Annotated in this window: 53 protein-coding genes, 1 other RNA gene and 2 pseudogenes (2 of these 56 running past the window's edge); 25 read left to right on the forward strand and 31 right to left on the reverse strand. The window is 59.1% G+C overall.

Going from position 1 to position 56,702, the window contains the following annotated elements; translation table 11 throughout:
- The 5 genes and pseudogenes from CRO62_RS13185 to CRO62_RS13200 all read right to left on the reverse strand — a co-directional run.
- A protein-coding gene (locus CRO62_RS13185; protein WP_097100543.1) for an ABC transporter ATP-binding protein crosses the window boundary here: on the reverse strand, positions 1–902 show its 5' portion. 127 nt of this gene lie to the left of the window's left edge; 902 of the gene's 1,029 nt are visible here — the first part of the coding sequence; its start codon is at positions 900–902; its stop codon lies off the left edge, out of view.
- The gene (locus CRO62_RS27790; protein ID WP_414896256.1) at positions 890–1,660 is read right to left on the reverse strand and encodes an ABC transporter permease; all 771 of its coding nucleotides are present in this window, start codon (positions 1,658–1,660) and stop codon (positions 890–892) included. Before CRO62_RS27790 ends, CRO62_RS13185 begins: the two co-directional genes overlap by 13 nt.
- Before the next feature lie 147 nt (positions 1,661–1,807).
- Positions 1,808–2,584, reverse strand: a pseudogene (locus tag CRO62_RS27795) (ABC transporter permease); the annotation flags it as partial.
- A gap of 9 nt (positions 2,585–2,593) precedes the next feature.
- Entirely contained in the window at positions 2,594–3,577 is a 984-nt protein-coding gene (locus CRO62_RS13195; RefSeq protein WP_097100545.1) for an ABC transporter substrate-binding protein, read from the reverse strand.
- 317 nt (positions 3,578–3,894) lie between these two features.
- A complete protein-coding gene (locus CRO62_RS13200; RefSeq protein ID WP_097100546.1) occupies positions 3,895–5,139 on the reverse strand; it encodes a PLP-dependent aminotransferase family protein in 1,245 nt (414 codons plus the stop codon).
- 265 nt (positions 5,140–5,404) lie between these two features.
- On the opposite strand from CRO62_RS13200, the gene CRO62_RS13205 reads away from it, so the two are divergent.
- On the forward strand, positions 5,405–5,857 hold the full coding sequence (locus CRO62_RS13205; RefSeq protein ID WP_097102965.1) for an RbsD/FucU family protein: 453 nt from the start codon (positions 5,405–5,407) through the stop codon (positions 5,855–5,857).
- Positions 5,858–5,966: 109 nt separating this feature from the next.
- Entirely contained in the window at positions 5,967–6,998 is a 1,032-nt protein-coding gene (locus CRO62_RS13210; protein WP_097100547.1) for an endonuclease/exonuclease/phosphatase family protein, read from the forward strand.
- Positions 6,999–7,072: 74 nt separating this feature from the next.
- Here CRO62_RS13210 and ilvC read toward each other — a convergent pair whose 3' ends face one another.
- From ilvC to CRO62_RS13225, 3 genes are all read right to left on the reverse strand, one after another.
- The gene (gene ilvC, locus CRO62_RS13215) at positions 7,073–8,092 is read right to left on the reverse strand and encodes a ketol-acid reductoisomerase (protein WP_097100548.1); all 1,020 of its coding nucleotides are present in this window, start codon (positions 8,090–8,092) and stop codon (positions 7,073–7,075) included.
- 44 nt (positions 8,093–8,136) lie between these two features.
- On the reverse strand, positions 8,137–8,790 hold the full coding sequence (locus tag CRO62_RS13220) for a TetR/AcrR family transcriptional regulator (protein WP_003513063.1): 654 nt from the start codon (positions 8,788–8,790) through the stop codon (positions 8,137–8,139).
- A 152-nt stretch (positions 8,791–8,942) separates the two neighbouring features.
- On the reverse strand, positions 8,943–9,851 hold the full coding sequence (locus CRO62_RS13225) for an AraC family transcriptional regulator (RefSeq protein ID WP_097100549.1): 909 nt from the start codon (positions 9,849–9,851) through the stop codon (positions 8,943–8,945).
- Between the two features lie 188 nt (positions 9,852–10,039).
- On the opposite strand from CRO62_RS13225, the gene CRO62_RS13230 reads away from it, so the two are divergent.
- Positions 10,040–11,086, forward strand: coding sequence for an NAD(P)-dependent alcohol dehydrogenase (locus CRO62_RS13230; RefSeq protein ID WP_003513067.1), 1,047 nt, complete (start codon positions 10,040–10,042; stop codon positions 11,084–11,086).
- Positions 11,087–11,231: 145 nt separating this feature from the next.
- Here the strand turns inward: CRO62_RS13230 and CRO62_RS13235 are convergent, their stop codons facing one another.
- Positions 11,232–12,497 carry an NAD(P)/FAD-dependent oxidoreductase gene (locus CRO62_RS13235; RefSeq protein WP_097100550.1) on the reverse strand — a complete coding sequence of 422 codons (1,266 nt, stop codon included), beginning with the start codon at positions 12,495–12,497 and terminating at the stop codon, positions 11,232–11,234.
- 71 nt (positions 12,498–12,568) lie between these two features.
- Positions 12,569–13,324 carry a pyridoxine 5'-phosphate synthase gene (locus CRO62_RS13240; protein WP_097102967.1) on the reverse strand — a complete coding sequence of 252 codons (756 nt, stop codon included), beginning with the start codon at positions 13,322–13,324 and terminating at the stop codon, positions 12,569–12,571.
- Between the two features lie 233 nt (positions 13,325–13,557).
- Between CRO62_RS13240 and CRO62_RS13245 the strand changes: the two genes are divergently transcribed.
- Positions 13,558–14,253, forward strand: coding sequence for a MerR family transcriptional regulator (locus tag CRO62_RS13245; RefSeq protein WP_097100551.1), 696 nt, complete (start codon positions 13,558–13,560; stop codon positions 14,251–14,253).
- Between the two features lie 106 nt (positions 14,254–14,359).
- Here the strand turns inward: CRO62_RS13245 and CRO62_RS13250 are convergent, their stop codons facing one another.
- On the reverse strand, positions 14,360–15,487 hold the full coding sequence (locus CRO62_RS13250) for an ATP-dependent DNA helicase (protein WP_003513075.1): 1,128 nt from the start codon (positions 15,485–15,487) through the stop codon (positions 14,360–14,362).
- Positions 15,488–15,611: 124 nt separating this feature from the next.
- On the opposite strand from CRO62_RS13250, the gene CRO62_RS13255 reads away from it, so the two are divergent.
- Entirely contained in the window at positions 15,612–16,898 is a 1,287-nt protein-coding gene (locus CRO62_RS13255; protein ID WP_179784518.1) for an SDR family oxidoreductase, read from the forward strand.
- Positions 16,898–17,380: a DUF2269 family protein gene (locus CRO62_RS13260; protein ID WP_097100553.1), complete on the forward strand. Its 483-nt coding sequence runs from the start codon at positions 16,898–16,900 to the stop codon at positions 17,378–17,380. The genes CRO62_RS13255 and CRO62_RS13260 overlap by 1 nt, the downstream gene beginning before the upstream one ends.
- 6 nt (positions 17,381–17,386) lie before the next feature.
- On the opposite strand, the gene CRO62_RS13265 is transcribed toward CRO62_RS13260, so the two are convergent.
- Entirely contained in the window at positions 17,387–17,869 is a 483-nt protein-coding gene (locus CRO62_RS13265) for an SRPBCC family protein (RefSeq protein ID WP_097100554.1), read from the reverse strand.
- Positions 17,866–18,225 (reverse strand): ArsR/SmtB family transcription factor, encoded by a 360-nt coding sequence (locus CRO62_RS13270; RefSeq protein ID WP_179784519.1) that lies wholly within the window; start codon positions 18,223–18,225, stop codon positions 17,866–17,868. Before CRO62_RS13270 ends, CRO62_RS13265 begins: the two co-directional genes overlap by 4 nt.
- A 133-nt stretch (positions 18,226–18,358) precedes the next feature.
- On the opposite strand from CRO62_RS13270, the gene CRO62_RS13275 reads away from it, so the two are divergent.
- The 3 genes from CRO62_RS13275 to CRO62_RS13285 are packed head-to-tail and all read left to right on the forward strand — an operon-like array spanning position 18,359 to position 20,065.
- Positions 18,359–18,739, forward strand: coding sequence for a hypothetical protein (locus CRO62_RS13275; protein WP_080580913.1), 381 nt, complete (start codon positions 18,359–18,361; stop codon positions 18,737–18,739).
- A complete protein-coding gene (locus CRO62_RS13280; protein ID WP_003513086.1) occupies positions 18,723–19,280 on the forward strand; it encodes an RNA polymerase sigma factor in 558 nt (185 codons plus the stop codon). Before CRO62_RS13275 ends, CRO62_RS13280 begins: the two co-directional genes overlap by 17 nt.
- Positions 19,277–20,065 (forward strand): anti-sigma factor family protein, encoded by a 789-nt coding sequence (locus tag CRO62_RS13285; protein ID WP_097100556.1) that lies wholly within the window; start codon positions 19,277–19,279, stop codon positions 20,063–20,065. Before CRO62_RS13280 ends, CRO62_RS13285 begins: the two co-directional genes overlap by 4 nt.
- A 61-nt stretch (positions 20,066–20,126) precedes the next feature.
- Here the strand turns inward: CRO62_RS13285 and CRO62_RS13290 are convergent, their stop codons facing one another.
- Entirely contained in the window at positions 20,127–20,720 is a 594-nt protein-coding gene (locus CRO62_RS13290) for a LysE family translocator (RefSeq protein WP_097100557.1), read from the reverse strand.
- A 162-nt stretch (positions 20,721–20,882) separates the two neighbouring features.
- On the opposite strand from CRO62_RS13290, the gene CRO62_RS13295 reads away from it, so the two are divergent.
- Entirely contained in the window at positions 20,883–21,728 is an 846-nt protein-coding gene (locus tag CRO62_RS13295; RefSeq protein ID WP_097100558.1) for an aldo/keto reductase, read from the forward strand.
- Positions 21,729–21,881: 153 nt separating this feature from the next.
- On the opposite strand, the gene CRO62_RS13300 is transcribed toward CRO62_RS13295, so the two are convergent.
- The 4 genes from CRO62_RS13300 to CRO62_RS13315 form a co-directional block, all read right to left on the reverse strand.
- The gene (locus CRO62_RS13300; protein ID WP_003513094.1) at positions 21,882–22,412 is read right to left on the reverse strand and encodes an SRPBCC family protein; all 531 of its coding nucleotides are present in this window, start codon (positions 22,410–22,412) and stop codon (positions 21,882–21,884) included.
- On the reverse strand, positions 22,405–22,773 hold the full coding sequence (locus CRO62_RS13305; RefSeq protein WP_097102970.1) for an ArsR/SmtB family transcription factor: 369 nt from the start codon (positions 22,771–22,773) through the stop codon (positions 22,405–22,407). The genes CRO62_RS13300 and CRO62_RS13305 overlap by 8 nt, the downstream gene beginning before the upstream one ends.
- A 132-nt stretch (positions 22,774–22,905) precedes the next feature.
- On the reverse strand, positions 22,906–23,478 hold the full coding sequence (ilvN, locus tag CRO62_RS13310; RefSeq protein ID WP_003513099.1) for an acetolactate synthase small subunit: 573 nt from the start codon (positions 23,476–23,478) through the stop codon (positions 22,906–22,908).
- A gap of 19 nt (positions 23,479–23,497) precedes the next feature.
- Positions 23,498–25,291: an acetolactate synthase 3 large subunit gene (locus tag CRO62_RS13315; protein WP_013636474.1), complete on the reverse strand. Its 1,794-nt coding sequence runs from the start codon at positions 25,289–25,291 to the stop codon at positions 23,498–23,500.
- Between the two features lie 381 nt (positions 25,292–25,672).
- Here CRO62_RS13315 and CRO62_RS13320 point away from each other — a divergent pair, with 381 nt between their 5' ends.
- Positions 25,673–27,679: an ATP-binding protein gene (locus CRO62_RS13320; RefSeq protein ID WP_097100559.1), complete on the forward strand. Its 2,007-nt coding sequence runs from the start codon at positions 25,673–25,675 to the stop codon at positions 27,677–27,679.
- A gap of 9 nt (positions 27,680–27,688) precedes the next feature.
- Here the strand turns inward: CRO62_RS13320 and miaA are convergent, their stop codons facing one another.
- Positions 27,689–28,585: a tRNA (adenosine(37)-N6)-dimethylallyltransferase MiaA gene (gene miaA, locus CRO62_RS13325; RefSeq protein ID WP_097100560.1), complete on the reverse strand. Its 897-nt coding sequence runs from the start codon at positions 28,583–28,585 to the stop codon at positions 27,689–27,691.
- Between miaA and serB the strand changes: the two genes are divergently transcribed.
- Positions 28,584–29,474 carry a phosphoserine phosphatase SerB gene (gene serB / locus CRO62_RS13330; protein WP_097100561.1) on the forward strand — a complete coding sequence of 297 codons (891 nt, stop codon included), beginning with the start codon at positions 28,584–28,586 and terminating at the stop codon, positions 29,472–29,474. The genes miaA and serB overlap by 2 nt on opposite strands.
- Positions 29,471–30,043, forward strand: coding sequence for a GNAT family N-acetyltransferase (locus CRO62_RS13335; protein ID WP_097100562.1), 573 nt, complete (start codon positions 29,471–29,473; stop codon positions 30,041–30,043). Before serB ends, CRO62_RS13335 begins: the two co-directional genes overlap by 4 nt.
- Positions 30,044–30,067: 24 nt before the next feature.
- Here the strand turns inward: CRO62_RS13335 and CRO62_RS13340 are convergent, their stop codons facing one another.
- The 7 genes from CRO62_RS13340 to CRO62_RS13370 all read right to left on the reverse strand — a co-directional run bounded on the left by CRO62_RS13340 (position 30,068) and on the right by CRO62_RS13370 (position 36,624).
- A complete protein-coding gene (locus tag CRO62_RS13340; protein WP_097100563.1) occupies positions 30,068–30,817 on the reverse strand; it encodes an SDR family oxidoreductase in 750 nt (249 codons plus the stop codon).
- 89 nt (positions 30,818–30,906) lie between these two features.
- The gene (locus CRO62_RS13345) at positions 30,907–32,451 is read right to left on the reverse strand and encodes a Do family serine endopeptidase (RefSeq protein ID WP_003513113.1); all 1,545 of its coding nucleotides are present in this window, start codon (positions 32,449–32,451) and stop codon (positions 30,907–30,909) included.
- Positions 32,452–32,712: 261 nt separating this feature from the next.
- Complete coding sequence (gene hflC / locus CRO62_RS13350) at positions 32,713–33,636, reverse strand: protease modulator HflC (RefSeq protein ID WP_003513118.1); 924 nt, start codon at positions 33,634–33,636, stop codon at positions 32,713–32,715.
- Between the two features lies 1 nt (position 33,637).
- Positions 33,638–34,759: an FtsH protease activity modulator HflK gene (hflK, locus tag CRO62_RS13355; protein WP_003513120.1), complete on the reverse strand. Its 1,122-nt coding sequence runs from the start codon at positions 34,757–34,759 to the stop codon at positions 33,638–33,640.
- Positions 34,760–34,902: 143 nt separating this feature from the next.
- Complete coding sequence (locus tag CRO62_RS13360; protein ID WP_097100564.1) at positions 34,903–35,430, reverse strand: dihydrofolate reductase; 528 nt, start codon at positions 35,428–35,430, stop codon at positions 34,903–34,905.
- A complete protein-coding gene (locus tag CRO62_RS13365) occupies positions 35,427–36,221 on the reverse strand; it encodes a thymidylate synthase (protein ID WP_097100565.1) in 795 nt (264 codons plus the stop codon). Before CRO62_RS13365 ends, CRO62_RS13360 begins: the two co-directional genes overlap by 4 nt.
- Before the next feature lie 94 nt (positions 36,222–36,315).
- A complete protein-coding gene (locus tag CRO62_RS13370) occupies positions 36,316–36,624 on the reverse strand; it encodes a DUF2853 family protein (protein ID WP_003513125.1) in 309 nt (102 codons plus the stop codon).
- 141 nt (positions 36,625–36,765) lie between these two features.
- Between CRO62_RS13370 and ssrA the strand changes: the two genes are divergently transcribed.
- From ssrA to CRO62_RS13395, 5 genes are all read left to right on the forward strand, one after another.
- Positions 36,766–37,138: a transfer-messenger RNA gene (gene ssrA / locus CRO62_RS13375) on the forward strand.
- A gap of 229 nt (positions 37,139–37,367) precedes the next feature.
- On the forward strand, positions 37,368–37,880 hold the full coding sequence (locus tag CRO62_RS13380) for an SspB family protein (RefSeq protein WP_003513127.1): 513 nt from the start codon (positions 37,368–37,370) through the stop codon (positions 37,878–37,880).
- 44 nt (positions 37,881–37,924) lie between these two features.
- Entirely contained in the window at positions 37,925–38,128 is a 204-nt protein-coding gene (locus tag CRO62_RS13385) for a DUF4169 family protein (RefSeq protein WP_045016936.1), read from the forward strand.
- A 116-nt stretch (positions 38,129–38,244) separates the two neighbouring features.
- Complete coding sequence (locus CRO62_RS13390; RefSeq protein WP_003513131.1) at positions 38,245–38,454, forward strand: ribbon-helix-helix domain-containing protein; 210 nt, start codon at positions 38,245–38,247, stop codon at positions 38,452–38,454.
- A 236-nt stretch (positions 38,455–38,690) separates the two neighbouring features.
- The gene (locus CRO62_RS13395; RefSeq protein WP_097100566.1) at positions 38,691–39,020 is read left to right on the forward strand and encodes a hypothetical protein; all 330 of its coding nucleotides are present in this window, start codon (positions 38,691–38,693) and stop codon (positions 39,018–39,020) included.
- Positions 39,021–39,139: 119 nt separating this feature from the next.
- Here CRO62_RS13395 and CRO62_RS13400 read toward each other — a convergent pair whose 3' ends face one another.
- A complete protein-coding gene (locus CRO62_RS13400) occupies positions 39,140–42,865 on the reverse strand; it encodes an AsmA-like C-terminal region-containing protein (protein WP_097100567.1) in 3,726 nt (1,241 codons plus the stop codon).
- Between the two features lie 91 nt (positions 42,866–42,956).
- Complete coding sequence (locus CRO62_RS13405) at positions 42,957–44,369, reverse strand: FAD-binding oxidoreductase (protein ID WP_097100568.1); 1,413 nt, start codon at positions 44,367–44,369, stop codon at positions 42,957–42,959.
- A 294-nt stretch (positions 44,370–44,663) separates the two neighbouring features.
- Between CRO62_RS13405 and CRO62_RS13410 the strand changes: the two genes are divergently transcribed.
- The gene (locus tag CRO62_RS13410) at positions 44,664–45,566 is read left to right on the forward strand and encodes a hypothetical protein (RefSeq protein ID WP_097100569.1); all 903 of its coding nucleotides are present in this window, start codon (positions 44,664–44,666) and stop codon (positions 45,564–45,566) included.
- Positions 45,567–45,686: 120 nt separating this feature from the next.
- Complete coding sequence (locus CRO62_RS13415; RefSeq protein WP_097100570.1) at positions 45,687–46,886, forward strand: calcium-binding protein; 1,200 nt, start codon at positions 45,687–45,689, stop codon at positions 46,884–46,886.
- 64 nt (positions 46,887–46,950) lie between these two features.
- On the opposite strand, the gene CRO62_RS13420 is transcribed toward CRO62_RS13415, so the two are convergent.
- Both CRO62_RS13420 and CRO62_RS13425 read right to left on the reverse strand, forming a co-directional pair.
- Positions 46,951–50,100 carry an efflux RND transporter permease subunit gene (locus CRO62_RS13420; protein WP_097100571.1) on the reverse strand — a complete coding sequence of 1,050 codons (3,150 nt, stop codon included), beginning with the start codon at positions 50,098–50,100 and terminating at the stop codon, positions 46,951–46,953.
- Complete coding sequence (locus CRO62_RS13425) at positions 50,097–51,263, reverse strand: efflux RND transporter periplasmic adaptor subunit (protein ID WP_097100572.1); 1,167 nt, start codon at positions 51,261–51,263, stop codon at positions 50,097–50,099. The genes CRO62_RS13420 and CRO62_RS13425 overlap by 4 nt, the downstream gene beginning before the upstream one ends.
- A gap of 225 nt (positions 51,264–51,488) precedes the next feature.
- Here CRO62_RS13425 and CRO62_RS13430 point away from each other — a divergent pair, with 225 nt between their 5' ends.
- The 3 genes from CRO62_RS13430 (at position 51,489) to CRO62_RS13440 (ending at position 55,391) form a co-directional block, all read left to right on the forward strand.
- On the forward strand, positions 51,489–51,899 hold the full coding sequence (locus CRO62_RS13430; protein WP_097100573.1) for a carboxymuconolactone decarboxylase family protein: 411 nt from the start codon (positions 51,489–51,491) through the stop codon (positions 51,897–51,899).
- A 101-nt stretch (positions 51,900–52,000) separates the two neighbouring features.
- Complete coding sequence (locus tag CRO62_RS13435) at positions 52,001–54,475, forward strand: ATP-dependent helicase (RefSeq protein ID WP_097102973.1); 2,475 nt, start codon at positions 52,001–52,003, stop codon at positions 54,473–54,475.
- Positions 54,476–54,578: 103 nt separating this feature from the next.
- Positions 54,579–55,391, forward strand: a complete 813-nt coding sequence (locus tag CRO62_RS13440; protein ID WP_097100574.1) for a glycosyltransferase family 25 protein — start codon at positions 54,579–54,581, stop codon at positions 55,389–55,391.
- A 163-nt stretch (positions 55,392–55,554) separates the two neighbouring features.
- On the opposite strand, the pseudogene CRO62_RS13445 reads toward CRO62_RS13440, so the two are convergent.
- Positions 55,555–55,926 (reverse strand): annotated as a pseudogene (locus CRO62_RS13445) (TetR family transcriptional regulator C-terminal domain-containing protein); the annotation flags it as partial.
- A 246-nt stretch (positions 55,927–56,172) separates the two neighbouring features.
- Here CRO62_RS13445 and CRO62_RS13455 point away from each other — a divergent pair.
- Positions 56,173–56,655 carry a DMT family transporter gene (locus tag CRO62_RS13455; protein ID WP_003513161.1) on the forward strand — a complete coding sequence of 161 codons (483 nt, stop codon included), beginning with the start codon at positions 56,173–56,175 and terminating at the stop codon, positions 56,653–56,655.
- Positions 56,652–56,702 carry the beginning of a DMT family transporter gene (locus tag CRO62_RS13460; RefSeq protein ID WP_097100575.1) on the forward strand. 375 nt of this gene lie beyond the right edge of the window, so the window shows 51 of its 426 coding nt (coding positions 1–51); the start codon lies at positions 56,652–56,654; its stop codon lies off the right edge, out of view. Before CRO62_RS13455 ends, CRO62_RS13460 begins: the two co-directional genes overlap by 4 nt.

Here is a 56,702-nt window from a genome sequence, read left to right on the forward strand (position 1 = left end):
TAGAGAACCGAGGTCACGGTGCAGGTGATTCCATCCGCATCCCGCACCACGTCCTGCGGCCGCACGAGAATATCCGCCCGAGGCAATTGCCCGCCGCTATCCATTGCTGTGCGGAGCGCGTCCCAGTCAATATCTCGCGAAGTGCCATCCGGCACCGGCACGGAGAGAATGGCACCCTGCCCCACCAGCGAGCCGACGAGACGCCCCTCCGGCCGCGCATAAAGCTCCGCCGGCGGTGCGACCTGAAGCAGCTTGCCCTGAGACATGACGGCGACATCGGTTGCCAGCGCCATGGCTTCCGCCTGATCGTGGGTGACATAGATCATCGTCGCGCCGGAGCGGATGTGGAACTCGCGAAAGGTCTCCTCCATCTCCTGCCGCAAATGCCGGTCGAGATTGGCGAGCGGCTCGTCGAGCAGCACCACGTCGGGTTCGGTGACGAGGCAACGGGCCAAAGCGACGCGCTGCCGCTGCCCGCCGGACAATTCCGCTGGACGGCGGTCCGCGAAACTTTCGAGACGCACGGCTGCGAGCGCTTGGGCCACCTTCTCGCGATATTTCTCACCCGAAATGCCGCGTACTTTCAAGGGATAACCGGCATTGTCGGCAACCGACATATGCGGCCAAAGCGCATAGGACTGGAACACCATCGCCATGTTGCGCCGTTCCGGCGGCACCATGCTGCCGGCATCGGCCAGCACCCGCTCGCCGAGGAGGATGGAACCGTCAGTCGGTTGCTCGAAACCGGCGATCATGCGCAGCACCGTCGTCTTGCCGCAGCCTGAAGGCCCGAGAAGCGCGAGGAAACCTCCCTCACGCACCGTGAGCGAGACGTCGTCAACGGCGGGTTTCGACCCGGCTCCAAAGCTTTTCGTCAGACGATTGAGGATCAGTTTCGCCAAGGGACCACTCCTTTCGGCAGATAGCGCCCCAGAATTTCGAGCAGCAGCATGAGGAAAATCACCATGATGACGACAAGCACCGAAAGTGCGGAGGCAAGGTCGAAGCTGCCACTGTCATCGAGGTTATAGATGAGCACACCGAGCGTCTGCGTGCCGGCGGACCAAAGGAGCGCCGAAACCGTCAGCTCATTGCAGGCGATCAGGAAGACGAGGATGACGGAGGCGCCCGCGGCAGGCCCGACCAACGGCAGGATGATATCCTTCAACCGCCGCCAGAAACCGGCGCCCGAAAGCCTTGCCGCCTCTTCCAGCGACGGATCGAATTGCAGGAAGGCGCTGACCATCGGTTTGAGGCTGACGGCGAAGAAGGAGGAAAAATAGGCGAGCAGGATGATCCAGATCGTGCCGTAAAGCGTGATGCCGAGCAGCGGGATGGGGGCCGCAAACAGCAGGACGAATGATACGGAAATCACCACACCCGGCAGCGCATAGGGAATATCCACCAGCGCCGACAGCAGGAACATGAAGCGGCTTTTGCCGCGCACCAGGAAATAGGCGGTCAGCATCGTCACCGCAAGCAGGCAAAGGGATGTGACCGTCGCCAGAAACAGGGAGTTGCGGAAGGCTGTGCGCGTCACGCTCTGCCGGTAGAGCAGTTCCTCATAGGCGTGCATCGTCGCGGTCTTGAGGCTGAGCGGCACGCCATAGGCGGGGGCAAGCGAGCTTGCCACCAGCGCAGCAAGCGGTGCGACCAGCATGAAGAACAGCACAAGCCAAAGGACAAGCTCAGCCACTACACGCCAGCGCGACAGCTTGAAAGTCGCGGCCTTGCCGGAAAGACCGATGATCCGATAGTCCCTGCCCTTCATTGCCCGCTCTTGCAGCGCAAGACCGGCCACGGAGATGATGGCGATCATGGTCGAGAGAATGGCGATATCGCCAAAGGTGCTCGCACCAAAACTGGCGAAGCGGCTGTAGATCAGCGTCGGCAGGGTGAAGATCGAGGCCGGAATACCGAGGATCGCCGGAATACCGAAATTGCCGACATTGGACACAAACGAGATCGCCGCCCCGGCGATCAATCCCGGCGTCGAAAGCGGCAGGATGATATCGAACAGCACGCGGCGAGGCGAGGCACCGGAAAGCTTGGCTGCCTCGATGCCATCCTGCGGCAAAGCGAGCAGACCGGCGCGCAGCGACAGATAGACGAGCGGCGCATGCTGCACGCCGAGCAAAAGCGCGATACCGGCAATAGAATAAAGCGGTTGCGGCGAGCCCATGGGCGGCGCAAGGCCGATGGCCTTTAACAGCGTGCTGGAAGGCCCCGTCATGCCGATCCAAGACAGAGCCGTCACCTGCGGCGGGATCATCATCGGCAGCATGAAAAGGAAGCTCAGTATCGACTTGCCGCGTATGTCGCAAAGCGTCAGCGCCAGCGCGAAGCCCCCGCCAATCATCAGCGAAATCAGCATGCCGAAAAACGAGGTGGACAGCGTGTTCAGCGCCGCATCCCAAAGGGCGGGATCAGCCAGCAATCGCCATATGTCACCGTTGAGTGACGAAACAATGCCGGTATAGGCGAGCCGCCCGAGCGGCAGGGCGCTGAGCGCAAAAACGACGCTCACCACAAAAGGAAACAGCCAGCGCGGCTGGCTGTTTCCGTAGGCACTTGATCGGGACATGCCGCTATATCAGCCCTTGGAGCCGAAAATATCGGAGAAGGTCTTGAGATCCTGCTCGGAATTCTTCAGCGCGTCCGCTGCGTTGAGCGGCAGAACCTTGAGCTTGTCGCGGGCGGGGAAACCTTCCGGCATGCCAGCGTCAGCGCGCGCGGGGATGTAGCCGAGCTTGACGAAGCCCTGCTGGCCCTTTTCCGAAAGCACGTAGTCGACGAACTTCTTCGCGGCTTCCTCATGCTTGGTGCCCTTGAGGATCGCGACCGGTTCGGTCACGGCCGAAACGCCCTCTTCCGGGAAGACGAACTCCACCGGCGCGCCCTTGGCCTTTTCGCGGATCGGCATGTAGTCGACGACAACGCCGTAAGCCTTCTCGCCTGATGCAACCGACTTCAGCACCGCGCCGTTACCGCCGCCGGAAATGGCTTCATTGGCCTTCAGCGCCTTGTAATAATCCCAGCCGAGATCCTTTACGGCGGCCAACGTCTGCGCGTGGATCAGCGCCGCACCCGAAGTCAGCGGGCTCGGCATGGTGACCAGACCCTTGGCTTCCGCCTTGGCAAGATCCTTCCAGCTCGTCGGCTTCATCGCAGCGGCAGTATTGTACATGATGCCGGTGGTGATGAGCTTGGTGGAATAATAATAGCCGTCCGCATCGTAGAGCGACGCGTCGATGTTCTTCGCTTCCGGGGACTTGTGGGCCATAAGCTGGCCAGCCTGCTTCATGCGCTCAAGTGTGACGGTGTCGGCGATCAAGAGCACGTCGGCAACCGGATTGCCGGCACTGATCTCAGCCATCAGCTTGGCCATGATCTTCGGCGTTCCGTCGCGTACCCATTCGACTTCGATACCGGGATTGGCGGCCTTGAAACCATCAACGGTCGCCTGCGCGTCCTCGTTCGGCTGGCTGGTATAAAGCACCAGATCGGCGGCATTGGCAGCGGTGGCGATGAAGCCGAGCGCTACGATGGCGGTAAAAGCGGAAAGCAGCGTTTTCATAGGTCCAGTCCCTGTTGTTTCATGGGACCGCTAAAACATGATTGCATAACATGTATGTGACAGGCAGGATTTTAAGGATGCAATAGCAGGAGAGTGACAAAGATCCCTGACAGTCGTGGTTTACCCCCCTCTGCCCTGCCGGGCATCTCCCCCACAAGGGGGGAGATCGATCCGTGGCGAGGTCTCGCCCATCTCAACGTTCGAGAATGAAGTGACGAAAGAGCGTCTTGCCGATCTCCCCACCTGTGGGGGAGATGTCCGGCAGGACAGAGGGGGGTAAGCCGCACCCCCCGTCGCTGCCGAAAACCTCGCAACCCTCAAATCGCCGGAACCACTTCGGTCGTCTCCGCCTGCGCCGTCGCAATCAACCGGCCAAGCCGCTTCATGCCTTCCTCGATCATCGCCTCGTTGGCGCAGGAGAAGCTGATGCGTAGCGTATTCGTGCCCGAGCCATCCGCAAAGAAGGCGCGACCCGGAACGAATGCGACCTTTTCCGTTGCGATGGATTTTGCCAGCAGTGCGGCGCCATCCATGCCTTCCGGCAGGGTGACCCAGATGAACATGCCGCCTTCCGGCTTCGTCCAGCGCGTGCCCTTCGGCATGTACCTGTCGAGCGCAGCCAGCATCGCATCGCGGCGGGCGCTGTAGGCAGCCTTGATCTTGGCGACCTGTTTGTCGAAGCCGCGTGAAGCGACACGTTCGATGGCGATCTGGTTGATCGTCGAGGAATGCAGGTCTGCGGCCTGCTTCATCAGCACCAGCTTGCGGATAACAGGCGCAGACGCAACGATGTAACCGACGCGAAGGCCGGGTGCGAGCGTCTTGGAGAAGCTGCCGCAATAGATGGTGCGGGTGTTCTCGATGCCGCCCGAGCGGGCAATATCCAGCGCCATGATCGGCGGAACCGCGTCGCCGTCGTAACGCAGCGACTGATAGGCGGCGTCTTCGATGACGGCGATATCCAGCTCGTCAGCCAGCGCCAGAACCTTTTCGCGGCCGGCAAGATCAACGGTTTCCCCGGTCGGATTGGAGAAATCGGCAGAGAGATAAGCGAACTTCACGGCGCCGCCGAGCTTGGCCGCGGTTTCGCGGTAAGCCTCAGGCGTGCGGTTGCCGCCGGGATTGAGCTGGTCGTAATTCGGCTCATAGGCGTTGAAGGCGGAAAGTGCGCCGAGATAGGTCGGCCAGGTCACCAGCGCGGTATCCTTCGGCGACAGGAACAGCTTGCCGAGGTAATCGAGACCCTGCTGCGAACCGGAAACGATGAAGACGTTGTCGGCAGTGCATTCGATGCCGATATCGGCCATCTCGCCCGCCAGCCATTCGCGCAGCGGCTTGTAACCCTCACTTACCGAATATTGCAGCGCTGCATTGACCTGCGCGCCGGAAAAAATATCCGCGTAAGCCTGCTGGAACTCTTCAGCCGGGAACAGGGCCGGGTCCGGAATGCCACCGGCAAAGGAAATGATATCGGGTTGCTCGAGCAGCTTCAGCAGCTCACGGATTTCAGACGCTTTCATGCGCGAAGAGCGCGTGGCGAAAATTTGTTCCCAATCAAGCATGGGTACGTTTCCTCTTGTGTCGTTTTTATGCGTGCATCTTTACAGAAATGTCGATACGTCAGCAATACTGACTTATCAGTTTTTCGAATTATTTCTGCCTCCCTGCACGTTACCCGCATTTGGGCCCGCCTTTGGCGGACAAAGCCAAATACACCCTTGCGCAAAGCTTCACAATCTTCCGTTTGCGATTGACGCGGCAAGGTTTTCCGGCTGGATTGCGGCCACGCGCCGCGACACGGCGAAAGCATCATGGGAGTTTGACGACATGCTGAAAAATATCGACCCGGCGCTGAATGCCGATGTCCTTCACGCGCTGCGCGCCATGGGTCACGGCGATACGCTGGTGATTTCCGACACCAACTTCCCGTCCGATTCGGTGGCTCGCCAGACAACGGTCGGCAAGGTGCTGCGTATGGACAACATCTCCGCCGCCCGCGCCATGCAGGCGATCCTCTCGGTGCTGCCGCTCGACACACCACTGCAGCCCTCGGTCGGACGAATGGAAGTGATGGGCGCGCCGGACCAGCTGGAACCCGTACAGGTCGAAGTGCAGAAGGAAATAGACGCGGCGGAGGGAAAATCCGCCCCCATGTACGGTATCGAACGCTTCGCCTTCTACGAAAAGGCTAAAAAAGCATATTGCGTCATCACAACAGGCGAGACCCGTTTTTACGGCTGCTTCCTGCTGACGAAGGGCGTCGTCCCACCGGGCAAATAAGATAAAACGGCAAAATGGGTCGTGTGCTAAACCCGTCATGACAATTTCAAGTTGTTGTGGCAAAAACTTCCACTAGGTTTTGTAAAACCAACCGGAGGTGTGAGGTATCATGACCCAATATGTCCTAGCGTTCTGGAATGTCGAAAACCTGTTTGCGCCGGAGGGTTATCCGGCGCGCGAACCTTGGATTGCCGAGCGGCTGAAGAACGATCTGAAAGGCTGGACCGAAGATCTGTTCAAGACCAAGCTCAGGCAACTCGGTTCGATCATAAGACAGATCGGCGGCGCGGGGCCGGATCTGCTCGGCGTGTGCGAAGTCGAGAACCGTTTCGTTCTGGAGACGCTCGCGGAACATCTGAACGACCTTATGCCCGAGCGCGCCTACCGTGTGGTGCATGCAGATTCCAGCAAGGACCAGCGCGGCATCGATACGGCCTTCATCTATGACAGCAAGAAGCTACTGATCAACGAAAACGAGATTTTCAGCCATTTCGTGATGCGCCGCACCGGTACCCGCGACATTACCCAATGCACCTTCATCACCAAGGGCGGACGCCAGCTTATCGCCCTCTCCAATCACTGGCCGTCGCGCTCCGGAGGCGCGGTGGAAAGCGCCGGTTTTCGCATGACGGCCGGTGAGACGCTTGGCTACTGGCACCAGCGGATCAGGGAAGAAAAAGGAAACGACATCGCCGTCGTCGCCCTCGGCGATTTCAACGACGACCCCTCCGATGCATCGCTGCGCTATCACGCCAATTCCACCCGCGAACGCGACGATGTCGAAAGCTCGCAATCGGCAATGTTCTATAATCTCACCTGGAACTACCTGCGCCAGCAGGTAGTGGATTCTGTCGGTACGGCACGAACGATCTATGGCACGCTCTATTTCAACGGCGACGCCAATATCTTCGACCAGATACTCGTCTCAAGATCGCTTCTGACCGGGAGCAGCGGCTTCGCGGTGCGCGAGGAAACCGCGAAAATTGAAGCCATTGCCGCCATGGTCAGCCACAGCAAGAATGAGGGGCCGATCCGCTTCGGCCTGTCGAAGGGCGATGCAGTCAAAAACGTCAATCTCGGTGGTTTCTCCGATCACTTTCCCGTATCGGTCATTATCGAGGAAGCCGACGCCATCGTGTGATCGCGGACCAGGCGCAATGCAGAAAGGCCGGAGCTCTCGCCCCGGCCTTCCAATATTCTGTCAAGCAATGAAGCTTAGTTGACAGCCTTGTCGACCAGCTTGTTCTTGCCGATCCAGGGCATCATGCCGCGCAGCTTTGCGCCGACTTCTTCGATCTGGTGGGCGTCGTTGTTGCGACGGATGCCCTTGAAGCGTGCGCCGCCGGCCTTCCATTCCTGCATCCACTCGGTCGTGAACTTGCCGGTCTGGATGTCGTGAAGAACGCGCTTCATTTCAGCCTTGGTGTCAGCGGTGATGATGCGAGGACCGGTGACGTATTCGCCCCACTCGGCCGTGTTGGAGATCGAGTAGTTCATGTTGGCGATGCCGCCTTCATAGATCAGGTCAACGATCAGCTTCACTTCGTGCAGGCACTCGAAATAGGCCATTTCCGGTGCGTAACCGGCTTCGACCAGGGTTTCGAAACCGGCGCGGATGAGCTCTACGAGACCGCCGCACAGAACGACCTGTTCGCCGAAGAGGTCGGTTTCGCACTCTTCCTTGAAGTTGGTTTCGATGATGCCCGAACGGCCGCCGCCAACGCCGCAGGCGTAGGAGAGAGCGAGTTCAAGCGCGTTGCCGGAAGCGTTCTGGTGAACGGCAACGAGGCAGGGAACGCCGCCGCCCTTCTGGTATTCGCCGCGAACCGTGTGGCCGGGGCCCTTCGGTGCGATCATGACAACGTCGAGCGAAGCCTTCGGCTCGATGAGGCCGAAGTGAACGTTGAGGCCGTGTGCGAAAGCAATCGCCGCACCGTCACGGATGTTGCCGGCAATGTCGGCCTTGTAGATGTCGGCCTGCAATTCGTCAGGCGTCGCCATCATCAAAAGGTCGCCCCACTTGGCGGCTTCGGCAACGGTCATGACCTTGAAGCCGTCGGCTTCCGCCTTCTTGACGGTCGGCGAACCGGCCTTCAGAGCGATGACGACCTTCTTGGCGCCGGAATCCTTGAGGTTCAGCGCATGGGCGCGGCCCTGGGAGCCGTAGCCGACGATGACCACATTCTTGGACTTGATGAGATTGAGATCCGCATCACGATCATAATAAACGCGCATTTTATGGTCCTTCCCTAATGCTTGTCTCTGTGTGAACCGGAACCTCAGGCGACCTTGCCGCCCAGTTCCGAATGTACCTTTTCCGTGCCGTAGAGTGTTAGAAAGGCGACCACCGCCTTCTTTGCCCGGGCGGAAAAATCCTTGTCAGGCGCCTCGCCCAGCAGCATGCGCACATGCAGATCCGAAACGATGAGGCCGTAAAAACTGCGATACGCCTCTTCGGCGTCATCGAAACGCAGGTAACCCGAACGGCGACCCGCCTCGATCAACCCGCGGGCGCGGCGGTCGATCTGGCGACGGCCACGTTCCAGAAGAAGATCGCCAAGCTTCGAACCGTCACGGCTCGCCTGCCCTATCGCCAGACGGTTGAGCGCCAGCGACACATCGCCCGCCAGAACGTCCAGCAGATCATGTGCGAAAACCTCGAGATGATCGGCAAGCTGCGGCGCAGAAACGCGGTCGCCCGCCTTCTCGAAGGTGCGAACCTTGCTCTGCTGGAAGGTGATCATCGCAGCCAGCAGGCCGTCCCGGTCGCCAAACCATTTGTAGAGGCTTTCCTTGGAACAGTTGGCCGCGCGCGCGAGACCAGAGGTCGTCAGCGCTTTCTCGCCGCCCTCGACCAGAAGACGCAATGCCTGATCCAGAACGGCGTTCTGGCGCGGCGAAAATTCCTGCGCTGTGATCGGGTCGGAGGCCACTTATTTCTACTCCAGAGGCTCGATTAATGTACCGTACGGTACGGTTCGAGCGCCATTTAAGCGGAGGCAGCTTGCCCGTCAAGCGCTTTCTTCACAGTGATGTACGAATTGACGCGATGCGGCAGCAGGATGCGCCGCACCATAATGCCGCTTTATCCCGCCGCGCTTATCTCACGCGAGGCGTCGACGTCGCGTGAGGGCGACAGCCCGTAAAAGCGGCTGTATTCCCGGCTGAACTGCGAAGGGCTCTGGTAACCGACACGATGGCCGGCGGTGCCTGCATCCAGACGCTCGAGCAGCATCAGCCGGCGCGCCTCATGCAGCCGCAACTGCTTCTGGTACTGAATGGGGGTCATGGCCGTGATCGTCTTGAAATGGTGATGGAAAGACGACACGCTCATGCCGATATGCTCCGCAAGTTCCTCGATACGCAGCTGGCGCGCGAAATTCTCGCGCAGCCAGGCGATGGAGCGGGCGATCCGATTGCCATGGCTTCCGGCAGCGACGATGTTCATCAGCTGCCCACCCGCTGGTCCGGTCAGGATTCGATAGAGGATTTCCTGCTCGATCAGCGGCGCCATGGCCGCAATGTCCGCCGGGCGATCAAGCAGGCGCATCAGCCGGATGGCCGCATCAAGCAGCTCCGGTGTAGCGGCGTTCACCACGATGCCGCGCTGGCCGCTTACCGGCTCCTGAGGCCGCTCGATCGGCATGCGGCTCATAAGGTCGAGCAGCTTTTCGCTGTCGATCGCAAGCCCGATGCAAAAATGCGGTACTTCCTCGCTCGCTTCCACCACACGCCAGGCAACCGGCAGGTCGAGCGAGGTCAGAAGATAGTCACCGGCCCCGTAATTGATGGTGTCCGTTCCCAGCTGAACGCTTTTCGACCCCTGGATCACCATTGCCAAACAGGGACGATAGCTGCCGTGGCACGGCGCGCTGGGTGTGGACCGGCGGCTGATGCCGAGGGTTTCGATTGCCGTCTGGACCTCGCCATCGCGGGTGGCATGCCGTGCGGCGATGGAGGCGATCTCCTGATAGAGATTGAACGGCATGGTCATCTGGGAAATCCTTTAGGGAAGGAAGCAGCGTGTCTGTTTGCATTATCTAGAAAGCCGGGCCAGTTTCCGCAAATAGCCCACCGCAATTTTTTGCAGGATCGTGCAAAAAGCTCGGAGGATCGCTCTAACGCCTCGGCACCCTTCCATTGCATATTCCGCCGTCCCCAACTCCCCGAAAGGATATTCAGATGGCCATTGCAAGAGGTTATGCTGCGACCGATGCGTCGAAGCCGCTTACCCCGTTCACCTTCGAACGCCGCGAGCCTAACGATGACGACGTTGTCATCGATATCAAATATGCCGGCATCTGCCACTCGGACATCCACACCGTCCGCAACGAATGGAAGAATGCCGTCTTCCCGATCGTTCCCGGCCATGAGATTGCCGGTGTCGTGAAAGCCGTCGGCTCCAAGGTCACGAAATTCAAGGTCGGCGATCATGTCGGCGTTGGCTGCTTCGTCGATTCCTGCGTCGGCTGCGCCACCCGCGACCTCGACAACGAACACTACATGCCCGGCCTCGTCCAGACCTATAACGATGTTGATCCGAATACGAAGACAGCCACCCATGGCGGTTATTCCGACTCGATCGTCGTCAAGGAAGGTTATGTCCTGTCGATCCCGGACAACCTGCCGCTCGACGCTTCCGCGCCGCTTCTATGCGCAGGCATCACGCTCTACTCGCCGCTGCGCCGCTGGAACGCCGGTCCCGGTCAGAAGGTCGCAATCGTAGGCATGGGTGGTCTCGGCCACATGGGCGTCAAGCTCGGCGCTGCCATGGGCGCGGATGTCACAGTTCTTTCCCAGACCCTGTCGAAGAAGGAAGACGGCCTGAAGCTCGGCGCGAAGGAATATTACGCCACCAGCGACGCCTCGACCTTCGAGAAGCTGGCCGGCACCTTCGACCTGATCATCTGCACGGCAGGTGTCGCAATCGACTGGAACGCCTATCTCGGCCTCCTGAAGCCCAAGGGCAGCATGGTCGTGGTCGGTGCACCGGAACATGCGATCCCGGTCCACGCGTTCTCGCTCATCATCGGTGCGAAGAGCCTCTCCGGCTCGATGATCGGCTCGATCAAGGAAACCCAGGAAATGCTGGATTTCTGCGGCGAGCATGACATCGTCTCGGAGATCGAGACGATCAACATCCAGGATGTCAACGAAGCCTATGAGCGGGTGCTGAAGAGCGACGTTCGTTACCGCTTCGTCATCGATATGGCATCGCTCGACGCTTGAGCTTTGGATTGGCACAAGCTCGCCACATCCGCACTCCGTCACCCGGACTTAATACGGCGTGACGGAGGAGTGGTTTGGCGCACTGACCATGAACGCAAGCGCGGGAAGCCAATGCTTCCCGCGCTTTCCTTTACCCGTCCTGCCCTCAGGCCTCGTCCTTCAACGTCTCTTTCTGGGTGATCAGCCGCGCGCTGTGCTGGCCGCTGAGGTAAATCCACAGCCAGCTCCACGCCACGGCCAGCCGCGAGCGCGTTCCGATCAGGAAATAGATATGGGCAAGCCCCCAGATCCACCATGCAAGCACGCCCTTGAGCTTGAACCTGCCGAAATCGATCACCGCCGCGCGTTTGCCGATTGTCGCCAGATTACCCTGATGGCTGTAGCGGAACGGCGCGGGCGCCGGCTCTCCGGTTAACCGCGCCTTGATGACCTTTGCCACATGGACACCCTGCTGCTTGGCTGCAGGCGCGATGCCCGGCACCAGTTTGCCGTTTTCCTGATTGACGGCGGCCGTATCGCCGATGACGAAGATATTTGGGTCGTCTTCCAGATTGAGATGCGGCCCGACGATAGCGCGTCCCGCCCTGTCGGCAGCGGCATTCAGCCACTTTGCAGCGGGAGACGCCTGCACGCCAGCGGCCCAGACCACCGTGCGGCACGGATAAAAGGTCTCACCCACCGTCACGCCCTCATCGGTGCAGGCCGTCACCGGGGTGCCGAGCAGAACCTCGACCCCGAGCTTTTCAAGCGCCTGCTTGGCATAGGCCGAAAGATCGTCCGTGAAAACCGGCAGAACGCGCGGACCTGCCTCGACAAGCAGCACGCGGCTCTTTCTGGTATCCACATTGCGGAATTCCGGCGGCAGCGCCTTGTGGGCAAGCTCGGCGATCATGCCCGCCATTTCCACGCCCGTCGGGCCTGCTCCGATGATGACGAAGGTCAACTGCGCCTGCCGTTCCTCTTCGCTGGTGGCAAGTTCCGCACGCTCGAAAGCCAGAAGCAGGCGGCGGCGGATCGTCGTTGCATCCTCGAGCGTCTTGAGGCCGGGAGCGGCACGCTCCCATTCGTCACGGCCGAAATAGGCATGACGGGCGCCGGTGGCCAGCACCAGCGTATCGAAGCCGATGACCTGACCGGAACTCAGATGCACGGTGCGCGCGCCACGGTCTACGCCGTTCACTTCCGCAAGCAGCGTCGTCACTTCCTTGCGGTCGCGGTAAAGATGGCGGATCGGCCAGGCGATTTCGGATGTCGCAAGAGCCGTCGTCGCAACCTGATAAAGCAATGGCTGAAATAGATGATGGTTGCGGCGGTCGATCAATGTGATGCGGACAGGGGCCCCCTCCAGCCCGTGTACCATTTGTAAGCCGCCGAAACCTCCACCCACGACGACAACGTGATGTTCTTGCATGTGTCTCTGCCTTTAAAAGCTCGCGCACGGAGCATGCGCAAGCAGATTATAGGCAAAAAAATTGACTTTGGTTATGAAATAGCCTGACCGCAGGCGCGACAAAAACGCCTGACTGTTTCAGCCATGCCATATTCCAGCGCATCCGACGTCAACCCGTGACCGATGGAGACCTCTGCGAGATAAGGTATGCGTTTCATAAGCTTGGGCAGGTTTGCTACAGTCAGGTCGTGTCCGGCATTGACGGCAAGCCCGAGCGCTGCGGCGTAATCCGCCGTCTGTCCGAGTTTTTCCAGAAGGGTGTCACCCTTTTGCGGATCGTCAAAACAGCCGCCATAGGGACCGGTATAGAGCTCGATGCGGGCAGCACCCGTCTCAGCCGCCAGCTCCACCGCTTCGCGCTCGCCGTCACCATCGGCAAAAAGCGAAACCCGCATACCGCCAGCCTTGAGGCGCCCAACGGCTTCTCTCAGGAAAACCGCGTGCTTGCGGAAATCCCAGCCGTGGTCTGATGTCGCCTGCGACGGATCGTCGGGCACCAGCGTCACCTGCTCAGGCTGGGTCTGTTCGCACAGAACGAGAAAATCCTCGGTCGGATAACCTTCGATGTTGAATTCCGCGCTTGGGAAACTGTCATCGATAAGCGCACGCAGCACCGGCAGGTCCGAAAAGCGGATATGGCGCTGGTCCGGTCGAGGGTGTACAGTCAGCCCGCTAGCACCCGCAGCGAGTGCAATATGCCCGAAATGCGCGACATCCGGCCATGGGAGATCGCGACGGTTGCGCAGCATGGCAATTGCGTTCAGATTGACGGAAAGTTTTGCGGGCATGACATCGAGGCTCCGGTTCGGAATTGACATCCTGTTTCACGCAGGTTGACGCCGACCGCAAGGAGGCCGATAAAATTTTTTAAGAATGCGGGAACGAAAGCAGGCAATACAGGTTACGTTTCTCATGCAGCATCGGCAAAATGTCTTGATCAGAAGACAGGTCTGCGGTGGGGAACAAGTAACGAATGCCATAAAAAGCAGGCACACTGTCAAAACGCGCGGAGGGGGAAACGATGCAGAATGGCAGGATGCCGTTTGAACACGGCGACGAGGACAAACCCAATCTAAGGATCAGCAGCTTTTTACCGGATATAAGCCTGCCATCCTCCCTGCCCGCCGAACCGGTTCCCATCGCTGACATGGCCAACATTTTCGGCGTAACGCACCGGACCCTGCATTTTTACGAAGAAAAGTCGCTGCTGACCTCGAAACGCATCGGCCAGATGCGGGTTTATTCCCACCGCAACGTGCAACGCATGGCGGTGATAAATGTCTGTCGCGAAGTCGGCATTTCCGTCGCAGCCATTACAGACATCATGGAAAAACTTGCCCGCTCTCTCTCGCAGGAAGAAGCTGACGAGATATTCCACTCCGCGCTGCGGCAGCGAAAAAGAGAACTGACCGCGGAACGCTCCACGCTTCAGCGTCAGGCCCAGCAGATCGAGGAACTGCTCGCCACCGATAACGATGCTGATGGCCTCGACGCCGCTGAGCGGGGACCGGGCAAGGATATCGCGCTGACAGACAACGAGCGAAAATGCCTGGAACTGATGGCGGAGGGGTATGCCCCGGTAAGGCTCGCGCGCGCTCTCGGCCTTTCAGGTAACGACCTCAACGAGCTGGAGGCGAAGATCATCGGCAAGTTCAGTGCCAGTAACCGCTTTCAGGCGGTTGCCAAAGCGGTTCTGCTCGGTGTCATCCGCGCCTGACAGACCATTTCCACGAAAACTGCACAGCGGTTTTCCGTCCGGACAATGCGCAGACAAAAGGATTGGAGCATTGAAGGTGCCCGCTATTCACCGGAAATGCTCTATCTCAGCGAACGATCGTGAGTGTTTCTGCGGCGCGGGTGATGGCGGTGTAAAGCCACCGTTCGCGCGAATCGCGGAAGGCATAGCTCTCGTCAAAAAGAACCACATTGTTCCACTGCGAACCCTGTGCCTTGTGCACGGTCAGCGCATAGCCGAAATCGAACTCGTCGTAACGCTTGCGGGTGGTCCAAGGAATTTCGGTTTCCACATCCTCGAAAGCCGCCTTCAACAATTTGATCTTGGCCGCGCCGCGATCCATATCGTCGTCTTCAGGCCGAATCATCAGGTTGATGCCGGGTTTCACCGTCTCGCGCGACGAACTCATGACCTGCCAGAGAGAGCCGTTCAGCAGGCCCTTGGCCGGATCGTTCCTCAAGCAAACCAGCTTGTCGCCGGATTGCGGATAATCGGCCGTAAAGCCCTTCAGCTCGCGAAGCCGCTGGTTATAACGGCGGCGCGTGCGATTTGTGCCGACGAGCACCTGATCGGCATCGAGCACGAGCGACTGTGTCACCTCGGACTTGGAAATCACCTGCGCGGCACCGTAGTCGCCACGCATGATCTCGCGGCCTTCCCGCACATCCATGGCAAGGTGGATGATCGGATTGTCCTTTGCCTGCCGATGGATTTCGGAGAGCAGGTAATCCGGCTCCTGCTCCGTGAAGAAGCCACCGCCTGAAACCGGCGGCAACTGCCCGGGATCGCCGAGCACGAGAATCGGCGTGCCGAAGCTCATCAGATCCTTGCCGAGCTGTTCATCCACCATCGAACATTCGTCGATGATGATGAGTGCCGCCTTGGCTAGCGGGCTCTGGCGGTTGATGGAAAACATTGGCGCGACCGAGGTCTTGCCGGTCTCCTCGTCTTCCACGGTCTCTTCGCCGCGCGGGCGGTAGATCAGCGAATGGATGGTGCGGGCATTGGTCGCCCCGCGCGAGCGCAGCACCTGCGCCGCCTTGCCGGTGAAGGCCGCAAACAGCACTTCGCCATCCACATTTTCCGCGAAATGTTTGGCAAGCGTCGTCTTGCCGGTTCCGGCATAACCGAACAGCCGAAAAACCGGCGTCCGGCCTTCCTTCAGCCAGCGGGAAACAGCCTTGAGCGCTTCGTCCTGTTGCGGTGAAAATAACATGCGCCCTCATCGCAGGATTCGAGCACCGTGCGCAACAGAAAAAGAACGAAAGATGAATCACACCATCAAAATGCGGCAATAAAACACGGCTGGTTTTTAAACCATGGCGGGTATCATGCCGCCCATGAAGATATTGATTCTGGGCGCGACAGGTTTCATCGGTTCCGAAGTGGCAAGGAGCCTTCACGGCAAAGGTCACACCGTTACTGGATTGGCTCGCACCATTGCGCGCGCCAAAGATAAATGGCCTTTCGGCAGCTGGGTTTCGGCAGATCTTGCCCGCATGACCGGCGCTGCCGACTGGGCGGCACTCGTGAGCGACCATGACGCCATCGTCAATTGCGCAGGTGCGCTTCAGGACGGCCTGTCGGATGATCTTGCCGCGACGCAGGAAAAAGCGATGCTGGCGCTCTATCAGGCAGCGGTAAATGCGGGCGGCAAGCTGGTGATCCAGATATCGGCCCGGACTTCCGGAGCCGCTTCCGAACTGCCCTTCCTCGCCACCAAACGCCGCGCCGATGTGGCACTTGCCGTAAGCGGCCTGCGCTTTGTCATTCTCCGCCCCGCACTGGTTGTCGGCCGCAACGCCCATGGCGGCACAGCACTCGTGCGTGCGCTTGCAAGCTTCCCATTCGCTGTGCCGCTCGTAAACGGCAAGATGCCTGTACAGACCGTCGCAGTCGAAGATGTCGCGTTGGCAGTCAGCGCGGCAATAGATGGCGAAATCACGTCAGGCAGCGATATGGAGCTGGCAGCAAACGAAACGCTGACATTGCAAGGCGTGGTCGCTGCGCACCGGCAATGGCTCGGCCTCGCCCCTGCTCCCGCGCTAAATCTTCCGGCTGCCTTCATGCGCCCCGTCGCCCTCACGGCGGATATTGCGGGAAAGCTCGGCTGGCGGTCGCCGCTGCGCTCAACCGCCATGACGGTGATGTCGGAAGGTATCGTAATGGAGAACAGCGCGCCAAAAGCGACGACATCGCTCAAGAGCTTGAGGGACACGCTGGCAGCTCACCCTTCCGGCGTGCAGGACCTGTGGTTTGCCAGATCATATCTGCTCAAACCCGTCCTCATTCTCTGCCTGTCGCTGTTCTGGCTACTGTCCGGCCTCGTACCGCTGCTTGAGATCGACCGCGCGGCGGCGCATTTCCTGCCCTTCATGCCGCAAGTGCCGGCCGTCACCCTCACACTCGCCACCTGCCTCATCGATATCGCCCTGGGCGTCACCGTCCTGATAAGACCGCTTGCCAGAAAAGCGCTCATCGCCATGCTCTTGGTCACCGCCGCCTATCTGACTGGTGGCAGTCTGCTGGAGCCGGGTCTGTGGCTCGATCCGCTCGGCCCCCTCGTCAAGGTCCTGCCCTCCATCGCCCTGACACTTGCCGCCCTTGCCACATTGGATGAACGCTGATGACACCTGAAGAACTTCTGCGGCTCGCCCATGTCATCGGCGCAACAGTGCTGTTCGGTACCGGTGCCGGCATCGCGTTTTTCATGGTGATGGCGCGGCGGACGGCAAACCCGGCGCTGATCGCCCATGTTTCGGGCACCGTCGTCATCGCCGACACCATCTTCACCGCCACGGCGGCGATCATCCAGCCGATTACCGGCTACTTCCTCGCCCGCGTCATCGGCTGGCCGCTGAGTGAAGGCTGGATCGCCCTTTCGCTCTGCCTTTATGTCTTCACCGGCATTTTCTGGCTGCCGGTGGTGTGGATCCAGATCAAACTGCGCGACATCGCCCGCGATTGCGTCGCTGCGGACGAGGCCTTGCCGCCGCAATGGTTCCGTCTCTACCGCATCTGGTTTGCCTGCGGTTTTCCGGCTTTCTTCGCGGTTCTCGGTATCATCTGGCTGATGCTAACCAAGCCGGACATTGCCCTGTTCGGTTGATGCGCCTCAATTGACCGCATGTCTTTCGACAAGCTGCGCCAATTGCTCGGCAACCGTGTTCCAGCCGTCGAAAAATCCCATCTCCGCGTGCCTGTCGCGATCTTCAGGGTTTCTGTGCATGGCATACGCCACATATTCCATGCCTTCCGGGTGGTCGCGAAACGTCATGACGGCGGTGAGGAATGGGCGCGCGGACGGGCGAAAGCCTGAAGTCAGCGCATCGGTGAAGACCAGACGCTCCTCATGATCCACCGCCAGGAAACATCCGCTTATGTGATCGCCAAATGCCTTACCGTCTTCGCTGTAGCGTGTCTCGAAAGCGCCGCCGGGAAAAAGCTCCATTTTCTCGACACGGCATTGGCCGGGATGCGGCACCCACCACTGTTCGAGGCTGTTTTTGTCGACCCAGGCGTTCCAGACGAGCCGGCGCGACGCCCTTATGATCCTTGAAATCTTCAGATCGAGATCGGGATTGAAGGTGTCGGTCATTTGTCATTCTCCCCTTTTCGTGAGGTTCTGTCCTGTTGCGCCATGACGAACTGTTCAAGCCGGTCCGTCCGGCCTTCCCAGATGGCATGCTGTTGCGAAAGCCAGCCCTCGATCATCGAAAACCGCTGTTTCTCCAGCGAGCAGAACCGCACCCGGCCCTGCTTGCGCGTCACGATCAAACCCGCTCCTTCCAGCTGGCGGATATGTTTCATGAACGACGGCAGGGCCATGGCGAAAGGTTCGGCAAGCGTGCCGACGCTGGCATCCCCGCTGCCCAACCGCAAAAGCACGGCCCGTCGTGTCGGATCGGCAAGGGACTGGAAGATCTCGTCGAGTGGGCCTGAATAGTTATCCATAAGACTAACTATCACGGCGAAACACTTAGCTCAACGGGTAAGTTTAAAAATCACACCGGCGGAGGGAATAAAGCGGTGACCTGCGGTGTCTTTTGATGTGCTGGCGGCAGAAGCCGCCCGAACCAAGGAGGATATGTCCATGAAAATCCGCTTTATCGTTCCCGCCCTCGTTCTGGCTTTTGCCGGAACGGCCTATGCGGCACCCGCGGTCGAAACGGTCAAGACCGCCAAAGGCAATGTGCTTGCGGGCGAAAAAGGCATGACGCTCTACACTTTCAAGAACGACAAGAAGGGCGTATCCAATTGTTATGACAAGTGCGCCACCAACTGGCCGCCGTTCTTCGCGGCCACTGGCGACAAGGCCGAAGGCGCCTATTCCGTCGTGACGCGCAAGGACGGCAAGATGCAGTGGGCAAAGGACGGCATGCCGCTCTACTACTGGGCCAAGGACATGAAAAAAGGCGATGCAACCGGCGACGGTATGAACGGTGTATGGGATGCCGCAAAACCATGATGGCATGAATGGCAAGACGCGGGGGAGCCTCTCCCCCGCAGCCGGCTCCTTCGAGGCGGAGATGCTGGCGCTGATACCCATGCTGCGGCGTTATTCCCGCAGCCTTTCCCGCTCCGACGCCGATGGCGAGGACCTTTTGCAGGACTGCGTGGAAAAGGCGCTGACCAATAAGAGGCAATGGCACGGAACGGCTTTGAAATCATGGGCTTACGCGATAATGACGAATCTTTATCGCAACCGCCACCGCGCCGCGAAACGTCACCCGTCCGAAAGTCTCGACGGCCATGAAAGCTTGGCCGTTGCCGACACACTCGGCGACACGCTGGAAAACGATAGGCTGCACGTCGCGCTCGGGCTGCTTTCGCCCGAGATGCGGGCGGTGCTGATGCTGGTGACGGTGGAAGGCTACAGCTATCAGGAGGCAGCCGAGACATTGTCGATTCCGGTGGGTACCGTCATGTCCAGACTTTCCCGCGCCCGCGAAACCCTGCGCCAGCACCTGGCGGCGGACAATATCATTCCCCTGCGGAGACCACGATGAAAAGGCCCGATGCCATTACCGAAGACGATCTGCACGCTTATGTCGACGGGCTTTTGTCCGACGACGACCGCGCGGCTGTCGAGGCCTGGCTGACCGAAAGGCCGCAGGAGCGGGAGCGTGTGGAAGACTGGAAAAAACAGGCCGAAACCCTGCGAGCCGCATTCGCCGCCTATGCCGCCGAACATCCGCACGACACCGCGATGCTTGCCGCAAGAAAACAGGCACCCGCATGGCGGCTGAAACCGGTTCTTCTGCGAACGGCGGCCGTGTTGCTGATCTTCGCCGCGGGTGCGGCAGCCGGCAGGATTGTGCCGTCGCCGCTCGCCACGCCGCAGGACGTGGTTCTGGCGTCGTTGACGACTGACATTCCCGCGCAGGCGAAATCGGCCTATCTCATCTATGCAAGCGAGGTGCGCCACCCCGTTGAAGTTGGAGCCGAACAGCAGCAGCACCTTGCAACATGGCTCGGCAAAAGGCTCGGTTATCCCTTCGCCATCCCCGATCTTTCCAAGATCGGATATGATCTCGTCGGCGGGCGCCTGATCCCTGTCAGCGGCAAGCCAGGGGCGATGCTGATGTATCAGGACAAGACCGGCCGCCGGGTAACGGTGCTGGTCGGCCACAACGAGGAAAACCGCACCACCAGCTTCCGCATGGCGAGCGCCGATGGCGTCGAGACCTTTTACTGGATTGACAACGAACTGGGCTATGCCGTTTCTGCCGAACTGACGCGCGCCGAAGTGCAGAAGATCGCCGAGGAATGTTACCGCCAGTTCCCTGCGTAGAATAACCTGTACCCCCGCGCACATCCATGTGACAGGTACAGGGATGACGAAGGGAGAACACCTATTTCAACATCGGCCAGAGGCTGACGACGAGAAGGACGGCCATGGTGATGTTGAACCATTTGAGCCGCACGGGAACGGAAAGCCAGTCACGCAGGGCCGAGCCGAAGCCCGCCCAGGTCGAAACGCTGGGAAGATTAACGACGGCGAAAACCACACCGACGATCAAAACGGTGACGAGATATTGCCGCTCATCCGTATAGGTCGCCATCGCCGTCACGGCCATTACCCAAGCCTTGGGATTGACCCACTGAAAGGCTGCGGCGGCGAGAAAGCTCATCGGCACTGATGCGGCCGTACCCTCGTTCAGGCTGCGGGACATGCCGATCTTCCACGCGATCCAGACAAGATAAAGTCCGCCCGCGAATTTCAGCACGGTATAGAGCAAGGGCACGGAGTGCAGCAGCGCGCCCAGCCCAAATCCGACGCCGATCAGCAGCGACAGGAACCCCGCCCCGATGCCCAGCATATGCGGGATCGTGCGGCGGAAACCGAAATTCACGCCGGAGGCAAAAAGCATCATATTGTTCGGGCCGGGCGTGATGGAGGTTGTGAAGGCAAACAGCACCAGCGCAACGAGGGTTTCGACAGTCATGATCTCTCCTGTGAAAAGACACTATCCGCCGAACCACCATCAAACCAGTCCGATCAACCGATAGGCCTAGTCAAATTTTTTGATGGATCGATCCTTTCCATGCCGGGTTTGAGAAGTCGGAACAAAGGGCTATTCTCCGTCAACAACCGCTGGAGCGAACCGATGTATGACGACATTCCTTCCGTCACCCTGCCATCCGGAAAAGAGATACCAGCCCTTGGCCTAGGTACCTGGAACATGGGCGAGATGAGATCATCCGCCCCGCAGGAAGTCGAGAGCATCCGAAAGGCGATCGATCTCGGCATGACGCTGATCGACACGGCCGAAATGTATGCAGACGGCCGATCCGAAGAAGTGGTGGGCACGGCGATTGCCGGCCGGCGCGACGAGGTGTTTCTGGTCAGCAAGGTCTATCCCTGGAACGCCAGCGCCAGAGGCACGATTGAGGCCTGCGAGCGCAGCCTCGCAAGGCTCGGTACCGACCGCCTCGATCTCTATTTGCTGCACTGGCGTGGTGATCACCCGCTGGAAGAAACGGTGGCCGCTTTCGAAAAACTGAAAAAGGACGGCAAGATCGGCGACTGGGGCGTCTCGAATTTCGACACCGACGACATGGAGGAGCTTTTCGCTGTTCCCGACGGTAAGAATTGCGCCGCCAATCAGGTGCTCTACAACCTCTCCCGGCGCGGACCGGAATTTTCGCTTCTGCCCTGGTGTCAGTGGCACAGTGTGCCGCTGATGGCCTATTCACCAATCGAACAGGGGCGCATCCTCAACAACCACGAACTCATCCGCATCGCCAAGGCCTATCAGGCTACGCCTGCGCAACTGGCACTGGCCTTTCTTCTGGAAAGAGAAGGCGTCATCGCCATTCCAAAATCCGCCAGCGCCGCACGCGTGGAGGAGAACCGAGGTGCCACCGATCTCGAAATCACCGACGAGGACTGGGCCGCGCTGGACGCCGCCTTCCCACCACCGACGCGCAAGACGGCGCTGGAAATGCTGTGACCTAACAAAGCATTAGGAGGTTTTTCGGAATCAGGCACTCAAGCAATTGAATCGAAGTGTGAGCCTTGGGGGCTGATGCTCTGGGCTGCACCATTTTAACTCAATAACGGCGCAGAGAACCGCGCCGTCAGTCCCCAGACATGCCGCACCCAGTTACGGTATGCGGCGCTCATATTCCTCTTTCAGCCCCAGCCAGCTATCCCAGAAAGGTCCCGGTTCCTTTTCCTGAAGACGGGCGGCGAGAATGTCGAGATGCGCATGCCAGCCAGCGCTGACGTTGAGCTTGGTCGTGCGATCCGCAAGCCGGCGGTGAACCAGTGTCAGAAGCACATCCTTACCCAGAGCCTGAAGCTCGATCGACACCTCGGCGCTCTCACCCCAGGTGAAGACGAGGCGGTGCGGCGCAACAACGGTGATGATGCGTGAGGTCATCCTGTTCTCTTCGGAAAAACCTTCCGGGCGGCTGCCAGGCGGGTCGGAAAGCTCGTCGTTGCGCCAGACGAGTTCAAATGGTGCGTCGGGCGCAAGCCGCATCTCGCCGGACGCCAGCCACCGGCGGCGAAGCTCGCTCTGTGTCAGATAGGCCCAGACCCGCTCGATTGGTCCCGGCAGGAGCCGTTCTATCTTCAGGGTTGTCGGCTCGACGAGCCGGCCATAGGCGTCAGGCATTGCAATATCAGCCATTGTCATTTCCTCCATCTGCAGGGGATTTTCCCTGATCATCCTCCCTGAGCATCTGCTCAAGAATATCGAGGCGGCTGTTCCAGAACTGCCGGTAGAAATCCAGCCATTCATGCGCCGCCGCCAACCGTTCCGGCGCAAGGCGGCAGACATGTGTACGCCCCCTCACCTCACGGCGGATAAGCCCGGCATTTTCCAGCGCCTTGATGTGCTTGGATGCCGCAGCAAGCGATATGTCGAACGGCTCGGCCAGCTGGCTCACCGTTCGCTCGCCACGGGATAGATCGCGCAGCATCGTGCGCCGCGTCGCATCGCCCAGGGCATGAAAGACAGTGTCGAGATGTGGAACAGATAATTCAACCATGTTGTTGAATATAGGCCGTCGGACAAAAAAGTCAACCATATGGTTGAATATCAACTGACCGGAGCGAAGCCCATAAAAAACCCGCGGGGAACCGCGGGCTTGGTATTCCAAGGATATTCGAAAGGCGGAGGACTACATCCCCTGCGAACCGCGGTTCATCGCTGCAATACCCGTACGGCAGATCTCGATCAGGCCGAGCGGCTTGATGATGGCCACGAACTGGTCGATCTTGGACGACTTGCCGGTGATCTCGAAGATGAAATGCTCGACTGTCGCGTCCACCACCTTGGCCTGAAACGCATCAGCAAGACGAAGCGTCTCGGCGCGAGCCTCGCCCGAGCCGGCGACCTTGATCAGCGCTACTTCGCGCTCGATCGGCCGTTCCTGCCCGAGTTCGCGGGCGCGAACGGTGAGATCGAGCACCCGGTGCACAGGAACGATGCGTTCCAGCTGCGCCTTGATCTGCTCCAGCACGATCGGTGTGCCGCGCGTCACGATCGTGATGCGCGACAGATGCGCCTCATGCTCGGTTTCCGAAACCGTCAGGCTTTCGATGTTGTAGCCCCGGCCGGAAAACAGGCCGATGACCCGGGCGAGAACGCCCGGCTCGTTGCTGACGAGAACCGACAGCGTATGATTTTCGACGGCAGCCGTTTCCTTCTGGATGAAATAGGCGGAGCCGGTGGGTTGTAGGTGTGCGTTCATGTCCTTTTCCTCTCCCGGCTCAGACTAGCTGACGGCCCTTGGCATCGATGGCGTTGGCAACAGCTTCATCCGTCGCCTCATCCGGCAACAGCATCTCGTTATGGGCTTTACCAGATGGGATCATCGGGAAGCAATTGGCGAGATTGGCGACGCGGCAATCGAAGATGACCGGCCTGTTGACCGCAATCATCTCGGCGATCTTGTCGTCCAGTTCCTTCGGATCGTCGCAATACATGCCAACCGCGCCATAGGCTTCCGCCAGTTTGACGAAGTCAGGCATGGCTTCGGTATAGGAGTTGGACAGGCGGTTGCCGTGCAGCAACTGCTGCCACTGCCGCACCATGCCCATATACTGGTTGTTGAGGATGAAAATCTTCACCGGCAGACCGTACTGGATGGCGCAGGACATTTCCTGAATGCACATCTGGATCGAGGCATCACCGGCAATGTCGATAACCAGCGCTTCCGGATGCGCGACCTGAACGCCGATAGCTGCCGGCAGGCCGTATCCCATGGTACCGAGACCGCCCGAGGTCATCCAGTGGTTCGGCTCCTCGAAGCCGAAGAACTGCGCCGCCCACATCTGGTGCTGGCCAACTTCGGTGGTGATGAAAGTCTCCCGCCCCTTCGATGCCTCGTAAAGACGCTGCAATGCATATTGCGGCATGATGACATCGTTGGAATTCTTGTAGGCAAAGGAGTTGCGGGCGCGCCAGCGCTCGATCTGCAGCCACCAGTCCGCGGTCTGCGCTTTTTCAGGCTTCTTCGGCAAAGCGCGCCACAGGCGAACCATATCTTCCAGAACATGGCTGACGTCGCCAATGATCGGAACGTCGACGCGCACGGTCTTGTTGATCGAGGACGGATCGATATCGACGTGAATCTTCTTGGAATTCGGCGAAAACGCATTCAGGCGTCCGGTAATACGGTCGTCGAAACGTGCGCCGATGCAAACCAGCACGTCGCAATCATGCATCGTCATATTGGCTTCGTATGAACCGTGCATGCCCAGCATGCCGAGCCAGTTCTTGCCGGAAGCCGGATAGGCGCCGAGACCCATCAGCGTCGAGGTGATCGGGAAACCGGTCAGCTCTACCAGTTCGCGCAGCAGCCGTGTCGCTTCCGGGCCGGAGTTGATGACGCCGCCACCGGTGTAGAAAACCGGCTTCTTTGCCTTAGACATCAATTCGATGGCCGCGTGAATGGCGTTGAGATCGCCCTGAACCTTCGGCTTGTAGCTCTTCTGCTGAATGGCGGCGGAAGGCGGTGTATAGGTGCCGGTGGCGAACTGGATGTCCTTCGGAATATCGACGACGACGGGGCCGGGACGACCAGTCTGTGCGATGCGGAAGGCCTCATGGATGATGCCCGCCAGTTCGTTGACGTCCTTTACCAGCCAGTTGTGCTTGGTGCAGGGGCGTGTAATGCCGACTGTATCGCATTCCTGAAATGCGTCGGAGCCGATCAGCGATGTCGGAACCTGGCCGGAAAGGCAGACGAGCGGAATGGAATCCATCAGCGCATCCTGCAGCGGGGTGACCGCATTGGTGGCGCCGGGGCCGGAGGTAACGAGCATGACACCGACCTTGCCGGTGGAGCGGGCATAACCTTCGGCAGCATGGCCGGCACCCTGCTCGTGACGCACGAGAATATGCTGAATGTCTTCCTGCTGGAAAATCTCGTCGTAGATCGGAAGCACGGCACCACCAGGATAACCGAAGATATGCTCGACGCCGTTGTCCTTCAGCGCCTTCAGAACAATCTCCGCACCTGTCATGCTATTGCTGTTTTCCGTATTATCCTTATCCGTCATTGCCTGTTTCCATCCCGCTTTGGCTTTGGATATCGAGGAGCCCGAGGGCCTGTTTGAAGACATAAAAAAAGGCCCCTAGAGGAGCCTCGTTCAGCGCATGGGTGCTTTCGCCGGATGGTTACACCATCCTGCCCATGCGCCGTCCCACCACGATAAGTACGTTAAGATTTTTCATGGGCCGGAGTGTTAGCCAGAAAAGCGCCAGTCGTCAACGCATATTGCGGAAAAAATCGGCGTCGGCTTCTTTTATTACCCGTAAGGCGCCATGGACGAAATTTTCGAACGCAATAGATACACAGGTTGTTAAATATAATCTTTTACAATCAAAGATGCAGATGATGCCCGAACCACCGCGATCATCCGCATGTACCGGGATAAGACGTGAATAGTGACGAGTTTCATAGAGCGTCCCGCATGGACGAAAACGAACGGCGATCCGGCCAGCAGCCGGCTAACCGCATGCTCGGCCGCGTCATCGCCTGTGATGGCGCCCATGCGACAATCGCCGCAGAAACTGAAATCGGCTCAACCGATGTCGCGCAGCTCTGGTCCGTCGGACGCCTGATCTCGATCGAAATGGGAACGAGCCGTGTCGCCGCACTGGTATACGCCATGCGCACAGGCGAAGAACACTGGTGGTCGGACAAGCCGAACAGGCTGCTGATTGACGTGGAACTCGTTGGCGAAGTCTACCGCACCGAAGATGGCAGCGAACGTTTTTCCACCGGCATTTCCCGTTACCCCTATCTGGGCGCGGTCGCGCATCGCATCCGCACGGGAGACCTTTCCAAGATCTATGACAGCGGCAAACGAGACACATGCGTCATTGGTACGCTGACGCAGGACGACACGATTGGCGCGGCCATTAACATCCAGCAGATGCTGGCGAAACATTTCGCCGTCGTCGGCTCGACGGGCGTGGGCAAAACCACTGCCGTCTCCCTTCTTCTGAACAAGGCGATCGAGACGGACCCGAAGCTGCGTGTCCTCATTCTCGATCCGCACAATGAATTTGCGGCCGCCTTCCCCGATCATTCTGTCGTCATCGACACCGACACACTCGACCTTCCCTTCTGGCTGATGCGCCTTGAAGAATTCGCGGAAGTGATTTTCCGCGGACGCAAGCCCGTACCGGAAGAGATGGATGTCCTTCGCGACATCATTCCGGAGGCGAAAAAGGCATTTCGCGGCACAGATGGCTCCGCCGTTCGCCGCACGTCCGACAAGAGCGCGATCACGCCCGACACGCCGGTGCCTTACCGCATGGCCGATATTCTCGCCCTCATCGACGAGCGCATCGGGCGGCTGGAAGGGCGCGGCGAAAAGCCGACCCTGCGCTCCCTCAAGGGCCGCATCCTCTCGGCCATTAACGATACGCGCTATAACTTCATGTTCTCCAGCAATACGATCAGCGACACCATTCTGGAAACGGTGGCGCATATCTTCCGTATTCCAGGAGAAGGTAAGCCGATTTCGGTTTTCCAGCTGTCCGGCATCCCCTCGGAAGTGGTGAATTCGGTCGTCTCCGTCCTTTGCCGCATGTCCTTCGAACTCGCGGTGCTGGCGCGCGGCTCGCTGCATATGCTTGTCGTCTGCGAAGAAGCGCACCGTTACGTTCCCGCCGACCCTGAGCGCGGATTTTTCCCGACCCGGCAGGCGATCGCGCAGATCGCCAAGGAAGGCCGCAAATACGGTATTTCGCTTGGCGTCATCAGCCAGCGTCCGAGTGAGCTGGACCAGACCATCCTGTCACAATGCTCGACTGTTTTTGCCATGCGGCTGACGAACGAGATCGACCAGAAGATCATTCTGTCCGCCGTACCGAACGCCTCAACCTCGACCACCAGCTTTCTCTCGTCCATCGGCAATGGCGAGGCAATCGCCTTTGGCGAGGCGGTGGGCGTACCGATGCGCATGCGCTTCGACCGCGTCTCCACGGCAAAACTGCCGAAGGCGAACGGCGCAGTCAGCCATACGCCTCACGAAACGCCCGATACCGTCGACCTGAACAGCATCGTCAGCCGCATGCGCGCGGCAGCCAAGCCGGTCATCACCGGCTTCCAGCAAAGCGTCGAAGCGGCCTTCTCCGATATGCAGGAACCGATGTCCGCTCCCAGAGAGGCGGACGACGTCGATCGCTGGAAACGTGAACTGGGGACGGCGGCGACAGAGGGATACGAACCTTACCGCCCCGACATGCTGCCCGGACGCACAACCCTAGCGCCGCAGTCGCCCGCAACGGCAACGGATACCAGCGCTGTCAACGAATTGCGTAAGGTCGGCTTCCAGATGCAGGCACAGAATGGCCCGCCTCCATCAGAGACACGTCCTTCGCTGCGGGAGAGCCTGATGAAAAAGCCGCTAGGTAGCCTTTACCGCAAGGACTGAGCGGGCCCCCTACGGCTGGATACGTGCCCAGTCCGGCCCCATCTGGTTGCGGAACCAGGTCATCTGCCGCTTGGCATATTGACGGGTCGCGGCCGCCGATTTTTCGATGACCTCTGCCTCACTCATACCGCCAGCCAGCATATCGGCGATCTGGGAAACGCCAATCGCCTTCATCGCTGTGGCATCAGGCGCAAGGTTCAGGGCGAGAAGAGCTTTGACCTCTTCCACAGCACCACTCTCCATCATGGTTTCGAACCGTCGATTGATGCGGTCGTGCAGCACGGGCCGTTCCGGCAGGACCACGAATTTCTGCGCTCGGTCCGGATCAACAATCATCGGACCACTGGCTTTTTGAAACTCCGTGATCGACTTTCCCGTCGCCTCCATGACTTCCAGCGCCCGGACAATCCGCTGGCCGTCCCCCGGCTGAAGCCCCTGCGCCATTAAGGGATCGCACCGCGACAGTTCCGCGTGCAGGACCGTGGACCCCTCTTCGATCAGCCGGGCGCGCAGCCTCTCGCGTATGTCGTCAGGAATGGCGGGCATATCGGACAAGCCGCCCGTCAGCGCCTTGAAATAAAGCCCCGTACCGCCAACGATGATGGGAAAATGCTGCTGCCTGCGCAAATCCACAAGCAGGGCGGAAATGTCCCGTAGCCAGTCACCCGTTGAATAGGAACTGCTTGCCGGCACATGGCCGTATAGCAGATGTGGCACGCCTGCCATTTCTTCCTCGGATGGCCGGGCGGTCAGCACCCGCAGCGTGTCATAAACCTGCATGCTGTCGGCATTGATCACGACACCGTTCCGCTCCCGCGCCATACGAAGCGCAAGCGCGGACTTGCCGCTTGCCGTCGGGCCGGTTATCAGGATCGCATCAAAATTCTCATCAAGGTTTTTCATCATGGCTTTCGTTGCCACGCTTATCGCCAATCCGTCAAATCCTGTTCTGACACCGGCCCTCGGCGAAGCGGCCGCCAATGCCGTAAACGCATCCGGTCTCTACTGGCTGGCCGATGGCATCGCCTGCGATATTGCCCTGCCCTCTGGCACCGATGCCGAACAGGCGCGTGACGCGATTGCCGGCGTGCTTTCGGGCCAGCCGATCGATATCGTCATTCAGGAACAGGACAAACGCCGCAAGAAGCTTCTGATTGCCGATATGGATTCGACCATGATCGGCCAGGAATGCATCGACGAGCTGGCCGCCGAAGTGGGATTGAAGGACAAGGTTTCCACGATTACCGCCCGCGCCATGAATGGCGAAATCGCTTTTGAGCCGGCGCTCCGGGAGCGCGTGGCGTTGCTGAAGGGCCTGCCAGTCTCCGTCATCGATGACGTCATCGAAAAGCGCATCACGCTGACATCGGGCGGCAAGGAGCTGATCGCCACCATGAAGGCGAAGGGCTACTATACCGCCCTCGTTTCCGGCGGTTTCACGGTCTTCACCGGCCGGGTGGCGGCCATGCTTGGGTTTGATGAGAACCGCGCCAATCTTCTCGGCGAGGCCGATGGCCAGTTGGATGGCACCGTTGCCGAACCGATCCTCGGCAAACAGGCCAAGGTGGATGCGCTGAACGATATCGCCGCAAAGCTCGGCATCTCGCCGGACGAGGCAATGGCGGTCGGCGATGGCGCCAACGATCTCGGCATGCTGCATCTGGCCGGCGCGGGCGTTGCCCTGCACGCCAAGCCCGCCGTCGCCGCCGAGGCGCAGATGCGCATCGACCATGGCGACCTGACCGCACTCCTTTACATTCAGGGTTACCGCAAGACGGATTTTGTCGTTCCATGATCATCCGCGAAACATCAAGGCTCATTCTGCGCGAGTGGAAGGAGAGCGACCGCAATCTGTTCCGCGAAATCAACGCCGACGAAAAGGTCATGGAATTTTTTCCCTTCCGCCGCAGCCATGCGGAAGCGGATGCGGTTCTCGAAACCATTAATGGCATGATCCGCGGCAGCGGTTACGGCTTCTACGCCATGGAACTGCGCGAAACCGGCGAGGTTATGGGATTTTGCGGCATATCGCCGGTCATGAACCTCGATCCGCCTTTCCCGCTCGGAACCATGGAAATCGGCTGGCGGCTCGCCACCCGCTTCTGGGGTCACGGCTATGTCACCGAGGCCGCGCAATCGCTGCTCGTCATGGCTTTTGACGAAAAGGAAACGCCGGAAATCGTCTCCTTTGCCGTCCATGACAACCAGCGTTCGACACGGGTGATGGAACGTATCGGCCTCAAGCGTGACCCGTCACGAGACTTCGACCACCCGCGCGTCCCGGAAGATACCCATCCGCATTTGCGCCCGCATGTGACCTATGCGCTGACGCTCGCGGAGTGGCGGGAACGACAGGCGCAGTAGCGCCCTCGCCCGCCAGTTCGGCAATTACTTCACCGCCGCATTTCCGCCATCGGCAAACAGGGCCGATCCGGCAACGAAGCTCGACATCGGGCTGGAGAGGAAAAGGGCGGCCTGCGCCAGTTCCTCCGGTTCCGCAATGCGCTGCATCGCATGCAGCCCCGCAGCCCACTCCTTCTGGGCCGCATCTCCCGCCATCGGCGTATCGACTCCGCCGGGAAGCAGCGCATTGGCGCGAATTCCCTTGAAGGCGTAGTCGGCAGTAATGCCCTTCACCAGCCCCATCAGCGCCGCCTTGGAGGTGCCATAGGCTGCCATGCCGGGTATGCCGGCGCTGGTGCCGACGAAGCTGGAGATGAAGACGACCGAACCGCCTCCCCGCTTCAACATCGCAGGGATCTGGCTGCGCACGCTGAGAAATGCGGAAGTGAGGTTGGCAGTGATCACATGATCCCATTCCTCGACCGAAATCTCCGCAAGCGGTTTTATTGCCCCAACGGCACCGGCATTGTTAACGGCGATATCGAGACCGCCAAAGACGGTCATGGCCGCATCCGTCAGACGGGCATGGGTTTCCGCAACTGTGACGTCACCCACGACGGGGTGAACGCGACCGCCGGCCTGGCGAATGGCGGAAGCCACGTCCTCCAGTGCCGCTGCGCCACGCGCGTTGATAATGACGGCCGCGCCCTGTTCGGCAAACAGCTTTGCCGTCGCCCGGCCGATGCCGGATGACGCGCCAGTGATGATCGCAACCTTGTTTTCTAATAATTTCATATCCTTGGCCTCCTTTGGCGGAGACCGAGGAATAGAGAGCAAGCCGAACCACAACCACCCGATTCCTGAGGATCCGGGCGAAAGAAGCCTTACTCCAGCGGCAGCGCCACGACGCGCAGATTGCCCTGTGCATCGGCAACCATCATATGCGCATTCTTGCGACCCTCGGATTTCAGGCCGTTGACACGCACAAGCACGTCGCCCGGAACCTCCATGAAGTCCTGTCCGACCTCGACGATGACATCACCCGCCTTCATGCCCTTCTGTTCGGCCGGCGAACCCTGATCGACGCTGGCGACAAGCACGCCTTCGACGCTTTCGGCAATGCCCTTCTCCGTCCGCAACTCGTTGCTCAGCACTACGAGGTTCATGCCGAGCACGCGCTGCGGCGCTTCGCGCACCTCCGGCGTCTGGTCCTGCGCCTGATCGTCGGAACCGCCCTTGTCATCAGGCACGACCATGCCACCGTCACCGTCCTCGGCCTGCGGATCGTCGGTTGCGGCCTTTTCATCGGGCGCATCCTGCAACTGGCCAAGCTTTACCTTGACGGTCTCTTCCTTGCCGTCACGGAAGACCACGACATCGACTTCCTTGCCGACCGGGCTTTCCGCCACGATCCTCAAGAGGTCACGCATCTCGTGAATATCCTTGCCGTCGAATTTCAGTACGATGTCGCCGGCCTGGATCGGGCCGTTTTCCACCGGGCCACCCTTGGCCACGCCGGAAATCAAGGCTCCCTTTGCCGCTTCCATGCCAAGGCTTGCGGCCACGTCGTCGGTAACCGGCTGGACGCGAACGCCGAGCCAGCCACGGCGGGTTTCGCCGAACTGGATGAGTTGCTCGACGATATTCTGGGCGAGTTCCGTCGGAACCGCGAAACCGATGCCGATCGAACCGCCGCTCGGCGAAATGATCGCCGTATTGATACCGATCACCTCACCCTTCATGTTGAAGAGAGGACCGCCGGAATTGCCCTTGTTGATTGCCGCATCCGTCTGGATGAAGTTGTCATAGGGACCGGCATTGATATTGCGCCCGCGCGCGGAAACGACGCCGACGGTCAGCGATCCACCGAGGCCGAAGGGATTGCCAACGGCCATGACCCAGTCACCGATGCGCATGCTGCGCGAATCGCCGAACTTGACGGCCTTCAGCGGAGCCTTCGGCTCAACCTTCAAAACGGAAAGATCGGTCTTGGTATCAGTACCGACCAGCGTTGCCTTCAGCTTCGAACCATTCGGGAAAATCACCTCGATGGCGTCTGCGCCCTCGATGACGTGATTGTTGGTGACGATGTAGCCAGCCGGATCGATAACGAAGCCGGATCCCAGCGAACTGACCTTGTCGCCGCCTTCCGGTTTCTGGTTGTCGAAATAATCCTTGAAGAACTCCTGGAAAGGCGAACCTTCCGGCAGTTTCGGCGGCACAGGCCCTTTGCCCTCGGTCTTGACGTTCTGCGACGTCGAAATATTCACCACCGCATCAAGAAGCGGTGCGGCAAGATCGGCGACCGATGCCGGCCCATGGCTCTGCGCCCATGCCGCAACCGGTGCCGAAAGGCTACCCGCCACAAGTGCGAAGCCCGCGACTGCGGCAATGCTGCTGCGAAAAGGCGAAAGAAGGGTCACGGCCATAAGCGTCCTCGCGTTTCAAATCGTCATGCCCTGCATATATCGTCAAAGCATAAGGCGGAATGATGAAGTGTAAAAATACCTTTTCGTGAACAGCACCGGCTGCCTTGCTCACTGCCTACAGCATCGGCGCGAAAACGGATATCCCTTTCCGGGCGCGAGACAGCAGGATTTTGCCCCTTTCCGCTTTGCTGCCACCCAGCCATTCACTCAAAAAGAAAGGGCCGGTTAAAACCGGCCCCTCCAAAATCATTCGATCCGTTATCAATTTGCCGGCGGTGCGGCAGGTGCGGCCGGAGCCGTGGATGGAGCACCGTTGATGTCGTTGAAATAACGGAAGAAGGTCGAGTCCGGAGACAGGACCAGCGTAGTGCCGGTTCCAGACAGCGCGCTGGAATAGGCCGCCATGGAACGATAGAACTCGAAGAAGCTCGGGTCGCGCTGGAAAGCTTCGCCGAAGACCCGGTTACGCTCCGCATCGCCTTCACCGCGCAGGACTTCGGACTGACGCTGGGCATCGGATTCGAATTCCACGACCTGACGGTCGGCTATAGCGCGACGACGCTGTGCCGCCTCGTTACCGCGGGCACGGATCAGCTCGGCTTCGGCCAGACGTTCCGACTTCATACGCTCGAAGGTCTGCTGCGAGACTTCCTGCGTGAGATCGGTGCGGCGGATGCGGACATCCACGATGCTGACGCCAAGCGATTCCGCATCGGGACGCAGATCGTCACGTACTTCCTGCATCATCGATGCACGCGCATCCGAAAGCGCGGATTCGAAGCCGCGAAGACCGTAGACCCGGCGCAACGATGCGTCGAGACGGGTGCGAAGACGCGATTCCGCCGACATCTGGTCACCGGAGACCGTCTGCCGGAAGCGGCGGGCATCCGTGATGCGATAGACCACAAAGGCATCAACCTCGTAGAACTTGCCGCCGGAAACCTGAACACGGATGTTGTCGTGATCGAAGCGCAGCGCCCGGTTCTCGATATATTGCACCCGATCGGCATCCATGAAGGCGAAGGGCAGCTTGAAATAGAGGCCCGGCGCCGTTTTCACGTCCTGGATCTGACCGAAGCGCACAACGATGGCCTGCTGGCGCTCGGTGACGACGAAGATTGACGAATAGGCCAGGAAAAGCACGGCGGCGAGACCGACGAGAACGGCCGTAAGACGGTTGCTCATATCAGTTGCCTCCCTGCTGTGCCGCGCCCGGATTACCGCGCATGATCTCGTTCAGAGGCAGATAAGGCACCACACCCTGTTTTTCGTCGATGATGACCTTGTTAGAACCCTTGAGGACCTGTTCCATCGTTTCCAGGAACATGCGCTGGCGGGTCACGTCAGGTGCCGTGCGATATTGATCGTAGATGGAGATGAAGCGCTGTGCCTCACCCTCTGCCTCGTTGACGACACGAGACTTGTAGGCGTTCGCCTCTTCGATGATCTGCGCTGCCTGACCACGTGCGGCACCCAGCTTCTGGTTGGCGTACTGGTTGGCTTCCTGCACGAAGCGGTCCTCGTCCTGTTCGGCACGCTGCACTTCGTCGAAGGCGTCGGCCACTTCGCGCGGCGGCGCCGCGTCTTCGATGGCGACAGCATTGATGGAGATGCCGGCCCCGTATCCGTCCATGGTGGACTGGATGATGGTGCGCACATCCGCCGCGATCGCCTGACGGTTATCACGGAAAATGTCCTGTGCGGGACGACGGCCGACGATTTCGCGCATCGCGCTTTCGGAAACCTGCTGCAAGGTCTCAGCCGGGCTGTCGACGTTGAAGAGGTAGGATTTCGGATCCGAAACCGTATAGAGCACCGAGAACTGCACGTTGACGATATTCTGGTCGCCGGTCAGCATAACGCCGTTCGCCGAGGAAGACGAAGCGCGCGAACCGATATTCTGCTGCTGTTCGGTCACCTTGACGATTTCAACCGTCTCGATCGGCCACAGATGGAAATGCAGGCCAGGCATCGAAATCTCATCCTTCGGACGCCCGAAACGCAGCTCCACGCCGCGCTCGTCCGGCTGGACGGTGTAGATGGACTGAATGCCGAGGAAAACCAGAACGACGAGAGCGACGATCGCAATCGCGCCGCCATTGAACCCGCCCGGCAGGACATTCTTGAAGCGGTCCTGGCTGCGCCGGATGATCTCTTCCAGATCGGGCGGGCCGCCATTGCCGCCGCCACCGCCGCGAGGCCGGTTAGGTCCCTGCCCCCATGGGCCGCCACCGCCGCCCTGGTTGTTTCCGCCACCACCGCCGCCGCCCCAAGGGCCGCCGCCGCCATTCTGATTGCTCCAGGGCATCAATACCTCTTTATAAAAGCCTCTCCCGATCCCGTTCGAAAGCGATTGCTCGCGTGCGGCGGGAATATGGACCCGTTATAAGAAGGAGAAGCGTGCGTTTCAACGCAGAGGTGGTAACTAAATACCCAATCAGGGTAAATAGTTCACTTTGACGCGGCTCTGCGCAAATAAGTGGTGAACAGAACCGGATAATTGTCCTTTTCCCCGGCGGGAACGGCATTTTCCTCGATTTTTTCAAACACGGCGGGATCGATTTCCGGAAAAAAAGTGTCGCCATCAAGCTTTACGGCCACATGGGTGACGGAAAGTTGATCGGCAAACGGCATGGCCTGACGGTAGATTTCCCCGCCACCGGCCACGAAAACCTCGTCCACACCCAGTTGCGCAGCCTTGCTTTTGCCAAGCGCGAGGGCGTCCTCAAGCGACGACACGACATCCACGCCATCGGGCCTGTAATCGGCATTGCGGCTGACGATGATGTGCGGCCGGCCCGGCAAGGGACGCTCGCCCACCGAGAGAAATGTCTTCCTGCCCATGATGAGCGGTTTGCCCATCGTCATCGCCTTGAAGCGCTTGAGGTCAGTGGAAAGCTTCCAAGGCATATCGAGATCGCGGCCGATAACGCCGTTTTCCGACACCGCGACGATGATGGTGATGCGCGGCTCGCTCATACCGCGATCGGTGCCTTGATGGTTGAATCCGCCTCGTAGTTTTCCAGCGTAAAGTCTTCGAACTTAAAGGAGAAGAGGTCTCGCACATCCGGGTTGAGGCGCATCGTCGGCAGGGCCTTGGGGGTCCGCGTCATCTGCAATTTCGCCTGCTCGAAATGGTTGGCGTAGATATGCGCGTCACCAAGCGTATAGACGAAATCGCCGGGCTTCAGCCCCGTGACCTGCGCCACCATCAGCGTCAGAAGTGCGTAGGAAGCAATATTGAAAGGCACGCCGAGGAAAATATCGGCCGAGCGCTGGTAAAGCTGGCAGGACAGCTTTCCATCCGAAACATAGAACTGGAACAGGCAATGGCAGGGCGGCAGCGCCATCTCGTCCACCAGCGCCGGGTTCCAGGCCGAAACAATGTGGCGACGGGAATTGGGATTGGTTTTCAGCGCCTCGATCAAAAGCGCGATCTGGTCGATGTGGCGGCCGTCGGGCGCCGGCCAGGAGCGCCACTGTGCGCCATAGACGGGACCCAGATCACCATTCTCATCGGCCCATTCGTCCCATATGGAAACGCCGTTTTCCTTGAGATAGGCGATATTGGTGTCGCCCTTCAGGAACCACAGGAGTTCATGGATGATCGAGCGCAGATGCAGCTTCTTGGTGGTGAGAACCGGAAAACCTTCCGCAAGATCGAAACGCATCTGGTAACCGAAGACCGAACGCGTACCCGTGCCGGTGCGATCTCCGCGGTCGGAGCCGGTGTCCATCACATGCCGGAGAAGATCGAGATATTGTTTCATGTGTTCTGCCGCCGATTCCCTGATATCAAGGGAATATAATAGCACAGGGCGACAGAACCAATCACCAGCGGGTCGCTTATCCCCGCGAAAAAAATCAGAGCGACTGGAGTTTGCCCAGTTCCTTGGCCACCAGATAATAAAAGGTCACACGCGACTTGGAGCGGTCTGCGGCCATGGCCTTGGCGGTTGCATCGATCGCCTTGTCGGCGCTGTCATCGGTCACGCCAAGCTTCTTGCCGCACCAGTTCGCCTTCACACGTGCAAGCTCTTCCGGATCGGAAGCGGACACCAGCGATGAATCCCGGTTGCGCAAGGCAATGCCGAGATGTTTGACGATCTTGCCGACAATCGCTTCGTCGGCTGCTGCGTCGTATTTCTTCACATCTGCGAGATAGTCAGTCATGTCCACTCCTTCGTGTGTCCCCGGCCCGGTGTTGCTTGTGGTGACCGGTTGTAGGGAGAATGTGTCAGCAATCCCTCGTCGTCAAGAATTGTCTAAATTGTGGGCGGTAAACACGAAATCTTTTCATGGAATTGTCATCGGCCCCTTTTCTCGGCCAAGGGAAACGCCTATATAAACCTTGCCGGGGCAACCCGGCTATGGCGATAAACGGTCGGTGTAATAAACCTATTGGACCCGGGGGCGGTACCCGGCGCCTCCACCAAAAACCGGCGGCTTTTCAAGATGAAGGCCGGCTTTTGATGGGGGCGAAATAGGATCGACAAGGGCGTAAAGATCGAACTTTTGCTCGGCATGATACCGCCGTTATCGGGTCACAAGTGTAGTTGCAAATGACAACAACGCTAAGGAATACGCTCTCGCTGCCTAATGGCGGTGCGGGAATTCCGCTCTAAAGTCCTCACGGTTAGCCCCGTGAGGCGGGGTTCGGAGGTACCTGGCAACAGAAACCTCCACCTTCTCCATTTTGCCTGAATTGGTTATATGATAGCTGACTTGCAAACAGCATCGGCTTTTCCGTTGCTGCCGTTCAGGACATTGCGTATACTTGGGTAATGCGTAGCCGCCAGGATCGAAATTGATCCCGGCTTGCGGATTACGCAAAGATTCAAAGTGTTACAGCGTCCTTGGCGCACTTGGTGCGCAGCGCTTTAAAAGACGTTCGAATAAGGGAAAGACAGGACCGCATGGGGCAGGATCATATCCGTTACGACATTCTCGCACAGGATGCCCTTCGCGGCGTTATTCGCAAAGTTTTGGGTGAAGTGGCCGCAACCGGCCGCCTGCCCGGCGACCACCATTTCTTCATAACATTTCTGACCGGCGCGCCCGGTGTGCGGATTTCGCAGCACCTCAAGTCCAAATATGCCGAGCAGATGACCATCGTCATCCAGCATCAGTTCTGGGACCTGAAGGTGACGGAGATCGGCTTTGAAATCGGTCTGTCCTTCTCGGATACGCCGGAAAAGCTGGTTGTTCCCTATAACGCCATCAGAGGTTTCTACGATCCTTCCGTCAATTTCGAGCTTGAGTTCGATGTGCCCCTGGCAGACGAGGAAGAGCTGGAAGAGGCAGAAATCACCGCCTATCCCGTTTCCCATGAGGCAAAGCCGGCTACAACGTCCGAGACGCCCAAGTCCGGCGAGGAAAAGAAGGAAGGCTCCGTCGTTTCTCTGGATGCCTTCCGCAAGAAGCAATAACGGCTTTTTGCCCGACCGCGCGAAGCTCAAGGAGACATATCCGCATGGCCGCCGATATCGTCAATCTGCGTCAGTTCCGGAAGCAGAAAGCCCGTAGCGAAAAAGAAAAACAGGCGGATCAGAACCGCCTGTCCTTCGGTCGCACCAAGGCGGAAAAAAACCTCACATCGGCCCTTAACGAAAAAGCCGAAAAGGCGCTCGATCAGGGGCGGCTTGAAAAGGACGATGACAGAACCGATAGGGATTGAAGAGCCGGCCTGCCCGGGAAGGCTTTCGGAAGACCGGAAAAAACACCGCTAAACAGAGGCTTGCAGGCGCGACATGATTCAGATTCCCAACCGGACCAGCCGGAGAGATTGATCTGATGATCCGCAAGCACTCCACGACATTGCACGGCCACCGCACCAGCATTTCGCTCGAGGATGCCTTCTGGGACGAGCTGAAAATCATCGCCGAAAAGCGCAAGATCAGTTTCGCCGCCCTGCTTGCGGAAATAGACGACAACCGGCCAGCCGACAGCAATCTGTCCTCATCCCTTCGGGTCCATGTGCTGAATTGGCTGAAGAGCAGGTGAGCTTTCTGCAAGGTGGCATCGAAAGATAATACCGCAGCGGCGCGCATTTTCGCCGGCTCCTATCCAGCCATTCACCGACTACAAACATTCTTGCCGAAAACTCATAATGCCGTGAAAGCATTCATTAAACATTAGCGCGCTAATTTGTACTGCAAGGCGCTTCAGTACTGCGTAGCCTTGCTTCCAGATTTGTATTTCAAGCTTTTCCTTTCCATCCGCACGCCACGAGGCGACCCATGGTTTCCGCCGTTTCGGGAACGAGCATCGCTGTTTCCGTCCTCTCCCCTTCATCCACCTCGTCTTCAAGTGTTGCCGAACTGGAATCGCAGATTGCCGAAAAGCAGTCAGAACTCGCCCAGACCTCCGAAGCGAAAGCACAGGAAGAACTGAAGAGTACTATCGCATCGCTGCAAGCGCAGCTCGAAGCACTCGAAAATAGCGCCGACAAATCGGCTTCCTCAAGCAACAGCGCAGATAAGCCCAGCCTGTCGGGGGAAAGCAGCAGGATCGGCACCAAGAATTTTGATGCCGACACGCCCTTCGGCGAGCGTGAAGCCTGGATTTAACAGGCTAACGGATAATTTTGGCAAAGTGGTCGAAGCGGCAGCTGTCCGGACCGCGTCAAAATTCGCCCTGAGACACGGTCTCTAACCTCTCTCCGAAACGCGCCGTCGTCGCAGCAAACTTACGGATTGGCCGGAGCGTTTTCTGGCGCCAGTTGCCTGATCGCATCTTCCGTTGGAGGCACCGTCAGGGCCGGCGTTGATTGCCGCTCGGGAACAGGTTGCTGCTGCTGCTGCTGCTGCTGTTGCTGTTGCTGTTGCTGCAACCGCTCCTGCTGTTCCTTTTCCTGCCGTAGACGCTCCTCTGCCGCCGCCTTCAGGCGCGCCTCCTCTTCGGCCTTGGCCTTGGCTTCCGCCTCCACCCGTTCCTTTTCAGCCTGACGTTCAGCCGCCTGAGAGCGATAAAGCGCCGTTTCCCGACGCAGGCGCTGCTTTTCGAGAACGCTGGCCTGCATGGCCTCGACGCGACGGCGCTCCTTTTCGAAAGCCCGGAGCGACAGATAATTGCCGAGCGCCGAAACATCGGTCGTCAAAGCCGGTGCGGCAAGCGGACCGTTATAGTTGAGACGCAGCGACGGTTCGGCCCCTGCAACCACTTCGGTGCCAGGATTGAAGATAAGATCGAGATCGCCATTCACGGTCGATGCTGCAATATCGACCGTCGCATCTCCGGTAAGCGTCACCGGATCGATCCCGGCGCGCAAATTCTGGAAGTGGAGCGCACCGCCATTCAGGGTGAATGGCAGGGCCACGTTGCCGAGCGGTATTTCGCCCTGCCACAGGCTCTGATCCACCAGCGGCCGCACCTTTGGCGCGTCGATCGGCTGCTGCAAGCCTTCCGCCGCCTGCAGGATCGGCGGAAAGGCGCCAGGATTAAGCCCTTTGAGCACAAGCCCGCTGGCGCGCACTTCCCCGGAGCCACCTGCCGATTTCAAAATTTCACCAACGCTCTTGCCCGTCGATTCGGCGGTCAGATCGATCGCCACCCGGCCCGTCGCGACCGGGCCGTTGGCATTCGCCCACAATATCGACTCGGGATTGGCGTCGTTCACCGCAATCTTGGTGCGGAAAATGCCCGCTCCCTCGCCTGTGGACATGGCAAGCCGCCCGGTCAGCTTGCCGCCCATGAAGGTGCCGGCGATATCATCAAGCGCGAGATTGCCATCATCATGCGTGACCTTGGTCGACAGACCCGTGACCGTGCCGAAGGGACCGGCCTCGAAACTTTCCGCTTTCAGCGACAGCGAGGCCTTGAGTTGCGGGAAAGCCGGCATGGCCAGCGGCTTGGCGTTGAGCGCGCCTGTTTCCGGGTCGATCACCGGTCCGTAGATCGCATCTCCGAGCCAGGCAAGGTCGACGGTCCGAAGGGCAAGATCACCGGTGACGGAATGGGGGGCCGCGCGCTGGAACGCCAGACTGCCCGAGAAGGGGTTGCCGCCCGCCTGCCCGCCGAGGGCGGAAAACGCAATCTTCTGCGCATCCACCGCCATTTTACCGCTCGCCTTCAGCGCCATGCCACCACCAAGCTGCGGCAGGCCAACGGCGTTCATGATGAGATAGGGCTCGATATCAGCGCTTTCGAGCGCCAGATCCGCACTACCCTCGCCGAAATTGACGGCGGCAACGGCAAAGGACCCGATCATCGAGAAATGCGTGCGCTCCGTCGAGAAACGGATATCGGTCTGGACGGGAGAGCCAAGCGTGCCGTTGAGCTTGACGGATAGCAGCCCCTCCCCGTCCGCATCGAACGGCAGGGGATCAAGCCCTGCCTGCCCGAACAGGATCGCCGTCGACTGGTTTTTCAAAACCCCTTCCAGCGACATCGCCGTATCGTCGGTGATGGACAGGAAATCCGGCATCTTGGCCACGGCCGACAGACGGCTGCCGTTGACTGTGCCGGAAACGGCGACATTGGCGCCGCCATTTTCGCTGTTGACCGAAACATCCATGGCAAGGTCGGAATTGGCGTACCACGGCGAACTCGCCGCCAGACGGCTGAGGAACGGATGACCAGGCAATTTCTGCTGCAGCATGGCGAAGAACGGCTGCATGTCCGTCGCATGCAGGTTCACCGTGCCCTTGCCCGCATATTTCAGCAACGACCCCTGCAACTGCCCTTTCGCCTTGACTTCGGCACCGGCGATATCGCCAGCCGTCATCTTTTCAAGCGAGAGAACGCCGCCCGCCATGGTGAAGGCGGTTTCCACGTGATTTGCGGTCACACCGGCCATGTTGAACCGGTCGGCCTTGAACTTGGCGTCGATGCGATGGTCGAGAATAGAACTTCCGACCTGATCGCCGAGCGCCAGGCTGCCAAGCGCCTTCAGGGCGTCGAGATCGATCTCGTTACCGGCAAGATCGATCGAAAGATTGGAGGCCTTGCCGTCAGAGCGCCGTTCCAGCTTCCCCTTCAGAGAGGCGTCGCCAATCGCAAGCTCGAGATTGTCGAAACGCTGGTTCAGCGTCGTCAGCGAGACGTCGGCAGCGAAACCGGCGGCATTGAGCTGGCGAATCGCCGGATCGACAGAACCTGAAAGCCAGTTTGCCAGCCCGGATGGCTGGTTGGAGGCAACGAGCAGATTGCCGTTGAAGGCGGGGCCATCCAGCAGCGTCAGGGAACCTTTGGCTTCCAGCTGCGTCCTGCCGGGCAGCGTTGCCACGGCGTTCACCACCTGCCAGCCGCTGCCATCAGGGCGCACGTCCAGCCGGATGTCACGAATGGTCGTGTCGTCGGAAACGAGCGCCGGTAGGCTGATACTGGCCTTGCCCGGGACCGGCGGAACCGGAATGCGGGCGACCATGGCGGCAAATGCCTCGATGCGCTGGCGCACGGAGGCGGTGGGCTGGCGCGAGGTCTTGCCGGTCTGCACGACGGGCGGCGCGAAACGATTGACGTCGATCTGCTGACCATCCGCCGTAAGCAGGAATTCCGGCTTGGCCCCGGTATCCAGCGTTGCCTCGCCGGTCACGACGTAAGGATTTTCGTTGCCACCGAGCTCCATGCGGTAGCTCGGTATGCGCACGCTTTCATTCGTCAGTTCGAAGCTGCCGCGGGTGCGCGGCGACGAGAACAGCGATTGCCCGGCCTGCTGCTTCTGTTTCTGGTCTTCACGGAAACTGAAGGCGAAGGAACCGCTATAGGCGGGTTTTCCCGCAGTCGCGGCAATCGCACCATCCAGATCGACCTCAACCGGATGTTCATCCGGTACCACGCGAATCCGCAGGCCCATGCGCCCATTGGCATAATCCGGCTCACTGCTCGATAGCGAGAACGAGCCTGGATGCCCGTCAACGGCGGCGCGGCCTTCCGCCTTCCATGGTCCGGCCAGCGAATTGGCGGACATATCGGCGTTAAGACCCGTCACAACACGGTTGCGGCCGGATTGCTCGTCGATGAATTCGATCTGCCCGCCTTCGATCTGCACACTTTCCAGAACCACGGTGCGGGCTGGAATTTCCGCCCGGCTGCCGCGCATCCAGTCCAGAGTGCCGTCTTTCAAAAGCCGGATCTTGGCCTTGGGTTCCTCGATGCGCATGTCGAAGATGCGCGCTTCACCGGAAAGGAAGGGCGCCAGCTCGGCATCCATGGAAAAACGCGCCACCTGAATGAGCGGCGATCCGTCCGCATCCGTTCCGGCGCGCACGTCATGCAGCGTCACCGAAGGGAAAGGCAGAAGCCGGGCTTCGACGCGGCCGTGCACCACCACCTTCTTGCCCAGAATGCGGCTTGCCTGATCTTCGAAATCGCGGCGGAAATCCGTCCAGTCGACGAAATAGGGAATGAGCAGCGCTGAAAACAGCACCACGGCCAGCAGTCCGCCCAGAAAAACCAGAATACGCCCGAGCACTGAACTGCTTCTCCCTTCGCGAACGCTGCAAACCTATTCTTATTTGCCTTAACGGCAAGCAGCCTTTTGTACCAATCAATTGTGAGAATGATCAGACAAGACGGAACAGCTTGCCTGGATTGAAGATGTTATCGGGGTCGAGCGACGTTTTGATGGCGCGCATCACGTCCAGCGCATTTCCCGCCTCTTCGGCCAGAAAACTCATCTTGCCCTGGCCGATGCCGTGTTCTCCGGTGCAGGTACCGTCCATGGCGATGGCCCGGCGATTGAGACGCGCAACGAAAGCTTCTGTTTTGGCGACACTTTCGGCATCCTTGCCGTCGAACAGGATAAGCACATGGAAATTGCCGTCGCCCGCATGGCCGACGATCGGCGCCAGAAAGCCGTTTTCCTCGATATCCCGTTGCGTTTCCACCACGCAGTCCGCCAGCCGCGAAATCGGCACGCAGACATCGGTGGACAAACCGTCGAGATGCGGCGCGAGCGCCCGCGAAGCCCAATAGGCGTCATGCCGGGCCTTCCACAGCTTGTTGCGCTCGGCCGCATCGCTGGTCCAGCGGAAATCGACGCTGCCGCATTCCGCCGCGATCTCTGCAAATTGCTGAGATTGCAGGGCCGCCGTCTCTTCGGTGCCGTGGAACTCCACGAACAGCGTCGGTTTTTCCGCGTAGTTCAGGCCGGAATAGGCATTGCAGGCCCGCACCTGCACTTCATCAAGCAGTTCGATGCGCGCAACCGGAACACCCATCTGGATCGTCATGATAACGGCGTCACAGGCCGCCTGAATACTGTCGAAGGTGCAGACGCCACCGGCGATCTTTTCCGGGATGCCCTGAAGGCGCAACGTCACTGATGTCAGGACCCCGAGCGTACCCTCGGCGCCGACGAAAAGCCGCGTCAGATCGTAACCGGCCGACGACTTGCGGGCACGGCGAGCAGTGCGGATTTCCTCACCATTGGCAACAACGGCGGTAACGGCCAGAACATTGTCCTTCATCGTGCCGTAACGCACCGCATTGGTGCCCGACGCCCGCGTTGAGGCCATGCCGCCGATAGAAGCATTGGCACCCGGATCGATCGGAAAGAACAGGCCGGTATCACGCAGATAGACGTTAAGGTCCTCGCGCGTCACACCCGGCTCCACCGTCACGTCAAGATCTTCGGCGTTTACCTCAATGATGCGATTCATCCGGCTGAAATCGATGCAGATTCCGCCATTAGGCGCATTGACCTGTCCTTCCAGCGAAGAGCCAGTTCCGAAGGGAATGACCGGCACCTTATACTGCGCACAAGCCTTCACCACAGCTTTCACATCATCTGCGTTTTCGGCAAAGACGACACCATCAGGCGCCTGCAAGGTCAGATAGGTGGTGGTATGGCCGTGCTGCTCGCGAAACGCCTGCCCGGTCTGGAGCTTGTCACCCAGCTGCTGCTTCAGCGCTGCAAGCACCGACGCGATGCCTTCCTCGTTGCGTTTTCCCGCGACCACATCTTTCAGCGCCATCGTCCATCTCCACCGCAAGATACCGCCGTAACGGACTCGATCCGTTACGAAATTCTGTTGGGTGGTATGGGATAAGGTTAAGGCTTTGTCCAGCCGATCAGCAGGCCGAACGGCAAGAACAACCCGCTCTCATGTGGTGTTCCGCATGCACATACTGCCAGCCCTGAGCAAGCTCCGGCTCGTATACATCTTATACGTGAATTTCTTCATTGATGCTCATAAATGCATATAAATTACAACCGGAATGCGGAGCCGGCTAGAAACGGGTCCGTATTCAAACATCAGGGTTTCAACATGACTACAATTATAAGTCAGCCCTTTGCAGGATCGAATTATTTTCGACCGCTGACCGAAAACATTCCCGAAGAAAACCAGGCACGTAGCCCCTCCGGCGCCACGAATGGTGTTGATCCTCTGACCGCCCTGCTTGCCTCCAGCGCGGACGACGAAAAGGGTGACCTTACCTACGACATGAGAGGCAGGATCGAAGGGATGCCGGAGAAAGATAATACCGATGCTGAAGAAGCAAAGAACAATGCGGATCCAGTGGCGGATAGAGACTGGATGGAAGAGATTATCCGAACCACCAGCCTCAATCTTTCCCCGGCCTCAAGCAAACGGGATGTGTGGGGAGAGGAATTACGCTTCAACCGCGCCATGCACACCCCAGGTGTGCGGCCTGAAGACATTGTTCGAAATTTCGTTCCCGAGGGCATGACGAAAGAAACTGTACACGATCTAACGCCGGAGGCATATCAGGCTGAGCTAAGTAAAGCATACCACAATGCTTCCGTGCGAGAACAGAGAGAGAGTTGGGCACTCGCTGGTATGGACTATGATACCTACTGGGCTAATTTTGATAGCCCCGGCTATGCCGCCATGGGCATTCCGGGAAGCATACAGTCCTTACAGAATGCGATCGATTTTTATAACAGCACACACAAAATCGAAGCCAAAGGAGTCGATCCGAAAACCCTGTCGGAGAAACAGCGGGTAGTTCTTAAAATGTTCGAAGACACCAATAATTACTGGAAAAAGCGCGCCAAAGATCAACTCGACCAGACGATTTCCAGCCTGTTCAATAGTTATGACAGAACAGGAAACCTGATTGAGACGGACGCGAACGGCAGGGTAAGCGTCGGAACATTTGAACTATCGTATAAAGGCGTCCAGATTTATCACCCGAACAGGAGTTAATCAGCTGCCACGATCTGCTTAGCGCGTCGCGCAATATTCATAAGAACTCCGTTGACCGGAATGTCCGTAAATGCAACCATAAAATGCATTTTAGATAAACATATATCAGGAGTATATTAAATGGCCAAATATACCGGAAGCGATAAAGCCGACGTTTACAGCGGCACCCCTTACGCCGACGTTATCTACGGCAGACAGGGATATGATGAACTCCGCGGCAACGGCGGCGACGATGTCATCTATGCGGGTGGCGGATGGTTGCCTGGATACGACCGCGTGTGGGGTGGTGAAGGCAACGACACCATTTATCTCGAGCAGAACCCTTTGCCGAATTACGCCTATGGAGAAGCAGGGGACGATTCTATCTTTGGCGGCGCGGGATCAGACACCATCGATGGTGGCTCGGGCAATGATCGTATCGAAGGTGGCGGCGGTGCTGACATCCTTAAGGGAGGGCTGGGTAACGACACGATCATTATTGGAGTGGGTTCAGTTTCTACACGCACCACAGTCGACGGTGGTGACGGTGCCGATAAAATCCATCTCAACTACGGCTGGGAAATGTTTGTTTCCGGCGGTGCAGGTGATGACATTTTCTATGCGAACCGCGCGTCTCTCACCGGCACCGATTTTGACGGTGGCTCCGGAAATGACATTATCGAGGCGAGCTTCAACGAAAGCCGTATCGGAGTTCGCTCAATCCGCGATATCGAAGAGATCAAAGGCGCAGGCCTTACGAATGTCAGTATCGAATTCGATGATCTCGGCGGCACTCTCGATTTTACCAAAATCAAAATTACGGGAATCTCCAAATTCCTAGGCTCAGATAAAGCCGATACATTATATTTGGCCGGGAAAAATTCCGGAGACACGACCGTCTACGGCACAAATGACCTGATCGATATGGGTAGTGGAAACGACGTTGTTTACAGCGGCTTCGGTAACGACACCGTTGCTGGCGGATTCGGAAACGATAAACTTTTCGGCGGCAACGGCGATGACACCCTGCAAGGCGGAAACGGCAACGACATTCTTTCCGGCGAATTTGGCAGCGACCGGCTCGAAGGCGGAAACGGAAGCGATACCTTCGTCTTCCGCACCGGCTTCGGTAACGACGTGATTGCTGACTTCTCCGTTACCGACGGGGATGTCATCGAAATCGGAGGATTTAGCAGCATTGATGAATTTTCTGATCTTGCCACTTTGTTCACCGAAGCAAACGGATCAACGGTGATCAATTTCACTCCGTCCGACAGCCTTTCTCTGGCCGGCGTTTCCATTTCGAGCCTTTCCGCAAACGATTTCCTGTTTGTTGCCTGAGACAGACAGGGTTTAATTAGTTTCTAAAATGGGCAAGCCGACTCTCCGGCTTACCCATAAATTTTTATTCCGCCGCAAGCAGCTGCTTGTCCTCCTCCAGCGCCTTCCGACGCGCGGCAAGTTCCAGTTCGCGGTGGAGGCGGATTTCCTCATCCGCCTGTGGCTTGGCGAAACGGGCAATCAGCAGGTAGGAGACCGGGGTGATGTAAAGCGTCACCAGCGTCGCAAAACCCAGACCGCCGACGATGACCCAGCCCAGCGCGATGCGTGCTTCAGCACCTGCTCCCTGCGCAAGCACCAGCGGCACGCCGCCCAAAATGGTCGCGATCATTGTCATCATCACCGGGCGCAGGCGGATGCTGGTGGCTTTCTCGATGGCTTCGCGCACGGTGGCGCCCTGGTCACGCAGATGGTTGGCAAATTCCACGATGAGAATGCCGTTCTTCGCCATCACGCCCACCAGAAGCACAAGGCCGATCTGGCTGTAAACGTTGAGGCTCGATCCAGTGACGAGCAACGCGATGACGGCGCAGGCAAGACCGAGCGGCACCGTCGACATGATGATGATCGAACTCAGGACACTTTCGAACTGCGCGGCCAGTACGAGGAAGATGATGGCGATGGCAAAACCGAAGGTCAGCAGCATGCCGCTTGAATTTTCCTCAAGCGTCGCCGCCTCGCCGAGCGGCAGAAGGCGGGCACCGGGCGGCAGGAGGGATTGCGAGAGCTCGTTCACCTTTTCCAAAGCCTGACCGAGCGAAACGCCGTCCTTGAGATTGGCGGTAAAGCCGACGGAGGGAAGCTGCTGCTCGCGGTTGAGCTGCGGCGCCACCGCATTTTCCTTCAGGGTGGCGATAACCGACATCGGCACGATCTTGCCGTCACCCGTTTTCAGGAAGACGTTTTCGAGATCGGTCGGGTCGTTGATCGGCCGGGTGGAGGACAGCAGCCGGACCGGGATTGCATCCCCATCCACGAAGACGTCGACAATCGAACGTCCTTCCAGCAGCGATTGCATGGCGCGCGACAGGCCGGTGATATCAATACCGAGATCTGAGGCGCGCTCCCGGTCGATGGAGACGGATAGCTGCGCCTGGTTGGGCTCGTTGTCCAAACGCGGCGTTTCGAACAGGCCGCTTTCCTCCATGGAAAGCAGTAGTTTCTGCGTCGCGGTAGTCAGTGCCTGATAATTGCTGCCGACCATTGCCATCTGCAGGCCGTTGCCCGCACCGCGAATGCGCAGGCTGTTCGGCTGCATGGCGTTACCGCGCAGCGCGGGCACCTTATTGGCGGCAGCGGTAACATCGGCGGCAATCTGGTTCTGCGTGCGATCGCGATCAGCCCACGGCGCCAGCGTCAGCACCAGAAAACCGGTGTTGGAGGAACCGTTCATGCCGGTGATGGAGTAAATATTGCGGATTTCGCCACTGTCGCGCAGCGGCTGAAGATTTTCCTCGATCCGCTGCAACTGGTCGCGCGTATAGTCGAGGCTGACACCCTGCGGCGCCGTCACACGCATCATCACTGAGGCGCGGTCCTCGCGCGGCGTCAGTTCGTTCTGGATCATGCCGAAGGCAATCCAAGACAGGCCCGAAAAGACGAGCGCAACGATGATGACGATGAGCGGGTTGTTGAGGCAGGCGGAAAGCGTCGTCTTGTAGGTGGAGGCAAAGACATTGCCGAACCACGCCAGCGGTCCCGTGGGTTCCTTCAATCCGTCTTTCAGCATCCGCGAAGCGAGCATCGGACAAAGCGTCAGAGCCACGATGGAGGAAAGACCGACAGCGAAGGCGAGAACGAAGCCGAATTCACGGAAAAGGCCACCCAGCTGGCCTGGCAGGAAGGAGAGCGGAATGAACACTGCGGCAAGCGTCGCCGTCGTCGCAATCACCGCGAAGAACACTTCCTGGGTGCCGAGAACAGCGGCGGCGCGCGGCCCCATGCCCTCCGCACGGCGGCGCACGATATTTTCCAGCACCACGATGGCATCATCGACCACCAGACCCGTCGCCAGAACGATGGCGAGCAGCGTAAGGATGTTGATCGAGAATCCGACCATGTAGATGGCGATGATCGTGCCGATCAAAGCCACCGGCATGGTGATCGCCGGAATGAGGGTTGCCCGCCAGTCACGCAGGAAAAGGTAAAGCACCACAACCACGATGAGCGCGGAAAGACCAAGCGCCAGTTCCACCTCGTGCAACGCGCCTTCGATGAAGACGGCGTCGTCACTGGTCACCACGATGCGCGTACCCTGCGGCAGGTTGGCCGACATGGCCTCGACGGCAGCCTTCACGCCGGTGGAGATATTGAGCGTATTGGACTGCGCCTGCCGGATAACGCCGAGACCCACGCCTTGCACACCGTTGGACCGCAGCGAGGTGGATTCGTCATCCGCACCCAGCATCACGGTTGCCACATCGCGCAGGCGGATATTGTCCTTGATCAGAAGGTTGGAAAAATCCTCAGGCTTCGTGAGGCTCGCGGTCGCGCGCACGACGATGTCCTGCGTCGAACTTTTCAGCGATCCCGCCGGCACATCCAGCGCGGCACTGGCCAGCGCGGTGGAAATATCCGTGACCGTCAGACCACGGCTGGCAAGTGCGGCCTGATTGAGATCAACGCGGAAGACTTTTTCCTGATCGCCGTAAAGCTCCACATCCGCCACGCCATCGACGGCGGCCAGGCGGTCGATGACCTCGTCATCCACCAGCTTGGTCAGATCTTCCATGCTGAGCGTGGACGAAGTGACGGCAAGACGCATGATCGGCTGGCTGTCGGAATCCGCCTTGATAATCTGCGGCTCGTCAGCATCATCAGGCAACTGGTTGGTTACGCGGCCAATGGCATCGCGCACATCGTTTGCGGCAACGGCCATATCGACATTGTCGCCGAATTCCATCGTTACGCGGCTGGTGCCGAATTGCGAATTGGAGGAGATGGTTTTGACGCCGCTGACGCGCGCAACGGCCCCCTCGATGGTCTGCGTCACTTCCTGATCGATGGTTTCGGGCGCCGCACCTTCATAGGTCGTCCTGACGCTGATGGACGGCCGGTCCACATCCGGCAACTCGCGCACCTCGACGCCAACCAGCGCGGCAAGGCCGGCAACCACAAGCAACGTATTGAGAACCGCTGCCAGAATGGGCCGGCGAACGAACAGTGCGGTGAAGGCGAGCTTGGAATCCTTAACCGAAGGCGGCTGAGTCGTCATTGGCTGGCAACCTCCTCGGGCTTCGGCTGGCTTGCGACACGGACGGCACCACCCTCCCGCACCCGCTGCAATCCTTCGGTCACGACCTGATCGCCTTCCGCCAGTTCCGCTTTCACGAGAACGGCGTCGGGGTTACGCTGCACGATCTGCACCCGCACCTTGGCCGATTTATTGTCGGTCACGCGCCAGACATAGGACCCTTCGGAATCCCACTGCACCGCCAGCGGATCGACGGAAGCATAGGTCTCTCCGGCAAAACGCATGGTGACGCCGAAGGACATACCGGCCCGTAACTCATCCTTGTCGTTGGCAAACCGTGCCCGGATGCGGATGGTACGGCTTGCGGCGTCGACACGGTTGTCGACGGCCTCGACCTCACCTTTGAACGTCTCGCCGGGGCGTGAAATCGAGGTGGCCTCTACAGGCATTCCGACGGTAATTGCAGTTGCGAACCGTTCCGGCGCCCAGAAATTGACCAGAATTTGAGAACGGTCATCGATGCCGACGATCGTTGATTGCGTGGTGACATTGTCGCCGATATTGGCGGCCACGATCCCGACAACACCCTCAATCGGCGCGACGATGTCGCGGCGCCTGAGGTTCAGCTCGGCGGTGCTCAGCGCGAGTTTTGCGGCTTCCTCGGCAATCTGCGCGTCCAGCACATCAAGGCGGGATACGGATTTCAGGTTACTGTAGGAACTCGATTTTTCGACGGCGCTGCGTAGCGCAACCTGCGCCTTGTCCCGCTCGATCACCTGCTCCTCGTCATCGAGCCGCGCGAGCACCTGCCCCTTTACGACCCGGGCGCCGGATGAAATGCGGATTTCCGAAAGCGTGCCTGATGTCTGCGGCATGACGACGACCGACTGGATGGCCTCGCCACTGCCGATGGCGTTCAGCCTGTCATTGACCGTGCCTTGCTTGACTGGAGCCATCGCCACCAGGGTCGCATTGCCATCGCGGCGTGCAGCGCCGGCATTTTGTCCGGGTGACGAACCGGGTGTTCTGGCACCGGATGCGGCAACCTCGACCGCGCCGGCCGGTGTTTTGCCGATGCCGATACCCGCGAGCAGATTCCGCGCTTCGGGTGAATAAAACCCCCAAAGACAGAGCCCTGCTCCCGCCACAGCAAGACAGACACCCACCTGTTTCCACACCCGCATACAATTCTCCGATTATCCGCACAGCATAAACCCGCCCCGAAAAGCGCTTTTCGGAACAGTACAAGTATTCCCCCATGCCTTAACGAAGGCAACGCACAAATCCGTTCCTTACATAATTGTAATTTGTGATGAATTGTCGTCGAAAACGCACTGACGGCCATTTCTGTCGCAAACATTCGCCAATCCGGTAATCTGCAGCTGAAATAGCCATGACCGGAGGAATGCATGAGCACCGTAACGAAAGCCGAAAATCCCGAAGCCAACCCGCGCGTCAAGGCTGTGTTCGACGATATCCGCGCAACGCGGAAATCGGATTTCATCAACAATATGTGGCTCTACCTCGCCTTCGACCCCGATCTTCTGGAAAAGACCTGGGCCGAGGTCAAGGCGGTGATGGCCACACCTTCAGCGCTCGATCCGCTGGTGAAGGAAATGCTTTATATCGCCGTTTCCGTCACCAATGGCTGCTCATATTGCGCCCACTCCCATACCGCGGCTGCAAAAGCCAAGGGCATGACGGGCGAACAGCATGCCGATCTTATGCGGGTCATCGCCCTTGCCGCCAAGACCAACCAGCTGGCCGTGGCGCTGCAATTGCCGGTGGACGCGGCTTTTGATGCCGACAGGCGGGCCTGAGACGAAAAAACGTCTTGGAATAGGCGTTTTGACTGATGATACCGGAATAAAAGCAGAACACGGTTCTAGCCTTTATATCCCGAATCACTACATTGGGCCGCATGAGCAACAGTTTTGACGATATGCCGTTCTTCGACGAAGAACCTGAGGCGCCGCGCAAGGCGACGAACAATGCCGATGCAGGCAACGACGGCGGGCTTGGCATTGCCGCGCGCGCCATGGCGGCACGCGATCAGGCACGGCCCACGCCCGACTATCTTTCCGGCCTCAACCCGGAACAGCGCGAGGCCGTGGAGACACTGGACGGCGCGGTTCTGGTGCTTGCGGGCGCCGGCACCGGCAAGACCCGCGTTCTCACCACCCGCATCGCCCATATTCTGGCGACCGGACGCGCCTATCCCAGCCAAATCCTGGCCGTGACCTTCACCAACAAGGCCGCCCGCGAGATGAAGGAACGTATCGGCGTTCTGGTCGGCGGCGCGGTTGAGGGCATGCCCTGGCTCGGCACCTTCCACTCCATCGGTGTCAAGCTCTTGCGTCGCCATGCCGAACTCATCGGCCTGAAGTCTGATTTCACCATTCTCGACACCGACGATGTGGTGCGGCTGATCAAGCAGCTCATCCAGGCCGAAGGTCTCGATGACAAGCGCTGGCCGGCCAAACAATTCGCCGGCATGATTGACGGCTGGAAGAACAAGGGACTGACGCCGCCGGATATTCCCGAGGGCGATTCCCGCGCGTTCGCCAATGGCAAGGGCCGCGAACTTTACACGGCCTATCAGAACCGGCTGAAAACGCTGAACGCCTGCGATTTCGGCGATCTTCTGCTGCACCCGATCAGCATCTTCCGCCGCAATCCCGATATTCTGAAGGAGTACCACCAGAAATTCCGCTACATTCTGGTGGACGAATATCAGGACACCAATACGGCGCAATATATGTGGCTCAGGCTTCTCGCCCAGCGCCCCAAAGGCGAGCCGCAAAACGTCTGCTGCGTCGGCGACGACGACCAGTCGATCTATGGCTGGCGCGGCGCCGAAGTGGACAACATCCTGCGCTTCGACAAGGATTTTCCCGGTGCCAAGGTCATCAAGCTGGAGCGCAACTATCGCTCCACCGAGCATATTCTCGGCACCGCCGGCCATCTGATCGCCCATAACGAAGGGCGTCTCGGCAAGACCCTGTTCACCGAGCGCAGCAGCCCCGACGATGAGAAGGTCGTGGTGCATGCGGCCTGGGATTCCGAAGAGGAAGCCCGCGCCGTCGGTGAAGAAATCGAGCAGCTTCAGCGCAAGAACCACAAGCTGAACGACATGGCCATTCTCGTTCGCGCCTCCTTCCAGATGCGCGAGTTCGAAGACCGTTTCGTCACGCTTGGCCTCAATTACCGCGTCATCGGCGGCCCCCGCTTCTACGAGCGTCTCGAAATCCGCGATGCCATGGCCTACTTTCGCGTTGTCTGCCAACCGGCCGATGACCTTGCTTTCGAGCGTATCGTCAACACGCCCAAGCGTAGCATTGGCGAAACCACTAAAAGCGCCCTACACGCCTATGCCCGCGCTCGCGATATTCCCATGCTGGCGGCAGCAGCTGACATCGTCGAAACCGACGAACTGAAGCCACAGGCGCGCAAGGCGCTGTTCGATGTGGTGCAGAATTTTCGCCGCTGGCAGGGGCTTCTGGAAAACACCGAACACACCACACTTGCCGAGCAGATCCTTGACGAAAGCGGCTATACCGCCATGTGGCAGGCCGACAAGACGGCGGAAGCGCCCGGCCGCCTGGAAAACCTGAAGGAACTCATCCGCTCGATGGAGGCCTTCGAAAGCCTGCGCGGTTTCCTTGAGCATGTCGCGCTCGTCATGGATGCCGAGCAGAACGAAAATCTCGATGCCGTCTCCATCATGACGCTGCATTCCGCAAAGGGGCTGGAATTCGACACTGTCTTCCTTCCCGGCTGGGAAGAAGGTCTGTTCCCGCACCAGCGGGCGCTGGACGAAGGCGGCCGCTCCGGTCTGGAGGAAGAACGTCGTCTAGCCTATGTCGGCATCACCCGCGCCAAGAAGCTGTGCCATATCTGGTTCGTATCGAACCGGCGTATCCATGGTCTGTGGCAATCCACCCTTCCCTCGCGTTTTCTCGATGAGCTGCCGCCGGCCCACGTGGATGTCGCGGCATCTGACAGCAATTACGGTGGTTACGGCGGACGCGGCGGTTATGGCCAGTCCCGTTTCGACAAGGCAGAACCCTTCGCCAACAATTACTCCACCCCCGGCTGGAAACGTGCCCAGGCCAACAAGTCCGACGCGACCCGCGATAACTGGGGCACACGCTCCGGCCATACGGTGGAGCGGATCGGGTATGGTGAAAGCGGCCCCCGCGCCCGCACGATCGACGGCGAACTGGTGGCCAAGTCGGTTGCCGACACACCGTCGAAATTCGTGGTCGGAGACCGCGTTTTCCATATCAAATTCGGCAATGGCAACATCTCCGCCATCGAGGGTAATAAACTGACCATCGATTTTGACCGCGCCGGACAAAAGCGCGTGCTGGATGGATTTGTGGAAAAGGTTTGATTCGGCAACTATGAGTGCACGAACGCGGCTTTTTCCATAGCCCCCGTCACGCCGTTGCAATAAAGGAGTTGCAACAGGGTGCAGAAACCGGGCGAGGACTGCTTTGCATATTTTACCGAAAAGCGGGCGCAAGCTTGCCGTTTTCCTGATCAATATGGACAGCGCCACCAAGCGCCTCGAGGACATGAACGCACGTCTCGACGCCATCGGGCTGAAGGCAGAGCGGGTCCTGGGCGTCAATGGCCGCGAGCTGAATTATCCGATCCCGGAATTCAGCGAGCTTTCCTACATGCTCATGCATGGCCGCCGCACCTCGCCGCCGGAAATCGGCTGCTATCTCAGCCATGTCGCCTGTGCCAACCGGTTCATGGGCAGCGATGCCGATATCGCGCTCATTCTTGAAGACGATGTCGTCTTCGAGAAGGATTTCCTGGAAGCAATCGACGAGGCGATAGTGAATGGAAGCGACTGGGATCTGCTTCGGCTGACCACGGTCAGCAACGGTCGCAAGTTTCCCTTCCGCAAGCTCGTTGGCGGGCGCTCACTCGCCATTGCGTTGACGCGGGAAAAGGGTTCGGGCGCATATCTCGTTAACCGCCGCGCCGGCAAATGGATCTCGAGGCTCATCCCAATGCGGCTTGCCTACGATATTGCCTTCGATCTGGAATATCTTGCCGGCCTGAAGGCGGCCTTCATTTACCCACTCTGCGCCACACAGGATGCGGATGGGGAAAGCCAGATCCAGAACAATCTGCGGATATACCGTCTGCCCCGCTGGCGCTACTTCACCGTGCTGCCCTACCGCACTTTTCTGGAAACCAGCCGTTTCCTCATGCGCAGCCTCCGCTTTGCCTTTGTCAAGCTGAGCGTTGCGCTGGAGCGCGGCAAGGGCAAGACCGTTCCCACCGGCAATTGACTGCGCTGGCCTACACTTCGCCGGGCGTGAACCCAACCAGATAGACCGCAGCGATCACAGCTGCGAGAGTGAAAATCGAAATGACGAAAATCGTCATCCGGTTCAATGGTTTGCGCGTCGTTTTCTTCATGGTGGAATAATGCGAAGCGCGCGTAGTGGTTCCCTACAGGTTGTCAGCTTTTGCGTGCGGTAACCTGTGAGACAGGTAATCCCGCATCTGCTCCATTGCCTCCTCGCGCGTCAAACCACCGGACTGCAATCCTGAGCGCAACTAGAGGCCGTCGATAAGCGAGGTGATCCCAAGCGCTACGGGTTCGCAGTCTTCCTTCGGCAGGAGGTGCACCAAAGCTGAGAGAAGATTGGAGCGCATCCGTGCATGGATCACCTTCTGGATCCGGGCGAGCTGCGGCTCTCGCGGAACCTCCGCGCAAAGCGACAGCCAGGCATGGCAGATCGACGGCTGAAAGAAGCTTTCGTCGAAATTCCCATCGATAATGGCATCGAGCCGCTCACGAGGACTGACCGCCTGATTGATTGGCCGCCGTCTTTCCCGAGGCTCAAACCGTTACGCTCGATGGGCATGGTCACAATCCGCATTGGGAAAACCCGATGGGCGTATTCACGCTGATCGCCGATTTTTCGCGGATGTTATGTCAGACTGCGCTAAGTAAGGGAGTGGAGTGCGTTGGTTGCACATGTTTCTGGAAGCAACTGACAAATCGATTTCGATTCAGGTGCCGATGTTGTAACGCTTCGGTGAATAATCATATCTCGGCTGGCCATGACAGAAACGACCCATCCCCGCCTGAACCCGTTGCACCTTGCCGCCGCCTTCGCAAGCGGCTGTCTTCTGACATTGATGGTGCATTTCAACGGCCAGCTTGCGCATTACGGTAACGCACTTTTCTCCTCCTGGACTGCACACGGCACCGGCACGGTGGCGGCGCTGATCTATCTCGCGATCATGCGCCCGAAGACGGAGGCGGGTGCGCTGGCCAAACCGAAGGCGCCGCTCTGGGCCTATTGCGGTGGGGTGATTGGTGCGGCCATCGTCATCCTCACCTCCACCGCCGTCAATTCGCCGCTTGCCCTCTCCGGCACCATCGCGCTCGGGTTGGGTGGACAGGTGATCTTCAGCCTTCTGGCCGATTTCTTCGGCCTGTTTGGCCTGCCCAAACGGCGGCCGGATTTGCGTGACATGGCGGCGGTGGCACTGATTCTCTGTGGCAGCGCACTCATTATCCTTGTCGGGAGAACGGCATGATCGTCTGGATAGCCATGGCGTTTACCGGCGGCGTCTTCGTGGCACTG

This window comes from Rhizobium sp. AN6A (genome assembly GCF_900215635.1).
Taxonomy (GTDB): Bacteria; Pseudomonadota; Alphaproteobacteria; order Rhizobiales; family Rhizobiaceae; genus Agrobacterium; species Agrobacterium tumefaciens.

Bases quoted from the DNA above. Each gene is read 5' to 3' on its own strand.
- CRO62_RS13295 (WP_097100558.1), top strand. From the start codon at position 20,883: ATGTATGACGACATTCCTTCCGTCACCCTGCCATCCGGAAAAGAGATA.
- hflK (WP_003513120.1), bottom strand. From the start codon at position 34,759: ATGCCCTGGAGCAATCAGAATGGCGGCGGCGGCCCTTGGGGCGGCGGC.
- CRO62_RS13405 (WP_097100568.1), bottom strand. From the start codon at position 44,369: ATGGCGCTGAAAGATGTGGTCGCGGGAAAACGCAACGAGGAAGGCATC.
- CRO62_RS13250 (WP_003513075.1), bottom strand. From the start codon at position 15,487: ATGTTATTTTCACCGCAACAGGACGAAGCGCTCAAGGCTGTTTCCCGC.
- ilvC (WP_097100548.1), bottom strand. From the start codon at position 8,092: ATGCGCGTTTATTATGATCGTGATGCGGATCTCAATCTCATCAAGTCC.
- CRO62_RS13245 (WP_097100551.1), top strand. From the start codon at position 13,558: ATGCAGAATGGCAGGATGCCGTTTGAACACGGCGACGAGGACAAACCC.
- CRO62_RS13230 (WP_003513067.1), top strand. From the start codon at position 10,040: ATGGCCATTGCAAGAGGTTATGCTGCGACCGATGCGTCGAAGCCGCTT.
- CRO62_RS13410 (WP_097100569.1), top strand. From the start codon at position 44,664: ATGACTACAATTATAAGTCAGCCCTTTGCAGGATCGAATTATTTTCGA.
- CRO62_RS13210 (WP_097100547.1), top strand. From the start codon at position 5,967: ATGACCCAATATGTCCTAGCGTTCTGGAATGTCGAAAACCTGTTTGCG.
- CRO62_RS13255 (WP_179784518.1), top strand. From the start codon at position 15,612: ATGAAGATATTGATTCTGGGCGCGACAGGTTTCATCGGTTCCGAAGTG.
- CRO62_RS13340 (WP_097100563.1), bottom strand. From the start codon at position 30,817: ATGAAATTATTAGAAAACAAGGTTGCGATCATCACTGGCGCGTCATCC.
- CRO62_RS13315 (WP_013636474.1), bottom strand. From the start codon at position 25,291: ATGACGGATAAGGATAATACGGAAAACAGCAATAGCATGACAGGTGCG.
- miaA (WP_097100560.1), bottom strand. From the start codon at position 28,585: ATGATGAAAAACCTTGATGAGAATTTTGATGCGATCCTGATAACCGGC.
- CRO62_RS13195 (WP_097100545.1), bottom strand. From the start codon at position 3,577: ATGAAAACGCTGCTTTCCGCTTTTACCGCCATCGTAGCGCTCGGCTTC.
- CRO62_RS13240 (WP_097102967.1), bottom strand. From the start codon at position 13,324: ATGCCCGCAAAACTTTCCGTCAATCTGAACGCAATTGCCATGCTGCGC.
- CRO62_RS13280 (WP_003513086.1), top strand. From the start codon at position 18,723: ATGCCGCAAAACCATGATGGCATGAATGGCAAGACGCGGGGGAGCCTC.
- serB (WP_097100561.1), top strand. From the start codon at position 28,584: ATGGCTTTCGTTGCCACGCTTATCGCCAATCCGTCAAATCCTGTTCTG.
- CRO62_RS13385 (WP_045016936.1), top strand. From the start codon at position 37,925: ATGGCCGCCGATATCGTCAATCTGCGTCAGTTCCGGAAGCAGAAAGCC.
- CRO62_RS13420 (WP_097100571.1), bottom strand. From the start codon at position 50,100: ATGACGACTCAGCCGCCTTCGGTTAAGGATTCCAAGCTCGCCTTCACC.
- ilvN (WP_003513099.1), bottom strand. From the start codon at position 23,478: ATGAACGCACACCTACAACCCACCGGCTCCGCCTATTTCATCCAGAAG.
- CRO62_RS13415 (WP_097100570.1), top strand. From the start codon at position 45,687: ATGGCCAAATATACCGGAAGCGATAAAGCCGACGTTTACAGCGGCACC.
- CRO62_RS13305 (WP_097102970.1), bottom strand. From the start codon at position 22,773: ATGGTTGAATTATCTGTTCCACATCTCGACACTGTCTTTCATGCCCTG.
- CRO62_RS13395 (WP_097100566.1), top strand. From the start codon at position 38,691: ATGGTTTCCGCCGTTTCGGGAACGAGCATCGCTGTTTCCGTCCTCTCC.
- CRO62_RS13380 (WP_003513127.1), top strand. From the start codon at position 37,368: ATGGGGCAGGATCATATCCGTTACGACATTCTCGCACAGGATGCCCTT.
- CRO62_RS13285 (WP_097100556.1), top strand. From the start codon at position 19,277: ATGAAAAGGCCCGATGCCATTACCGAAGACGATCTGCACGCTTATGTC.
- CRO62_RS13370 (WP_003513125.1), bottom strand. From the start codon at position 36,624: ATGACTGACTATCTCGCAGATGTGAAGAAATACGACGCAGCAGCCGAC.
- CRO62_RS13235 (WP_097100550.1), bottom strand. From the start codon at position 12,497: ATGCAAGAACATCACGTTGTCGTCGTGGGTGGAGGTTTCGGCGGCTTA.
- CRO62_RS13360 (WP_097100564.1), bottom strand. From the start codon at position 35,430: ATGAGCGAGCCGCGCATCACCATCATCGTCGCGGTGTCGGAAAACGGC.
- CRO62_RS13205 (WP_097102965.1), top strand. From the start codon at position 5,405: ATGCTGAAAAATATCGACCCGGCGCTGAATGCCGATGTCCTTCACGCG.
- CRO62_RS13425 (WP_097100572.1), bottom strand. From the start codon at position 51,263: ATGCGGGTGTGGAAACAGGTGGGTGTCTGTCTTGCTGTGGCGGGAGCA.
- CRO62_RS13430 (WP_097100573.1), top strand. From the start codon at position 51,489: ATGAGCACCGTAACGAAAGCCGAAAATCCCGAAGCCAACCCGCGCGTC.
- CRO62_RS13290 (WP_097100557.1), bottom strand. From the start codon at position 20,720: ATGACTGTCGAAACCCTCGTTGCGCTGGTGCTGTTTGCCTTCACAACC.
- CRO62_RS13455 (WP_003513161.1), top strand. From the start codon at position 56,173: ATGACAGAAACGACCCATCCCCGCCTGAACCCGTTGCACCTTGCCGCC.
- CRO62_RS13275 (WP_080580913.1), top strand. From the start codon at position 18,359: ATGTCCATGAAAATCCGCTTTATCGTTCCCGCCCTCGTTCTGGCTTTT.
- CRO62_RS13435 (WP_097102973.1), top strand. From the start codon at position 52,001: ATGAGCAACAGTTTTGACGATATGCCGTTCTTCGACGAAGAACCTGAG.
- CRO62_RS27790 (WP_414896256.1), bottom strand. From the start codon at position 1,660: ATGCTGGTCGCACCGCTTGCTGCGCTGGTGGCAAGCTCGCTTGCCCCC.
- CRO62_RS13335 (WP_097100562.1), top strand. From the start codon at position 29,471: ATGATCATCCGCGAAACATCAAGGCTCATTCTGCGCGAGTGGAAGGAG.
- CRO62_RS13270 (WP_179784519.1), bottom strand. From the start codon at position 18,225: ATGGATAACTATTCAGGCCCACTCGACGAGATCTTCCAGTCCCTTGCC.
- CRO62_RS13260 (WP_097100553.1), top strand. From the start codon at position 16,898: ATGACACCTGAAGAACTTCTGCGGCTCGCCCATGTCATCGGCGCAACA.
- CRO62_RS13225 (WP_097100549.1), bottom strand. From the start codon at position 9,851: ATGACCATGCCGTTCAATCTCTATCAGGAGATCGCCTCCATCGCCGCA.
- CRO62_RS13345 (WP_003513113.1), bottom strand. From the start codon at position 32,451: ATGGCCGTGACCCTTCTTTCGCCTTTTCGCAGCAGCATTGCCGCAGTC.
- CRO62_RS13300 (WP_003513094.1), bottom strand. From the start codon at position 22,412: ATGGCTGATATTGCAATGCCTGACGCCTATGGCCGGCTCGTCGAGCCG.
- CRO62_RS13390 (WP_003513131.1), top strand. From the start codon at position 38,245: ATGATCCGCAAGCACTCCACGACATTGCACGGCCACCGCACCAGCATT.
- CRO62_RS13265 (WP_097100554.1), bottom strand. From the start codon at position 17,869: ATGACCGACACCTTCAATCCCGATCTCGATCTGAAGATTTCAAGGATC.
- hflC (WP_003513118.1), bottom strand. From the start codon at position 33,636: ATGAGCAACCGTCTTACGGCCGTTCTCGTCGGTCTCGCCGCCGTGCTT.
- CRO62_RS13200 (WP_097100546.1), bottom strand. From the start codon at position 5,139: ATGCTTGATTGGGAACAAATTTTCGCCACGCGCTCTTCGCGCATGAAA.
- CRO62_RS13365 (WP_097100565.1), bottom strand. From the start codon at position 36,221: ATGAAACAATATCTCGATCTTCTCCGGCATGTGATGGACACCGGCTCC.